The sequence below is a fragment of the Planobispora rosea genome (assembly GCF_014648175.1).
Taxonomy (GTDB): domain Bacteria; phylum Actinomycetota; class Actinomycetes; order Streptosporangiales; family Streptosporangiaceae; genus Planobispora; species Planobispora rosea.
This window is the reverse complement of record NZ_BMQP01000008.1, coordinates 113393-169844: the sequence shown is the minus strand read 5'-3', so window position 1 is coordinate 169844 and position 56452 is coordinate 113393. Positions and strand designations below refer to the sequence as shown.

Sequence of the window (56452 nt, the reverse complement as noted above, 5' to 3'; positions counted from 1 at the left end):
CATCGTGTGCACCCCTTCCCGGACGGGGTCCAGGACTCTCCGCGAACGGAATCCGGGACTCCTCGCGGACGGGATCCGGATGAGGCCCGGCCCGCGATCGGCTCGCTACGGCTTCACACCGTGCCGACGTGGTCCGAACCCGGCCGATGCTCAGCCCGCGATCGGCTCCGGCTCCGGTTCCGGCTCCCGGTCGTGGTTGTTGCTCTCACTCGGGGAGGTGCCCGCCGAGCGCCGCTTGGACACGACCACCGCAGCGACCACCACGGCCACCGCGAACACCGAGATGCCGACCCGCAGGCCCACGTTGTCGGCGTAGACCACCACCGCCGGGGCGATCAGCAGCGCCACCAGGTTCATCACCTTGATGAGCGGGTTGATCGCCGGGCCGGCGGTGTCCTTGAACGGGTCGCCGACGGTGTCGCCGATGACCGTGGCCGCGTGGGCCTCGGAGCCCTTGCCGCCGTGGTGGCCGTCCTCGACCAGCTTCTTGGCGTTGTCCCAGGCGCCACCGGAGTTGGCCAGGAACACCGCCATCAGCGTGCCGCAGGCGATCGCGCCGGCGAGGAAGGCGCCGAGCGAGGCGTACCCGAAGGCGAAGCCCACCGCGATCGGCGTCATGACCGCCAGGAGACCGGGAGTGGCCAGCTCGCGCAGCGAGTCACGGGTGCAGATGTCCACCACCCGGCCGTACTCCGGCAGCTCGGTGCCGTCCATGATGCCGGGCTTGGTGCGGAACTGCTCGCGGACCTCCATGACGACCCGCATGGCCGCCCGGCCGACCGCCATGATCGCCAATCCGGAGAACATGAACACGACCGCGGCGCCGATCATCAGGCCGACGAGGACGTTGGGCGAGTCGACCCCGAGGCTGAAGGTGCTGAACGAACCCAGCGCCTCCTTGACCGCCGCGCTCGCCCCGGTCAACTCGCCCTCCACCGCCGTCCGGAAGGCTCCGAACAGCGCCGTCGCGGCGAGCACCGCCGTGGCGATCGCGATTCCCTTGGTGATGGCCTTGGTGGTGTTGCCGACGGCGTCCAGGGAGGTGAGCGCCGCCGCGCCCGCGCCCTCGACGTCGCCGGACATCTCCGCGATGCCCTGGGCGTTGTCGGAGACCGGGCCGAAGGTGTCCATGGACACGATCACGCCCACCGTGGTCAGCAGGCCGGTGCCCGCCAGGGCCACCGCGAACAACGCGATGGTGACGTTGCCGAAGCCGAGCAGGAACGCGCCGTAGACGGCGCCGCCGATGATCAGCGCCGAGTAGACCGCCGACTCCAGGCCGACGCTGATGCCGGCCAGGATGACCGTGGCGGACCCGGTCCGCGAGCTCTCGCCGATCTCCCTCACCGGGCGCCGGTTGGTCTCGGTGAAGTAGCCGGTGAGGATCTGGATCGCGCTGGCCAGGACCAGGCCGATCAGCACCGCCCCGATGGCGATGAGCCGGGGGTCGGAGGTGACGGCCGCGATCTGGGGGCTCACCCCGGACAGCCCGGCGAAGCTGTCGGGCAGGTAGAGGAAGGCGGCCCCGGCGACCAGGATCGCCGAGATCGCCGCGGAGATGAAGAACCCGCGGTTGATGGCGGCCATGCCGTTGCGGTCGCCGCTGCGGGGGGAGGTGACGAAGATTCCGATGATCGCGGTGAGCACGCCGATCATCGGGACGATCAGCGGGAAGACCAGGCCCTCGGTGCCGAAGGCCACCTTGCCCAGGATCAGGCTGGCGACCAGCATGACCGCGTAGGACTCGAACAGGTCGGCGGCCATGCCCGCGCAGTCGCCGACGTTGTCGCCCACGTTGTCGGCGATGGTGGCGGCGTTGCGCGGGTCGTCCTCGGGGATGCCCTGCTCGACCTTGCCGACCAGGTCGGCGCCGACGTCGGCGGCCTTGGTGAAGATGCCGCCGCCGACTCGCATGAACATCGCCAGCAGCGCGGCGCCGAAGCCGAAGCCCTCCAGCACGGCGGGGGCGTTGCCCTTGTAGACGAAGACCACGACGGCCGCGCCGAGCAGGCCCAGGCCCACGGTGAACATGCCCGCCACGCCGCCGGTGCGGAAGGCGATGCGCATGGCGACCTTCTCGCCCGACGTGCGGGCCGCTGCGGCGACGCGGACGTTTCCGCGGACCGCCAGCCACATGCCCATGAAACCGGTCAGCGCGGAGAACAACGCGCCGACCACGAAGAAGAGCGACCGGCCGATCTTCACATCGGTCGAAACCGCTGGGAGCAGGTAAAGCACGAACGGGATTATGAAGACAAAAACGGCGAGCGTACGGAACTGCCGCGTCAAATACGCGGCCGCCCCCTCCTGTACGGCTCTGGCGATGTTCTGCATGCGCTCGGTGCCTTGATCGGCGTTGAGCACCTCGCGCACGAGGCCGCCGGCGACGGCGAGCGCGAGCAGGGCCACGGCGGCCACCACGATCACGATCGTGAGGTGGGAACCGCTGAGGGCTACCGCTGTGTCGTCCACAGCGGCGAGGTGGAGCACAGTCATCCGACTCTCCTCGGCAAGACGGGATCGCGTCCTGCCCGGAGTGCGCTGCGGTGGAGCGAATCGGCGGGCCGGCGGCGCACGTCCGGGGTGGTTGGCAGTGCCGCTTCCGGTTGCGTCCGCAGACTTCCTCCGGGTGCCGGGCGTGTTTACGGCCCGGTCCGAAGGACAAACCTTGGCCGGTGCGGGGAGTCTACGCAGCGACGACGCGGATATGAAGTCTCTCCCGGTGGCCAATTAATGACGTGTCCGCTAACCCGCTTTCAATTACCTGCCTATAACACCATTTCAACTGGCAGGTGGGGCTCTCGTCGTTTTTTTCGCAACGGTTTCGGAGTAACACTATTTTGCGAAATGTCCCATCCGTAAATACGGTGCACACACGGGGGCAGCCGGGCATGCCCTCATGGACATGCCCGGCTGCCCGGAAAGCCCTGGACGGGCGCCGTACCAGACGAGGCGTCAGACGGGTGACAGGCCGCCGGCCGCCGCGGGCCAGCTCATGCGGATGCGCATGCCCTTCTGGCTCGGGTAGACCTCGACGTCGTCGGCCAGGCCCGCGATGACCGCGATGCCGAATCCGGACACCAGCGTGTCGGGAAGCTGCCCGAGCGGGTCGTCGAAACGGAACGGGGCCCGCTCCGGCAGTTGCTCGAGCTCGTCGCTCGGAGCGACATCCGTGACGATCACCTCGAACCGCCCGGAATCATCGCACAGCTCGATGCGGATCGGCTCCTCCGGGCAGTGGAGGCGATGTGCCTCGACCGCCCGGGAGCAGGCCTCACCGACGGCGAGCCGTACCTCGTCCAGCAGTGACTCCTCCACGCCCGTGCGCCGTGCGATCGCCGTGGCGAGCAGGCGCGCCGTACGCACGTGGGCGGGGAGGGCGCTGAACGTCAGCTCGACGGTAGCCATGACTACTTGTCTCGACCGTGTGCTTCCTTCGCCTCCTCGACCGAGGCGTAGATACCGAAGACCTTGGTCAGCCCCGTGATCCGGAAGATCTTGAGGATGCGCTCCTGGGTGCACACAAGCTCCAGGGACCCGTCGTGCGCCCGGACCCGCTTGAGCCCGCCGACCAGGACGCCCAGCCCCGTAGAGTCGAGGAAGTCGACCTTCTCCATGTTGACGAGGAGGTGGAAGTTCCCCTTGTTGACGAGGTCGATCAGGAGCTCACGCAACCTTGGCGCGGTGTAGACATCGATCTCACCTTCGACCTCGACGATGGTGAGACGGTCCTCGGAATGGTGGTCCAACTTCAGATCCACAGATCCTCCAGCGCCTTCCTGCGAAAGTACCGATTCGGGCGTGACTTCTGAGACCTGGAGGTCCCGTGACGACAAGCCCCGACGCGCGGCATTCAACCATGCGTACGCTCAGTATCTATACGAAATCACGATTCCCGGCGACTCTGCCCAGAGATACGAGACCGAAAACCAGTGAGTCTGCCTTCTTCCTCACAGTCCCGGCCAGGCCCTCTCCTGTCCCGCCTGCTCGGCGTTCCCGCACGTCGGGAACGCGTCACTCATGTGGAGCATGTTCCAGCACGTCAGGCCGGTCAAGCCCGATGGCCGGATTGGGTCGCCGGCCCACTGGTTACGCGCTGGGCGAACCAGGGTATTTCCGGTCTCTGGCCCCACCAGGCCGAGGCCGCCGAGCTGGCCCACAGCGGCCGGAACGTCATCATCGCCACGGGCACCGCCTCGGGGAAGTCGCTGGCCTACCAGGTTCCCGCGATCACCTCGGTCCTCGACGGCGGCACGGTCCTCTACCTGACCCCCACCAAGGCCCTGGCCTCCGACCAGCTCCGCGTCCTGAACGCGCTCGACCTCCCCGAACTCCGCGCGGCGACCTTCGACGGCGACACCTCCTTCGAGGAACGCGACTGGGTCCGGCGGCACGCCAACTACGTCCTGACGAACCCGGACATGCTGCACCGCAGCATGCTGCCCCGCCACACCCGCTGGTCGGCCTTCTGGCGGCGGCTGCGCATGGTGGTGATCGACGAGTGCCACGGCTACCGCGGCGTCTTCGGCTCCCACGTGGCCCAGATCCTGCGCCGCCTGCGCCGGATCTGCGCGCGGTACGGCTCCCACCCGGTCTTCTTCCTCTCCTCCGCGACCGCGAGCGATCCGCGTGCCTTCGCCACCCGCCTCACCGGCCTCCAGATGGCCGAGGTGACCACGGACACCTCTCCCCGGGGTGCGACCACCTTCGCCCTCTGGGAACCGCCCCTGACCGAGTTACGGGGCGAGCGAGGGGCACCTCTGCGCCGCCCGGCCACCGCCGAGGCCTCCGACCTCCTCGCCGACCTCGTGCTCGCCGACGTCCGCACCCTCGCCTTCGTGCGCTCCCACCGCGCCGCCGAGTCCGTGGCGCTCACCACCCGCGCCCGTCTCTCCGATCTCGCCGCGGAGGCGGGACTCCCGGCCGACCTGGCGGAGAAGGTCTCGGCCTACCGGGCCGGATACCTCGCGGAGGACCGCAGGGAATTGGAGCGGGCCCTGCGGTCCGGAGAGTGCCTCGGGCTGGCCACGACCAGCGCTCTGGAGCTCGGAGTCGACGTGTCGGGGCTGGACGCCGTCCTCATCGCGGGATGGCCGGGAACCCGGGCGTCGTTGTGGCAGCAGGCCGGACGGGCGGGCCGGAGCGGGCAGGACGCCCTGGCGGTGCTGATCGCCCGGGACGACCCGCTCGACACCTACCTGGTCCACCACCCGGAGGCCCTGTTCGGCCGCCCGGTCGAGGCGATCGTGCTCGACCCGGACAATCCGTACGTCTTGGGACCGCACCTGTGTGCGGCGGCCTCCGAGATCCCGCTCACCGAGGACGACCTGGAGATCTTCGGTCCCGCCACGAAGGACGCGCTCACCGGCCTGGTCGCGGAGGGCCTGCTACGACAGCGTCCCACCGGGTGGTTCTGGACCAGGCGGGAGTGGGCCACCGACCTCGCCGACATCCGCGGCTCCGGCGGCCCGCCGATCCAGGTCGTCGAGGCGTCCACCGGGCGGCTGCTGGGCACCGTGGACGAGCCGTCGGCCCACACGACCGTGCACACCGGAGCCGTCTACATCCACCAGGGCGAGGCGTTCCTGGTCGAGGAGCTCGACCTGGAGGCCGGGGTCGCCCTCGTCGAGGCGGGCACACCCGACTACACGACCTTCGCCAGGGACGTCACCGAGATCTCCGTCCTGGAGTCGCTGCGCTCGCGACCGCTGGGCCCGGGAGAGCTCCACTTCGGGTCGGTGGAGGTCACCCGCCAGGTCGTGTCCTATCTCAAGCGCCGCCTGCAGAGCGGTGAGCTGCTGGGCGACGAGGAACTCGACCTGCCCCCGCGCACCCTGCGCACCCGCGCGGTCTGGTGGACGCTGCCCGCCTCGGCGGTCACCCCCCTGGCCGAGGCGGGGCTGGATCTCGGCGGCGCGGCCCACGCGGCCGAGCACGCCTCCATCGGCCTGCTCCCGCTGTTCGCCACCTGCGACCGCTGGGACATCGGCGGTGTCTCGACCGAACTCCACGCGGACACCGGCCTGCTCACCGTCTTCGTCTACGACGGGCACGAAGGGGGCGCGGGCTTCGCCGAGCGCGGATACGCCCGCGCCGCGGACTGGCTCACCGCCACCCGGGAGGCCATCGCCTCCTGCGAGTGCGACCGCGGCTGCCCCTCCTGCATCCAGTCACCGAAATGCGGGAACGGCAACGAGCCCCTGGACAAGACCGGCGCCCTGCGCCTGCTGGCCGTCCTGCTCTCCCTGGAGGGCACCTGACGCCCCCCACTCCCTCTCGCGAGACCGGGTCCCCGAAGACCATCGCGAGACCGAACCCTGGAGAAGCCGGGCCTCACGCCTCAGACATCCGGTCCCGCTCCCGGCCGCAGGGCCGGATCTCCCCAGGAGGGCGAGCTCGGTACGGTGAACGACCCGTCCACTTCTCGCTGCGAAGCCGAGCCTCCTCAAGAGGCCGGGCTGTCACCGACCACGACCCCGATGAGGTCCGCGCCTGCCCGAAGCCGTGCCTCCCTAAGAGGCCGGGCCGTCCTTGTCCGCGGCCCAGAAGTCCTCCGCGCCGGGTTGCGGCCGCTCCCAGAACCCGCTGTCCTCCATGGAACGCGGCGCGGGCGGAAGGTAGCCGTCCCACTGGTGGTCACCGGCACGGACCACGACCGGGGTGACCACGCTCACCTCAGCGATCGGGGCCGCGGCGGGGAGAACCGGCCTGGTGAACGCGGGACGTGCGGTGGGAACCGGCCTCGCGCCCGAATCGGCCTCCCCGCGAACCGGGCCGGTGATCTCCCCGGAATCAGCCTGCCCGCGAACCGGGCGGGCGATCTCCCCGGCCATCCTCGCGGCGAGGCGTGAGACGACCCGCCGTGTCCCGCCGTTGCCGGCCGGCACCATCTGGTCCGCCGGGCGCGCGAGAACCGGCCCGCTCTCACTGCTGTCCGCAGGTGCCGGGCCGTCCTCGCGGTGCATGGCATCCGGTCCTCCGCCACCCCCGGCAGGCACCGGCGGATCCGGGGGCTGCGGGGAAACCGGCGGTTCCCCACCGATCTCGGCGAATACCGGGCCACCCTCGGGATATGCGGTACCGGAGGCTTCCGGGACGGCGGCACCCGTGCCGGAGGCGTTCAGGGTGGAGGCATCCGTGCCGGAGGCGTTCGGGGCGGGCGAGGACATCGGGAATGTCGGCGGGGCCTGCTCGGGATAGCGGCTCTTGGCCACCGCGAGGATGACGGCGGGACGGCGGGAGATCGTGACCGTACCGGGCCGGACCGTGACCGTACTTGGAGAGGATGCCGAAGCGCTGCCGTCGTGTGAAGGAGGTCTCGTTCCGTCACCGGGATCGACGATGGCCGTGCCCGCGGAGTCGCCGGTGTCCGCAGCCAGGAGTCTGCGGCGGAACCACGCGCCACCGTGCGCGCCGAGGAGCAGCAGGATCAGGCCACCCGCGATGAAGAACCCGTACCGGGTCGTCCCACCGGCCGGTGAATCGGCCGACCGCGCCGTGATGTTCGTGTCCGTGGCAGGCATGACATCGGTCCCGGCCGCGGCCGGCTCTGAACCGAGGACCGGAGCGTCGCCGTCCCCGGGACCGGCCTTGGGGTCACTCTTGGAGCCGTTCTTGGAACCGCCGGCACCCGCTCCCTGAACCTCCTTGGGAAGTTCGGGCACCTTCGTAGGCACCACTCCGGGTTCCGCCGATTGTTCCGGGTCCGCCGTCGACTTCTTCGGAGACAACCGAGGAAGATCCTGAACATCGCTCTGGCGGTTGTCGTTCTGCTCACTCCGCCGGGTGCCGGTGTTCTTGTCTGCGTTCCGACCGGTATCACCACCCTGATCGGAATCCGAGCTCTTCGGCGCCTTTGGGGCGGGAACGTTCACCGTCGCGACGGCCGACCCTCCCGAGACCAGGGTGCCGCCATTGCCGTTGCCGCGCAGGGCGCGCACCGTGAACCCGATCCGCCGCCCGGCGGCCTTGGCGGGGACGGCCAGGGTCGCCCTGCACGAATTACCGCCGCACGCCCTGTCCGCCCGGACGGTGCCGACCTTGCCGCCCTGAGTCGTGGAGATCGCGTAGCCCCGCAGGTCCGGCTCGGTGCCCCTGACCCAGGTCACCACAGCCTTGTTTCCCCGCAACCGGGCGCCGACCCCCCTGGGCGTGGCGGGAGGAGCGGCCTGGACCAGGGTCTCGGAGGCCTCGTCCCATGTGCCGCCCAGCAACTTGCCGCGTTGAACCAGTTTGATCCTGTAGCTGCCGTTCGGACGAACCGCCGGGCTCCAGGTGTAGGAGACGTTGCGGTCCCCCTTGGCGACCTGCTGGCCGTTGACGTAGAGGAAGGCGTCGAACGCGAAGTCGACCTTGCCGGAGATCCTCACCGCCTGATTGGAGGTGACACGGGACGGCATGTCCAGTCGTGCCTGCGCCTGTGCGGGGCTCGCCGCGGTGAGCACGGCCGACATGGACACGAGGGGCGTGATCACCATCACGGCGACCACTCTGCGAACCGTCGTCACGACGCTTCCCTTCGTCGAGAGCCGAGCGATCCGGTCACCGCCCTACGACCATCGGGCAGCGGCCGGGCCTGCCAGTCCCCCGGACCGGCTCCCACCGATCCAGACCTCCGACCCCGGCCGAGCGTGACCGGACCGCCATAAGCGGCGCTCCAGCGCGGTCACCCGCGGCCCGCCGCCCCTACCTGAGGCACGAGACGGCATGGGCGGAAGGTAAGTGGCACCTTATGAGGGATATCCCCTTCTTGGACACGCCGTCCAAGAAGTCGTGATTCGATTGGAACCTTGCCACCTGCGCGATCAGCATTCCACCGTCCCAAACCGATGAGAACCCTCCGCCGCGCGAAGACCCAAGACATCCTCTTCACCCGGCCGGCGGCCTCCACTCACCCGACAACCCTCATCCAGGCGACGGCCTTCACTCACCCGGTGGAAGACGGCCCGCCTCATCCGGCAGAACCGGCGGCTCTGCCGTCACCGGGAGACCCGGGACGTGGACGGGGCCCGCCCGCGCGTAAGCCGTGACGTCTCGGCTGCCGACGATAGGCAGGGAGAACCGCATGACCGTCCGGACGGCGGCGACACCGTCGGCACCGATGTCGCACCGGGTGAGCCGGGCGTTGTTCTCCGCCGAGAGAAGCGCTGCCTCAGCACATCCCCGCTCGGGGTCGGCCAGGGCCAGCCGGGCGGCGGCGAGCGCTCCGAAATCAGCCGCGGTCTGTACCCGGTGGCGTGCCACCCTGGCGGTTCCGGCGAGCGTCACCGCCACCGCGGCGGTGAAGACCACGGCCGCGACCCCGATCATCCAGATCGTTGCCGATCCCCGCTCCCGCCCACTCCGTTCCCGTGATCCCCGCTCTCCCGGCATCTGCGGCTCCCGCTCCCGCCCTCCCAGCTCTCGTAACCCCGGCTCCCGCTCGTCCCCTTCCTGCTGTCTCGACACCTTCGATCTCCGTTCTTGCTCTTCCTGCTCCGGCAGAAGCCGGAACCGCTCTCTCCTGCGCCCGGCTGGGCAGCTCAGGTTGCTGCCGAGCCGATCCCGCAACGGCGGTGTCCTCCTGCCCGGCACCGGGCTCAACCGCGGAGACCGCGACAGCGCGGACGGCCACCTCGGGCAGCGAGAGACCCCAGCGGGGCCTGACTCCCGCGGAGACCTCCACCCGGGCGCGCCCGGCATCCCGGGTGATCTTCACTCGTGCTCCCACCGGAGCGGCCGCGCGAACACCGTCCCGCACCCACTCCAGTGGCTCTCCTCTGGACGCGGCCCGCGCACCCGATCGCGCCGCGTCCGCGCATTCCAGCTGCGCCTCGACAACCGCCACCGCCCACAGACCGGCTGCCAGGATCACGATGAGGGCCGGCAGCACCACTGCGGTCTCCGCGGTGACCGACCCCCGGGAAGAATCCCGGACACGGGCCGGACCGGAGCAGTGATCCATCATCTTGCGCACAGGCCGCGGGACGGATGGACGCACCGGAATCACCCTGCGACGTTGAGGGCCCGGTTGATGAGATTAGTGATCATCTCCTGCACCTCCGGGCTGGTCACGACCTTGAAGAGAAGAGCGGCGAACGCGCAGGCGGCGATCGTGCCGACGGCGTATTCGGCGGTGGACATGCCGCGCTCCCGGCCTGTTCCGCCGGTCAGCAGGGACCAGCGGGCACGCCACAGGCTTCGCAGGTCACGCAGGATGCCGCCGGCTCCGCCTTCACCATCGGATCGGCCGCCGAGCCCGAACCACCGCAGATCACGCAGGATGCCGCCGGTTCTTGGTCCAGCCATCGTTTCCTCCTGGGGATCACTCCGGGCCCCGTGCCCGGCAGTGCTCGGACCAGGCTCTCCGACGCGCATATGGCCCTGTGGACACGAGCGCCATCCTGTGGATAACTTTCCGCGTGCACTTCGATCCTGTGGATAACTCACGGAAGCATGACCTGACCGGCAAGACCCGCCACGACGGGAACGATCCCCAGAAGCACGAATGCGGGCAGGAAACACAGACCCAGCGGCGCCACGACCTGGACCCCCACTCTCTGGGCAGCAGCGGCCGACATCGCACGAGCGGCCTGACGGGAGTCGTCCGCCACCCGCGTCAGCACATCCGCCACAGGAGCACCGCTGAGAGCCGCCCGGCTCATCGTGCGGGCCAGCGGAGCGAGCGCGGGTTCACCGGCGAGGGTGGACCACGCGCTCTCCGGAGCGGCTCCCAGTCTCAACTGCCCGTTGACCCATGCGAGCCGGTCCCCGAGTGGACCGCCGATCGCCTGGACAGTGACGTCGAGTGCCCCAGTGATCGGCTGCCCCGCGCGCAGACACGCCACCATGAGGTCGGCCGCCAGCGGCAGGTCGGCGGTGAGCCGGCCGCGCTCCGCGCGTGACGCCGGCGGCTCACGCCTCCGGAGGATCAGGACGGTGACCATGGAACCGATCACGCCCAGGACCGCTCCGGCCGGGCCTCCCACCAGAAGGAACGCCATCAGCCCCACGGCGGCCCCGAGCCCCGTCTCACCCCTGCCCGCCCGTCTCTTTCCGGTTTCCTCCATCTCTCCCCGCACCGGCACGCCCAGCCCGGCAGCGGTCCCCGAAGCGTCCGGCAGGCGCGAACACACCTGATGAAGCCTGCGGGCGGGATCATCGGGTGGCCCCCACGACCAGACGGCGAGCCCGATGAGCAGGGTGACCGGTGCAACGCCCAGTAAAGCGTCCAACATCTGAACCTTCCTCAGCGTGAAGACCCGGGTCTCAGTCATGGAATGGGCTGATCGACCTCCCGGTGCAAGGGTCGATCGCTTCCCTCCAGCGCTGGACCCGTACCGGGCAGGACTGTGAAGAAGACCACCGGTGGAAGAAGGTCATGGAACGGGTCGTCATGCCCGCTCAGCCCGGGCGATCAGGCGGCGAGTCCACCACAGACCGCACCCGTCGAGTGCGAGACCCCCGAACAGACAGACCATCCCCACCGGACCGCCGACCAGGAAGTCGAACGGGCGCATACCAAGCCCCGCCGCCATCAACAGGCCCAGCGTGGGAAGCCCGGCAAGCAGTCGAGCGGTCGCACGTGCCCCGGCGAGTTGGGCCGCGACATCCTTGCGGTGTGCCTCGGCCTCCCTGAGAGAGACCGCCACTCGATCGACGAGGACGGAGAGCCCGCCCCCGACGGTCACACCCGCCCGCCAGCACGCGGCCAGCCGACGAAGACCTTCACCTCCCCGCTCCGGAGCGGCGGCCAGCAGGGCCGCTGGAACGTCACCCCCGTCCCGCGCCGCGGCTACGGTGGGCCGGAGCGCTTCCGGATCGGGAAACGCCACAGCCGACACGGCCCGAGCCAGCGCTTCCCCGGCTGTGCGTCCGGCGGCCAGTTCCGCGGCGAGTCCCTGACAGAGTTCGATCGATGCCACCCTCCAGGCCTCTGCCCGGCGAGACGGCCGGGAGAGCCCGATGAGCGGCCGTTCGGAGCGGGCCGCCTCTCCGGTCCTCTGCCGTTTCAGACGATCGAGCCGATCCAGCCGGACGGCCCCTGAACTGGATCCCGTCCACAGCCATGCCGCCAGCATGGCGAGGATCGCGGCGACCGCCGTCATCGCCACATGAGAGCGCCGGGAACCCGCTCGCTGCCGGAGACCCGACCAGGAACGGAAATCTGATCAGGGGCAGGCACCCGGCCATCAGTGGGGATCCGGTCAGGGGTGGAGGCCTGGTGACCGGTAGAGACCCGATCAGGAGTGAAGCCCTGATGCCCGGCGGAGACCCGGTCATGGGTGGAGGCCTGGTGACCGGTGGGGACCGGATCAGGGGCGGAGCCCTGATGACGGGAGGAAGTCTGGCGGGAGATGCGGGATGGCCGGCCGAGGAGGGGGCCCGTCCCGGCGGAGGCGGTGGGAAGGCGTGCGAGAAGGGCGGGGAGGCCGGGACCGGGTGCCGCACGGCCGTCCCGGGAGAAGGTGAGAGCGGTCTCGGCGTTGACCAGGCCGGAGGCCTGGCGGGTCATCATGCAGATCTCGGCCACCCGGCGCCGACCGCCGGAGTGGTCGCGGGTGAGGTGGATCACGATGTCCAGGGCCGCGGCGAGCTGGCTGTGGACCGCCTCCCGGCTGAGACCTGCGGCGCAGCCGAGGGCCTCCAGTCGCGGTGGCACGTCGGCTGCGGTGTTGGCGTGCAAGGTGCCGCAGCCGCCCTCATGGCCGGTGTTGAGGGCGGCCAGGAGGTCTACGACCTCGGCTCCGCGGACTTCTCCGACGACCAGGCGGTCCGGTCGCATGCGCAGTGCCTGGCGGACGAGATCGCGCAGGCCCACTCCACCCGCGCCCTCGAGGTTGGCCGGGCGGGACTCCAGCCGTACGACGTGCGGGTGCAGGGGCCTGAGCTCGGCGGAGTCTTCCACCAGGAGAAGGCGGTCGCCCGGATCGGCCAGGGAGAGCAGGGCGGACAGGAGGGTCGTCTTGCCCGTGCCGGTGCCGCCCGACACGAGAAAGGCGAGTCTCGACTCGACCACGGCGGTGAGGAGCGGAACGGCATCGGCCCTGAGAGTGCCCGCGTCCACCAGGTCGGGAAGCGTGAAGGTGCGGCGGGGCGGGAGCCTCAGGGACAGGCACGTGCCCTCGGGGGCGATCGGGGGCAGCACGGCGTGGAGCCGGACACCTCCGGCGAGCCGGGCGTCGACGTAGGGACAGGCGTCGTCGAGGCGCCTGCCCGCGGCCGAGGCGAGTCGTTGGGCGAGTCTCCTGACCGCGTCTTCGTCGGGGAAGGTGATCTCGGTCCGGTGCAGGCCGCGACCGTCGTCGATCCACACCTCGCGGGCCCCGTTCACCAGGACATCGGTGATCTCCGCCTCCGCCAGCAACGGCTCCAGCGGCCCCGCGCCGATGAGGTCCGCGCACAGGGCGCGGGCCACGGCCAGAACCTCCGCGTCACCCAGGACCGCCCGCTCCGCCCGGAGCACGACGGCGACGTTCGCGGCGCTCGGCTCGGCGCCGATGTGCGCGAGCCGTACCCGGACCGCTTCCACCAGCTCGGGCGAGACCGTTCCGGTGGGGTCGGCCGCGCTCACCTTTCCGCTCCGACCAGGGAGTCCAGGAAGGCTCCGCAGAATCTGCCGAGAGGGGTGCGGGGGCCGAGCGGGGGGATGTCACCGCGGTTCAGGACGGACGTCAGCCGCGGCTGGTCGGGCAGGCTTCCGGCGCACGGCACGGCGAGGGAGGTGCTGACCACGTCATCGGCCAGGGCGCCGCTGCGGACGGCCGCCCTGATGTCAACGGTGTGCTCTCTCAGCCCGGTGAGCACCTGGGCCGCGGCCAGAACCCCGCGCACATCGGCGGTGACGACCACGAGAGTGGTCGCGGCACGGCCCAGGGCCTCCACCGCGGCGGGATCGGGACGTCGGGGCAGGTCGACGACCACCAGGTCGAAGCCTCGTTGTCCCGCGTCGAGCACCGAACGCATCGCCTCGGCCGGGATGGCTCCGGCCTCTCCTCGGTGGAAGGAGAGCAGGGCCAGCCCGGAGACGCTGGGAAGCGCCGCCTGGAGGGCGGTGAAACTGACTCTGCCCGCCCGGGCGACCAGATCCGCCCAGCGCGCCCCCTCGGTCTCCTCCTGACCGAGCAGGAGATCGATGCCGCCGCCGAGCGGATCAGCGTCGACGAGGAGGGTGCGCAGCTCCCTGCGGGAGGCGGTCAGCGCGAGCGAGGCGGCGAGAACGCTGGCGCCGGCTCCGCCCCGCCCGCCCACGACGCAGAGGACGAGTCCGTCCTTCGTCGCGGGCTCCACGACATCGGCGAACTCGTCGACCAGCCGCCGTTCGGCGGAGGGCAGTTCCAGGACGGCCTGGGCTCCGACCGCGACGCATTTGCGCCAGGTGTCGGGATCACCGGGAGTCCGGGTGACGAGCATGACGCGCGAGCGGGACGGCGGCCCGGTGGCCGCCAGGGCGTCGGCCGTGTCGCTGCCGACGACGACCATCGGGGCGTGGGCCCAGTAGGGCCGGGCGTGCGCGGGCACGTGGGCCACATTGAGCTCCGTGCCGGCGGCCGCGGCGATGCGGAGCAGATCGTCGAGGAGGTCGTGGTCATCGGTGATGGCCAAGGGGCGGTCCAAGAGTGCCTCCCTGAAACGTGGGAAGCCCCAACGTGCCGGGGTAACCGCCTCGGCCGTGGTTCTGAACGGCGTTCTGTGGATCGGCGGCGTGGCCGGACCCGCCTGTGGATAACGCGCCTCCGGACACGCTTGGAAATCCGGAGGCATCCGGAGACCCGGGAAAAGGGGCGACCCCCGCTGGGGGGGATAGCGGGGGCCGCCGAACGGTCCGGCTCCGGGGGGGTAGAGCCGGTCCCGTTTCAGGGAAAAGCTTTCAACAATCGGACAGGGTGTGGCAAGGGACCGGCAAAACCAGCCATGCGCGACGCCCCCGTCTTCATGGAGATACATCCGTATGCTGCCTCATCGACTTGCGGCACGTCGAGGAGGAATCTCCGTTTTCTACCGTTTTCCATGTGACAATCTGATCACTGAACCCTGATTCGGACCCTCGAAGCGGCCCCTTATCGATCACTTATAGTGATCGGTTTCGCCTGTCCGGACGCCTCCGGATCGCTCATGATCAGCAGATCGGGCAATGTTCATGAGGTATGGAAGGTTCATGGTAGTTCGTTGAGGAATGTCCCCGGATCCGTAAAGGTCTTGGTTCCAGGGGTTCCCATCAGCCCGGATTCGTCGTACAAAGGTTGCACGGACGATGTGTCCGGGCACGTCCATCGGGCACCCACGCGCGACCAGCCGCGGGAGGCGCGTCGAGACGGGCTTGACCCGCTCCGACGATTACAGGTGCACGCTTGGTAACCCGATGTGGCGTGCTGGCGACGGCGCCCCGTCTCAGGGGCGCCGTCTGCTTCGCCTTCAGGACGTCCGTAATTCCGCCCACCGGTGACCGCACGTTCCGTCGCACGTTCTGCACGTGCCGCCGCACACTCCGCACGTTCCGCCACACGTTCCCTGCGGCCCGCACCCCGCATGATCCACATCCCGCGCGGTCTACGTTCCACGTGGTCCGCAGCTCACACAGTCCATGCCCCGCGCAATCCGCGTCCCGCGCAATCCATGTCCCGCGCAATCCATGTCCTACATGAGCGTGACCGGCCGGTCAGCCGCGCTGCATGGCCTCGCAGATCGCCGTGGCCTCCCGGACGCCCAGGACGACCGCCGCGGCGCAGTGGCGTACCCACGCCGCCACACCGTCGGAGGTCCCGGTCAAATAGGCGCGCAGGCTCTCCGCATAGGCCGGCCCGAGCTCCAGGTGCCCCAGCTCCACCGCGGCCAGAGACTTCGGGTCCAGGCCGAACTCCACCAGCGTCAACCGCTCCGCGGCCCTGGCGACGATCCCGTCCGCCGAGCCGAACGGCCGCACCACGGCCAGCTCGGCGTGCACGATGGCGGCCAGCACCAGCGCGGGCGCCTTGGAACCGCCGGCCACCAGGCCGGCCAGGCCGGCCATCCGGGCCACGGCCTCCTCCGGGCCGGGCGGGGTGCCCAGTCCGAGAGGATCGGGCGCTCCGGCGGAGTCCCGCGGGCGGCCGAGGTCCTCGGTCAGGCCGACGGCGGCCAGCGCGTGCAACCTGGCCAGCACCTGGCGCGGCGCCGTACGCCAGGTGGAGCCGAGCCGCCCCAGCTCCGCCGAGACGCGCAGCGCGCCCTGCACCACGGGGTCGGTGACCTCCGGGATGGCCTCCAGCGGGATGTCCACGCCGTCGAGCGCGGCGGACGCGCGGGCCCCGCGCAGCGCGGACTTCGCCGACACCTCGGGGCTCTTGCGCCGCAGCACGCGGTGCCCGTAGAGGCGGTCCACGGCCCTGCGGGCCTCGGTGATCGCTTCGGGCACTCCGGGCATCTCAGCGATGACAGCCAATGGGTCGCTCACGGCCCCGACCCTACCGGCCGGTTAACAAGCCTCGGACGCCGCCACGGCCACTTCCCGGAGAACGACCCCGGGACCGTTCACCGAGCGCATCGGGCCATCCGGCGCACCGCCGTACCAGCGGGCCTGGAATAACGCCCTCTACCTTCCTACGGTGTCGGAATCGCAACGTTTCTCCCGCTGTCACTACGCAGCGTCAGGAACGGTGCGGAGTCGCGTCCCTCTTGTCACCGATTGGTACAGACCTGTCTAGACCTCTTGTGGCGGGTACGGGTGGCCTGGTGAAGTGGGACACGTCCGAAGCCGACGAGCAGTACGAGAAGGAGTGCGTAGTGGCCCCGGAGACCCCTGGTTCCGAACCGCGTGAGACCCAGGAGACGCTGTCGAACCTGCTGCACGAGACCCGGCGGTTCGCTCCTCCCGCCGAGCTCGCCGCGGCCGCGAACGTGACCGAGAACGCCTACGCCGAGGCCGAGGCCGACCGCCTCGCCTTCTGGGAGCAGCAGGCCGACCGGCTGAGCTGGTCCAAGCGGTGGGACACCACGCTGGAGTGGAACCCGCCCTTCGCCAAGTGGTTCGTCGGCGGTGAGCTGAACATCGCCTACAACTGCGTCGACCGCCACGTCGAGGCCGGACGCGGAGACAAGGTCGCCTACCACTGGGAGGGCGAGCCCGAGGGCGACAGCCGGACGATCACCTATGCGGACCTGCAGAGGGAGGTCGCCAAGGCGGCGAACGCGCTGATCGAGCTGGGCGTCGGCAAGGGCGACCGGGTCGCGATCTACATGCCGATGATCCCCGAGCTGCCGATCACGATGCTCGCCTGCGCCCGCATCGGCGCGATCCACTCGGTGGTCTTCGGCGGGTTCTCCGCCAGCGCGCTCAGCGGCCGGATCAAGGACGCCGACGCCAAGGTCGTGGTCACCGCCGACGGCGGCTACCGGCGCGGCGCGCCGAGCGCGCTCAAGCCGACCGTGGACGAGGCGGTCAAGGAGTGCCCGGGGATCGAGCGCGTGCTCGTGGTCCGCCGGACCGGCCAGGACGTCGGCTGGAGCGACAAGGACGTCTGGTGGCACGACCTGGTGGAGCGCCAGAGCGGGGAGCACACCCCGGTCCCGCACGACGCCGAGCACCCGCTCTACATCCTCTACACCAGCGGCACCACGGGTAAGCCCAAGGGCATCCTGCACACCACCGGCGGCTACCTGACCCAGACCGCCTACACCCACCACGCGGTCTTCGACCTCAAGCCCGAGACCGACATCTACTGGTGCACCGCCGACATCGGCTGGGTGACCGGTCACTCCTACATCGTGTACGGCCCGCTCGCCAACGGCGCCACCAGCGTCATCTACGAGGGCACCCCGGACACCCCGCACCGCGGCCGGTTCTGGGAGATCGTGCAGAAGTACAAGGTCACGATCCTCTACACCGCGCCGACGGCGATCCGCACGTTCATGAAGTGGGGAGACGACATCCCCGCCAAGTACGACATGTCGTCCCTGCGGATCCTGGGCAGCGTCGGTGAGCCGATCAATCCCGAGGCCTACGTCTGGTACCGCGAGAACATCGGCGGCAGCCGTACCCCGGTCGTGGACACCTGGTGGCAGACCGAGACCGGCGCCATCATGATCAGCCCGCTCCCCGGCGTGACCAGCGGCAAGCCCGGCGCGGCCATGCGCCCGCTGCCCGGCATCACCGCCGACGTGGTCGACGACCGGGGAGAGAGCGTCCCCAACGGGGGCGGCGGCTTCCTCGCGATCCGTGACCCGTGGCCGTCGATGCTCCGTACGATCTGGGGTGACGACCAGCGCTACATCGACACCTACTGGTCCCGCTTCGAGGGGATGTACTTCGCGGGCGACGGCGCCAAGAGGGACGAGGACGGCGACATCTGGCTGCTGGGCCGCGTCGACGACGTCATGCTCGTCTCCGGCCACAACATCTCGACCACCGAGGTCGAGTCGGCCCTCGTCTCCCACCCGAAGGTCGCCGAGGCGGCCGTGGTCGGCGCGACCGACCCGGTGACCGGCCAGGCCATCGTGTCGTTCGTCATCCTGCGCGGCAGCGCCGAGGAGGGCGAGGACATCGCCGCCGAGTTGCGTGCCCACGTGGCCAAGACGCTCGGCCCGATCGCCAAGCCCCGCCAGATCCTGGTCGTTCCCGAGCTGCCGAAGACACGCTCCGGGAAGATCATGCGGCGTCTCCTGCGCGACGTGGCGGAGAACCGCAGCATCGGTGACGTCACCACGCTCGCCGACAGCACGGTGATGAACCTCATCTCCGAGAAGCTGCCCAGCGCCAAGAGCGAGGACTGATCCCCGTCCGGCTCGGAGATCCGGTGGCCCGGCGCCGTACGGCGGCGCCGGGAACCGCCGTGCCGTCCCTGTGGTCCAGGTGAGGGGGACGCGACGCGCCCAGATGAGATCACTTTGGGCGGTTTGGGTAAACTGATGCGAAGGCGCGCCGGGAAGTCTGGTCGGCCAGTGGGGGAACTGGCCCTCTCTGCACTCCTGGAGGCTTCATGCGCCGCACCGCCGAGAAGTGGCCTTTCCCGCTCACCGCCCGATACGCCGGCCAGCTGACCGAAGCCCTCCGCGCCGAGACGGTCGGCGGCGTCGTCATGTTGCTGGCCACGGTCGCCGCGCTCGTGTGGGCCAACGTGTCAAGCGACTCCTATGAGGCGCTGCGCACCACCGTCGTCGGCCCGGAATTCCTCCACCTCAACCTCGAACTCTACAAATGGGCACAGAACGGCCTGCTTGCGATCTTCTTCTTCATCGCCGGCATCGAGGTCAAGGAGGAGTTCGTCCACGGTGAGCTCGCCAACCTCCGCAAGGCCGCCCTCCCCGTCCTCGCCGCCGTCGCCGGAATGATCGTCCCCGCCCTCGTCTACCTCGCGGTGAGCTGGGGGGCGCCGCAGTCATCCCGGGGCTGGGCCATTCCCACGGCGACCGACATCGCCTTCGCCCTGGCCGTCCTGGCCGTGACGGCGAGCGCGATGCCGACGGCGCTGCGGGCCTTCCTCCTGACGAGCGCGGTGGTCGACGACCTCGGCGCGATCACCATCATCGCCGTGTTCTTCACCGAGCACGTCAACGTCCTGGCCCTCGCGGCCGGCGCGGCGGTCATCGGCCTGTACGGCCTGCTCCAGGCCCGGCGCGTCCGGGGAGTGTGGATCTACGTCCCGCTCGCCCTCCTCGCCTGGTACCTCGTCGAGATCAGCGGTGTTCACGCGACCGTCGCCGGGGTAGCCCTCGGCCTCATGACCCGCGTGCACAGCGCGCCCGGTGAGGAGAACTCCCCCGCCGAACTGGCCGACCACCGCCTGCGGCCCGTCTCCGCGGGCTTCGCCGTCCCGGCGTTCGCCTTCCTGTCGGCCGGAGTGGTGCTCGACGCCGACGCCCTCGGCGGGATGACCGGCGACCGGGTCGTCCTCGGTGTGATCGCCGGCCTGGTCGTCGGCAAGTTCCTCGGCGTCTTCGGCGGGGCCTGGCTGGCCGTACGGCTCGGCCTGGCGAAGCTGTCGGAGGATCTGCACTGGCGTGACATGGCCGCGGTGTCGATACTGGCCGGCATCGGATTCACCGTGTCACTGCTCATCGGGGGCCTCGCCTTCGGCGATGATCCGGAGAGGGCGTCCGCGGTGACCACCGGCGTGCTCGCGGCCAGCCTCATCGCCTCCGTCCTGGCGGCGATCCTGCTCAGGGTGCGCGTGCGCAAACACCTCAACGCGCAGGATGATGTTGACACCCGCGCTCGATAGGAGACCGTTCATGACGCAGAATCCGGCCACGAACCCGGCCGCGGAACCGCAGCAGGAGTCGCTGGGCACGCTCGTCGCCGAGGCCAGCAGCCACATCTCCGCCCTCATCCGGGCCGAGCTCGAACTGGCCAAGGCCGAGTTCAGGTTCGACGCCAAGCGGGTCGGCATGGGGGTCGGGCTGTTCGCCGCCGCCGCGTTCATCGCGCACCTGTGCCTGATCCTCGCCTCCTTCACCATCGCCTACGCCCTGGTGGCCATCTTCGACTGGGCGGAGGTCTGGGCCTTCCTGGCCGTCACCCTCTTCTACGTGGTCCTGGCCGTGGTCATGGTCATCATCGGTGTCCGCCGGTTCAAGGGCCTGACCGGGATGAAGCGGACGCTCCGCTCGCTGAAGAACCTCAAGAGCGGCGAGAGCGAGACCGGGGTCGCCGCCGTCCCCGCGCCGTCCACCGCCGGGCAGCTCGGTTCGCACCGCGAGTCAGTGAGACCGGATCAGTGAGCCGCCCCGACGAGTCCGTGGTCCGGATCGAAGGTCCATGGACCCACCGCTCCGTACACGCCCGCGGCACCCGCTTCCACATCGTGGAGGCCGGTGAGGGCCCGCTCGTGCTGCTGCTGCACGGGTTCCCCCAGTTCTGGTGGACCTGGCGCCACCAGCTCGTCTCCCTGTCCACGGCGGGTTACCGCGCCGTCGCCGTGGACCTGCGCGGGTACGGCGCGAGCGACAAGCCGCCGCGCGGCTACGACCTGCCCGCCCTGGCCGCCGACGCCGCGGGGCTGATCCGCGCGCTGGGCGAGACCGGCGCCACCGTCGTCGGCCACGACTGGGGCGGCCTGGTGGCCTGGACCATGGCCGTGCTGGACCCCAAGGTCGTCCGGCGCCTGGTCCCGGTCTCGGCCCCGCACCCGCTCCGGCTCCGGTCCTCCCTGGTGTCCGATCCGTTCGGCCAGCTGCGGGCCAGCGGTCACACGCTGGGGTTCCAGCTGCCGATCCTTCCCGAACGCCGGCTGACCGCCGACGGCGCCGCCCAGGTGGGCCGGTTCCTCGACCAGTGGTCGGGGCCGGGGTGGCCCGGCGAGGAGGTCTCCCGGACCTACCGGGAGGCGTTCGCCATCCCCAACGTCTCCCACTGCGCGCTGGAGTACCACCGCTGGTTCACCCGCTCCCAGCTCCGCCCGGACGGGCTGCGCTACGCCAGGCTCATGCGCACCGAGATCGAGACGCCCACGCTGCAGCTGCACGGCGCCCTCGACGGGCGCGTCCTGCCGCGGACCGCCCAGGGGTCCGGTTTCCACGTGACCGCCCCCTACCGCTGGCGGCTGATCGAGGGCGCCGGGCACTTCCCGCACGAGGAGCGTCCCGAGACATTCGACACCGAGCTGCTCGGCTGGCTCGCCGACGCGGAGCCCGACCGGTGATCCCCCGGGACCGCGACGCCGACGGCAAGGCCAGGAACCAGCGCCCCCGCGACGCGTTCGGGCGTCCGCTCCCGCGCGGGGCCGAGGGCGTGGAGCGCGTCCCCGACGACTACGCGCCGGACGCGGAGGAGGCCCTCGCGGAGGCCCGCCGTCTGCTCGGCGAGGAACGCCCCTTCCACGCCCACGAGGTTCTGGAGGCCCGCTGGAAGACCGGTCCCGCACAGGAGCGGGACCTGTGGCAGGGGCTGGCGCAGATCTGCGTCGGCCTCACCCACCTGCAACGGGGCAATCAGCGCGGCGCCGCGGCACTGCTCGCGCGGGGCGCGGAGAGGGTCAGCCGGTACGGCATGCCGTACGAGGCGGTCGCCCTGGCCACTCGCGAGCTGGACGTCCAGGATCCGCCGGCGGCGATCGCCAGGATCAGGGACCTGCTGTGACGACCAACGGGTGTCAGTGGTCGCACTCCTGGGTGTCGACCGGGTTGGTCAGCCGGGCGCCGTCCTCGGCGTCCGGTGCGACCTCGGCGGCGGTGAGCACGTAGCCGGTCTCCCGCTGGTCGGGGGCGGCGGCGAAGACGACGCCGTAGACCCTGCCGTCGGGGGTGAGCAGCGGCCCGCCGGAGTTGCCCTGACGGACCAGCCCCCGGATCGAGTAGATGTCGCGGATGACGGTCTTGCTCTCGTAGATGTCGGGGCCCTTGGCCCGCTGCCGCACCCGCAGGCGGGCCTCGTTGAGGGTGAAGCCCTCGCCGTGCGGGAAGCCCGCGACGACCGCGTCGTTGCCCTTCTCGGCGGTGCCGTCGAACCGGAGGATCGGCAGGTCCAGCCCGGGGACGTGCAGGATCGCGATGTCCCGGTCGGGGTTGTAGAGCACGACCTTCGCCGGGCGGACGTTGTTGCGGTAGTCGATGACCTGGAGATCCTGGTTGACTCCGGCGACCACGTGGGCGTTGGTCATGATCTTGTTCTGGGCGTAGACGAACCCGGTGCCCTCGATGTGCCGGCGGCAGCTGGTCGCGACGCCCTGGACCTTGACGATGCCCTGGCGGGCCCGCCTGAGCTGCGGGGCCTTGGCGACACTCTCGTCGGGCGGCGGGACGTCGACGAGGTGGGCGCCCCCGATGCCCTCGAACACCTGGGGGAAGCCCGAGGTGTCGATGAACTGCTTGAACGGCTGCTGGATGCCCCTGGCCGCCTGCGGGATCACCTGGTCGACGGCGCCCAGCAGGACCGACCGGTTGACATGCTCGCTGATGAGCGTGAACGGGGAGACGGCGACCAGGGAGCCGATGAACCACGCGACGATCAGCACCGCCAGCGCGCTGGCGAACGTGCCGCCGACCGCGTCGACGACCTTCGCCGGTTCCCAGGTGACGTGGCTGCGGATCACCGCGCCGATCGTCGAGGACGCGAACTGCCCGACGATGGCGGTGAGGAAGACGATCACGATGGCGAGCAGCGCCCGCTCGGTGTCGCCGTCGATCACGGCGCCGGCGATCGGGGGCGCGATGAAGACGCCCAGCAGCACGCCGCCGACGAACCCGATGAAGCTCATCGCGCCGATGATGAACCCCTGACGGTATCCCGACACCGCAAAAGCGATCATCAAGCCGATCAGGATCAGGTCAAGGAGATCACCGCTCACCCCTTAACGGTATCCACCCACCGCGCCGCGCGTGCACCCGTTCCCGGGGCTCCCCCCGGTTTATCGTGGCCGTATGGCAACGACCGGGGGGCCGGTGCCCGTCGCCTCGCTGATCGAGGAGGCGCTGGGGGATCCGGACTACGACGGCACGATCCGCTGGCAGGTGATCGCCGCCCTGCACGAGCGGAGGGACCTGGAGACCTTCACCGCGGCGCGGCGGCTGTGCGGGGGCGGGACGGTCACCGAGCGCATGCTCGGGGTGGACATCCTCGGCGGGCTCGGTTTCACCGACCGGAGCCTGCCGGTGCTGCGCTACCTGGCCGCGTCCGAGGACGATCCGATGGTGCTCTACTCGGTTCTGATCGCCTTCGGGCACCTGCGCGACCGGCGCGCGCTGCCCTCGGTGGTCCCGCTGACCGGGCATCCCGACGCGGCCGTCCGGTACGGCGCCGCCTACGCGCTGCCCAACATCGTGGGCGACCCGCCCGACCCGGCCGGCATGGACGCGTTGCGCCGCCTGACCAGGGACCCCGACGACGACGTGGCCGACTGGGCCTGCCTGGGCACGGCCCTGGTGACCGGCTCGGCGGGCAGGACGGCGCCGGGCCGGCTAACCCCGGGCGGCGAGGTTCAGGACGTCGGGCGGGAGGTCCTCGACCCGTGAGCGGTCCCAGGGGCGCTCGAAGCCCGCGTCGGCGAGCACCCCGTCGAGGACTCCGGCGGTGAACCCCCACACCAGCAGGCCCCGCACCCGGAAGGCCGGTCCCGAGTAGCCGCCCGGGAGGCGCAGCCGGAGCCGGTTGGCCGGGTCGACCAGCTCGGCGATGGGGACCCGCTCCACCGAGTCCACCTCGTCGGGCGAGGCCGCGTGGACCGCCGAGGGCGTGTGCCACCAGCCGATGACCGGGGTCACCCGGTTGTCGCTGCGGCTGACGTACAGCTCGGGCATGGTGCAGACCACGTGGACGCCCGCCGGGTCGAGCCCCGTCTCCTCCTCGGCCTCGCGCAGCGCGGCGGCGATCGGCCCGCCGTCGTCGGGATCGACTCCTCCGCCGGGGAAGGCGGGCTGTCCCGCGTGCCGCCGCCCCCGGGAGCTGCGCTGGATCAGCAGCACGTCCGGGCCCAGCGGCCCCTCCCCGAACAGCAGGAGCACCGCGGCCGGTCGTCCGCCGGACCGGGGCGGGCGCATCGCCGGGGGAACCGGCGCCGTCGTGACACGCTCGGCCAGCCTCTCCAACCATTCAGGCACTTCCACGGCCCACCTCCGATCTTCTCCAACGCGACGTCCCGACCCACGCTTCCCGGGGCGGGACGGAAGCCTCCGCCGTACGGGGACCGTTACGAGAACGGGCCGGGGCGCACCAGTTTCGCGGCCTCCGCGGCGGCCGTGGGGCCGGTGCCGTACGCCGGGCAGAGTGCGGCCAGCGGGCAGGCGCCGCACGCGGGTCTGCGCGCGTGGCAGATGCGGCGGCCGTGCCAGATCAGGCGGTGGGACATCATCGTCCAGTCACGCCTCGGGATGAGCTCGGCGACGATGTGCTCGATCTTGACCGGGTCGGTCTCGTGAGTCCAGCCGAAGCGGTTGACGAGCCGCTGGAAGTGGGTGTCCACGGTGATCCCGGGGACGCCGTACGCGTTGCCCAGGACGACGTTCGCCGTCTTGCGGCCCACACCGGGCAGTGTGACGAGGTCCTTCAGTTTCCGGGGGACCTCGCCGCCGTACCGCTCGCACAGGGCCTGCGCCATGCCGATGATGCTGTTGGTCTTGGCCCGGAAGAACCCCGTGGACCGGATGATCTCTTCGAGCTCGGCCCGGTCCGCCCCGGCATAGTCCTCTGCCGTCTGGTATTTCGCAAAAAGCGAGGGAGTGGCCATGTTGACCCGTTTGTCGGTGCACTGCGCGGACAAGATGGTCGCGACGAGCAACTCGAGGGGGGTACGGAAGTCCAGCTCGCAGTGGGCGTCTGGGTAGGTCTCCGCCAGGATCCGGTCCATTCGCCGGGCACGGCGGACCAGCGCGAGCCTCGACTCGCCCGCCGGGCTGTCTTCACGGGGCATCCCGACAGCCTATGCGTCCCGCCCCGCGACGGCCTCTCCCACAGGCCACTTCGATGCCTGCCGGTGGGATGGGTCACAATGGCTGTTGCGGACGCCGGAGAGGGGAAATCCGGCTCCCGTGAAGCGCCACGTGCGCAGCGAGCAGGCCGGCGATGCGTGAGCCGTGAACGATGCGTGAGCCGTGAACAAGGAGGCACCGTGAACACCGAAGACGTGCTGGGCAAGGCCCCTCTCTTCGCGGCGCTCGACCGCGAGAGCGCCGCCGCCCTGCGCACCAGCGTCTCGGAGGTCCGGCTGTCGAAGGGGCAGACCCTCTTCAGCGAGAACGAGACGGGCGACCGGCTCTACGTCGTCCTCGAAGGCAAGATCAAACTCTCCCGGACCGCCCCCGACGGGCGGGAGAACCTGCTCAGCGTGCTCGGACCCGGTGAGATGTTCGGCGAGCTGTCGCTGTTCGACCCCCGTCCCCGTACGGCGTCCGCCATCGCGCTGACCGAGGTCCAGCTGGCCGGTCTCGGCCACGACGACCTGCGCCCCTGGCTGACCGGCCGCCCCGAGGTCGCCCTGCACCTGCTGCGCGCCCTGGCCCAGCGGCTGCGCCGTACCAACGACGTCCTGGCCGACCTGGTCTTCACCGACGTCCCGGGCCGGGTCGCCAAGGCCCTGCTCGATCTGGCCGACCGCTTCGGCCAGAAGATCGACGACGGTGTCCGCGTCCACCACGACCTCACCCAGGAGGAGCTGGCCCAGCTGGTCGGCGCCTCCCGCGAGACGGTGAACAAGGCCCTGGCCGACTTCGCCCAGCGCGGCTGGCTGCGCATCGAGGCCAAGGCCGTGGTCATCATGGACATGGAGCGCCTGCACAACCGCTCCCGCTAGCTCCCGCTGGAGGCGGCCGTTCACGTCCCGTCGAGATAGTCCAGCTGGGCCCGGACCGACATCTCGGCCGCGGGCCAGAGCGAACGGTCCACGTCCGCGTAGACGATCTCGACGATCTCCCGCGGCGTGACGGCGCCCCGCTCGCGCGCCCGGCGGATCTGGTCCAGGCGCTGCCTGCGGTGCGCGAGATACCCCTCCAGCGCGCCGATCGGGTCCGGCAGCACCGGGCCGTGACCGGGCAGCAGGGCCTCGGCGCCCACCCGCTCGGCCGCGGCCCGCAGCCGGTCCAGGGAGCGCAGGTAGTCGGCCAGGTCGCCGTCCGGGGCGATGACGGTGGTGCCCCGGCCGAGCACGGTGTCCCCGGTGAGCATCGCGCGGTCCTCGGGCAGCCAGAAGCAGAGCGAGTCGAACGAGTGGCCGGGCGTCCCCACCACGTGGAGTTCGAGATCGCCCGCGACGACCACGTCGCCGTCGCCCAGCCCCTCGCCGCCCAGCCGGTGCCGGGGATCCAGCGCCCGCACCGGGGCTCCGACCAGCCCGGCGAACGTCCGCGCGCCGCCGCTGTGGTCGTGGTGTCCGTGGGTGAGCAGGATCGTGACGACCCTGCGGTCGCGCAGGTGCTCCGCGACCCGGGCGAGGTGCCCGGGATCGTCCGGCCCCGGATCGACGACCAGCGCCTCCTCGCCCCGGCCGATCACCCAGGTGTTGGTGCCGTCCAGGGTCATCGGGGACGGGTTCGGGGCCAGCAGGTTGAGCGCGTGCGCCGTGCCCGCCCCGTCCGGCCCCTCAAGCGGGATGCGGAGCCCACTCATACGATCCCCTCACCCCACCGGTCCGGTCATGCCGCGCCGAACCTGTAGTCGTCGTCCAGGACGATGTGCATCACGCCGTCCACCTCCGCGATCCTCGGCATGTGGGTGACGATCTCCCTCTCGGCGCCGAGCACGTCGTCCACCTTCTCGTAGGCGGACAGCTCCGTCAGGGTCCGGTGGGTGGGCGGCATCAGGAAGATCCGCCCGGACCCGGCCTGCGCGACCGCGTCGGCGGGCCGTACCCAGGCCACCTCGTCGGCCTCGCCGCCGACGTCGCGGGTGCGCTGGCCGGGCGGGAGCGCCGCGACGAAGAACCGCGTGTCGAACCGCTTGTGCTCGACCTCGGGAGTGATCCAGTGCGTCCAGGGGCGCAGCAGGTCGGAACGGAGGACCAGGCCGCGCTTGCCGAGGAGGTCGGCGAAGGACAGGCTCCGGTCGATCAGCGCGAGCCGGTCGGCCTCCCAGTCGTCGCCGGTGGTGTCGGCCACGACCGAATCGGGCGACGGCCCGGCGAGCAGCACCCCCGACTCCTCGAAGGTCTCCCGTACGGCCGCGCAGACCAGACCCCGCGCGAGTTTCTCGTCGGCGCCGAAGACCTCGCCCCACTCGGCGGGTGCGGGACCGGCCCAGGCGACCGCGTGGTCGGTGTCGCGCGGGTCCACCGAACCGCCGGGGAAGACGTAGGCCCCCGCCGCGAAGGCCATGCTCGCCCTCCTCCGGAGCAGGTAGACCTCGACTCCCCCGCTCCCCTCACGCAGGACGACCACCGTCGCGGCGTCCCGGGCCGGGACGGGCTCCACCCGGCCGGCCAGGATGTCCCGGGCGCGCAGGCCGAGCTCTCCGGGGAGCGGGATACCACCCATATCCGAACCTTTCCACCGACTATCCGAACATCACTCGGTTTTCAGGGTTCATCATGTGGCAGACCCCACCCCCGGGACAATCACGCGGGCCTCGGGACCCCGGCGGACCACGGGACCCCGGCGGACCTCAGGATTTCAGGACCTCAGGATTTCAGCGGACCTCGGCGATCAGCTCGACCTCGACCGGCGCGTCCAGCGGGAGCACCGCGACACCCACCGCGCTGCGGGCGTGCCTGCCCGCCTCGCCGAACACCTCGCCGAGCAGCTCACTCGCTCCGTTGACGACCTGCGGATGCCCGGTGAAGTCGGGCGTGCTGGCCACGAAGCCGACGACCTTGACGATCCTGACCACGTTCGACAGGCCGCCGGCCACCGACGCGACCGCCGCGAGGGCGTTGAGCGCGCACGTCCTGGCGAGGTCCCGGGCCTCCTCGGCGCTCACCTCGGCGCCGACCTTGCCGGTCGCCACCAGCTTGCCGTCCACCATCGGGATCTGACCCGAGGTGTAGACGTAGTCGCCCGTGCGGACGGCCGGGACATAGGACGCCAGCGGGGTCACGACCTCCGGCAGCGCCAGGCCGAGCTCGGCCAGCTTCTCCTCGGGGGACACCTCGCCTACTCCTTGGGGCGCTTCAGGTAGGCGACCAGCTGCTCGGGGTTCGGCCCCGGCACGACCTGCACGAGCTCCCAGCCGTCCTGTCCCCAGTTGTCGAGAATCTGCTTGGTCGCGTGGACCAGCAGCGGCACCGTCGAGTACTCCCATTTCGTCATGCGAGACAGCGTAGCGATCGGACGCGGGCCGGTCCGTGGCGGCGTCACCGGCGGGAGGTGTGAGGGGGTGTGAGCGGAGTGTGAGTCTCGTCCCAAACGACGGCCACCGCGAATCGCCGATTGCCCGTTGGGTAGCCTTCGAAACGTGAGTTCGCGCGATACCGACTGGGATGGTGTACGGCTTCACGTCGTCACCGGCAAGGGTGGCACCGGCAAGACCACGGTAGCCGCCGCACTCGCCCTCGCCCTCGCCGCGGAAGGCCGCAAGGTCCTGCTGGTCGAGGTCGAGGGGCGCCAGGGGATCGCCCAGGTCTTCGATCTGCCGCCGCTGCCGTACGAGGAGCGGAAGATCGCCGTCGCGCCCGGCGGCGGGGACGTCTACGCGCTGGCCGTCGACCCCGAAGAGGCCATGCTCGAATACCTGGAGATGTTCTACGGCATGCGCCGGGCCGGCCGCGCGCTGAGCAAGCTCGGCATCGTCGACTTCGCCACCACCATCGCCCCGGGGTTCCGCGACGTCCTCGTCACGGGCAAGACGACCGAGGCCGTCCGCCGCAAGGGCAAGGACGGCCGGCGGATCTACGACGCGGTGGTGCTGGACGCGCCGCCGACCGGCCGGGTCGTACGGTTCCTCAACGTCACCAACGAGGTGGCCGGGCTGGCCCGGGTCGGACCGATCAAGAACCACGCCGATCTGGTCAGCGGGGTCGTCGCCTCTCCCGAGACCGCGGTGCACTTCGTCACGCTCCTGGAGGAGATGCCCGTCCAGGAGACCCTCGACGGGATCACCGAACTCCGCGGAGCCGGCCTGCCCGCGGGCGGCGTCTTCATCAACATGGTCAGGAGCTCGCTGCTGCCCGCGACGGCCCTCGACGCCGCCGCGGCGGGCCGGTTCGACCCGGCTGAACTGGCGCTGGGACTCAAGGCCGCCGGGCTGGCCGAGGGCGGCTCCGCCACCGTGGCCGAGGCGCTGGCCCAGGAGGTCGTCGAGCACGCCCGCCGTACCGAGTTGGAGCGGCAGGAGCGCACGTCGCTCGACGCCGCCGGCCGTCCCCGCTACGAGCTGCCGCTGCTGCCGGACGGGGTCGACCTGGCCGGGCTGTATGAGCTGGCCGAGCTGATGCGCGGGCAGGGCGCGGCGTGAGCGGGGCCGCCCGGGTGCGGGCGCGGGAACCGCAGACGCAGCAACCACAGGTTCGGGGACCGCAGACGCACGAACCGCAGATTCAGGGAGCATGGTGAAGAACGTCCCGGTTCTCGACCTCGACGCGATCATTGACGACCCGGGCACCCGGATCATCGTCTGCTGCGGCTCGGGCGGTGTCGGCAAGACCACCACCGCGGCCGCCCTGGGCCTGCGCGCCGCCGAACGCGGGCGCTGCGCCGTCGTCCTGACCGTGGACCCCGCGCGGCGGCTGGCCCAGTCCATGGGCCTGTCGGAGCTCGACAACACGCCCCGGCCCATCGCGGGCGTCGGGGGCGAGGGCAACGGCAAGCTGTACGCGATGATGCTCGACATGAAGCGGACCTTCGATGAGATCATCGAGGCCCACGCCGATCCCGAGCGCGCCCGCCAGATCCTGACGAACCCCTTCTACCAGTCCCTGTCGTCCAGCTTCTCCGGCACGCAGGAGTACATGGCGATGGAGAAGCTCGGCCAGCTCCGCCGGTCGGGCGAGTGGGATCTGATCATCGTGGACACCCCGCCGTCCCGCTCCGCGCTGGACTTCCTGGACGCTCCGGAACGGCTCGGCCGCTTCCTGGACGGCCGTTTCATCCGGATGCTGACCGCCCCGGCCAAGGCGGGCGGGCGCAGCGCCTTCAAGCTGCTCAACGCGGGTTTCGGACTGGTCGCCGGGGCCCTGACCAAGCTGCTGGGCGCGCAGGTCCTCAAGGACCTGCAGATGTTCGTGTCCGCCCTGGACGCCGTCTTCGGCGGCTTCCGGGCGCGGGCGGAGCAGACCTACAAGCTGCTGCAGGCCCCCGGAACCGCGTTCCTGGTCGTCGCCGCGCCCGAACGGGACGCGATGCGCGAGGCGTCGTACTTCGTGGAGCGGCTGGCCGAGGAGCGCATGCCGCTGGCCGGAGTGGTGATCAACCGGGTCCACCGCTCGCCCGCGGCGGTGTTGTCGGCCGCCCGGAGCACCGCGGCGGCCGAGGACCTGGAGTCACGCGGCGAGCACGAGCTGACCTCGGCGGTGCTGCGGCTGCACGCCGACCGGATGCAGCTGGCCGCGCGTGAACAGCGCGAGCAGGACCACTTCACCTCCGCGCACCCCACGGTGCCGGTGGCACGCGTCCCGGCCATGCCGGAGGACGTGCACGACCTCGACGGTCTACGCGAAGTGGGCACGCTGCTGGCCGCGCAGTGATCACATGATCGAAATGATCATGGTGATCCGCGCGGCCCGGTAAGCGGGCCTCCGCCCGGCGGAGGTCAGCCGGGGGTCACCCGGCGATCAGCTCATTGGTCCGCTCGTACTCTTCCTTGGCGACTTCGAGCAGCTCCCGCCAGGAGTCGACGTCCGGCCGCCGGCGCAGCAGCGCGCGGCGTTCGCGCTCGGTCATCCCGCCCCACACCCCGAACTCGATGCGGTTGTCCAGCGCATCGGCGAGGCACTCGGTCCGGACCGGGCATCCCCGACAGATCAGCTTCGCTCGGTTCTGGGCAGCGCCCTGAACGAACAGCGCGTCGGGATCCGCACCCTTACAAGCCGCACTGGAGGTCCAATCCGTGATCCACATTCGACCCCACTCCCCTTAGGTGGTCAGTCGTGACTTGGGGGGGCCGACGGGCGCGGTCGTCGGGCCTCCGTATTCAGTTGCCGCAGAAGAGACCGTACGCAATCAGACGTTCAGGCCGACAGCCCCCGGCGGGACCAATTTCTTACATGGTTCCGGAGGGCTATGTGGCCGGGAATGACTAGTTACCTCTTCCTTGGGCAAGGGTTGATCCAACGGAATCGGTGTTCCGTTACCGTTTGAACCATCCGCCCGACGTACTCTTGGACTCGTGCAAGCTCAAGGCAAAGATCAGAAGTCTGCAGTGGGGAACGCCCTACGGCTCATCGCCGCGGGCGCAGCCGCGGGTGTGCTGGTCGGCGCCATCGCACTCCCTGCGGTGGGCGGCGCGGGCCTGACCGTGAAGTCCGCGACCGAGGAGCTCCGCCTGGAGGCGGAGGATCTGAAGGAACCCCCCCTCTCCGAGAAAACGACGCTGCTCGACAAGAACGGCAAGCAGATCGCGCAGTTCTACTACGAGAACCGCGAATCGGTGACGCTCGACAAGATCGCCGATGTCATGAAGACGGCGATCGTCGCGATCGAGGACAACCGGTTCTACGAGCACGGCGCGCTCGACGTGGAGGGCACCTTCCGCGCGGCGATGAAGAACCTCGCCGGCGGCGGCGTCGTCCAGGGTGGCTCCTCGATCACCCAGCAGTACGTCAAGCTGGTGCTCGTCAGCAGCGCCGAGACCAAGGAGGAGCAGGCCGCCGCCCAGGCGCCCACCTTCTCCCGCAAGCTCAAGGAGCTGCGCTACGCGCTGGCCCTCGAGGAGAAGTACACCAAGTCCGAGATTCTTGAGAAATATCTCAACATCTCCTACTTCGGAGCGGGTGCGCACGGCATCCAGGCCGCCTCCAAGCGGTTCTTCGACAAGCCGGCCTCCGAGCTGACCCTCTGGGAGGCCGCCACGCTGGCGGGAGCCGTACAGAACCCCAGCGTGACCGACCCGAGCACCGGCAAGGCCGCCCGCGAGCGCCTCCTGGCCCGGCGCAACCTCGTGCTGGACCAGATGCTCAAGTACGGCAAGATCACGGCCCAGGAGGCCGCGGAGGCCAAGGCCAAGAAGCTCGGGTTCAAGAACATCCCGGTCCCCGGCGGCTGCGACGAGAGCCCCTACCCCTACTTCTGCCTCTACGCCCAGCACGAGATCCTCAACAACGAGGACTTCGGCAAGACCCCGGAGGCCCGCAAGAAGTTCCTCCAGCGCGGCGGTCTGACGATCAAGACGACGCTCGACCCGCAGGCGCAGAAGGCCTCCGAGAAGGCCATCAAGACCTACGTGAAGACGACCGACAAGCCGGTCGCCGCGCAGGCGATGGTCGTCCCCGGCACCGGCGCCATCCGGGCGATGGCCGCCAGCCGGAAGTTCGGGCAGAACAAGAAGAAGAACGAGATGAGCTACAACCTCGCGGCCGACGTGGAGCACGGCGGCGGCGCGGGGTTCCAGGCCGGCTCCACGTTCAAGCCGTTCACCCTGCTCACCGCGCTCGACCAGGGGATGAAGCTGAACGACGGCTTCTCCACCGGTTCCGGTTACCGGGCGCCGAGCGAGGGAGCCTTCCGCAACTGCAAGGGAGAGCGGGTCGGCGAGCCCTCCCACGAGGTGCGCAACTCCAGCGAGGGCGGCGGCGGCTTCAAGACCCTGACCACCGGCACGCTCGGTTCGGTGAACACCTTCTTCATGAAACTCGAAGAAGAGGTCGGGCTCTGCGAGACCGTCAAGATGGCCAAGAGCCTGGGCATCAAGCGCGCCGACGGCAAGCCGCTGAAGGAGTTCGAGACCTTCACGCTCGGCATCAACGAGATGGACCCGGTGACGGTCGCCGCCGCCTACGCGACGATCGGCGCCCGCGGCACCTACTGCAAGCCGATGGCCATCACGGAGATCGTCGACCGGTACGGCAAGGCCACCTCCTACAAGCCCAAGTGCAAGGAGGTCCTGGACGAGGAGGTCGCCGACGCGGCCGCGCACATCATGTCCGGGGTGTTCGCCAAGGGCACGATGACCGAGGTGGGCGGCATCGGCCGCCCCGCGGCGGGCAAGACCGGAACGACCGACGCCTACACCGCGGCCTGGTTCGCCGGTTTCACCCCCGACATGGCCTCCGCGGTCAGCCTCGGCGACCCGCGCGGCGCCTTCGAGCACGACCTGGTCGGCGTGACCATCGGCGGGCGTTACTACAGCTACGTGTACGGCGCGTCGATCTCCGGCCGGATCTGGAAGGACTCCATGATCGGCGCCTTGAAGGGCGTCCCGGCGACCGAGTTCACCCCGGTGAACCACGAGCGCTTCGGCGGCTGCTCGGCCGGCCGGTGCGCGCCCCCGCCCAAGAAGGAGCCGCGCGGCGACGGCGGTGACGACAACGGCGGAGACGGTGGAGACGACGGCGGGAACGGTGGAGACGACGGCGGAGACGACAACGGCGGCTTCGACTTCGACTCCCCGCCGGGATGGGGTGAGGAGAACGACGGCGGCTCGCCCATCGTCCCCTGAGGTCCGCTGAGACCCGCGGGGCCGGGGTCCGCTGAGGTTTCCCGAGAACGCGAGAGCCCTCCCTGGGAACGTCCAGGGAGGGCTCTCGCGGTTTCGGGCCGCATTCGAGACCCGGGCGTCACCCGAGGATCGAGTGCGTCAGGGACGGGCTCAGGCCGTCACCCGAGGTCGGAGGGCGCAGGGGTCGGATTCAGGCCGTCAGGCGGGCCCGTACGGCCTGCGCCACCCGGCCTCCCTCGGCGCGCCCGGCGACCTTGGGGTTCAGGACCTTCATGACCTGGCCCATCGCCTGCGGCCCGGAGGCTCCGCTCTCCGCGATGGCCTCGTCCACGAGCGCGCCGAGCTCCTCGTCGGAGAGCTGGGCCGGGAGGTACTCCTCCAGCACGGCCTGCTCGTCCAGCTCGGCCTGGGCCTGCGCGGCGCGGCCGGCGTTGCCGAAGGCCTCGGCCGCCTCGCGGCGCTTCTTGGCCTCCTTGGTCAGCACCTTGATGATCTCGTCGTCGCTCAGCTCGCGAGCCGTCTTCCCCGCGACCTCCTCGACGTTCACGGCCGCCAGGGCCATGCGGATCGTCCGGGTGCGGACCTCGTCCTTGCTCTTCATCGAGGCCGTGAGATCGGCCTTCAGCTTGTCCTTCAATGCGCTCATGCGGTCCATCTTGCCGCCTCACCAGCCCGGTTGTATCCCGGGTTTCCGGTAGCGAGGCGGTAGCGGGGCCTTCCTCGGGCATGATGGGAAGGTGAGGAAAGCAGCCGCGGTACCCCTGTCCCTGCTCGGCGCCGGCCTGGCCGGCCTCGCCTACGCCTCGGTCGTCGAGCGCAACGCGTTCCGGCTGCGGCGCTTCGACGTGCCCGTGCTGGAGCCCGGACAGCGTCCGGTGCGCATCCTGCAGCTCTCCGACCTGCACCTCACACCCGGCAGGCGGATGCTCATCAACTGGGTCCGCTCCCTGGGCGACCTCAAGCCCGACCTGGTGGTCAACACCGGCGACTCCATCGCCCACCCCGACGCGGTCGGGCCGCTCCTGCACGCCCTGGAGCCGCTGCTGTCCCGTCCGGGCCTGTTCGTGTACGGCTCCAACGACCTGTACGCCCCCCGGCCCAAGAACCCCGCCCGCTACCTGTGGCGGTCCTCCAAGGGCGACAACCTCCAGCACACCCCCAGCCTCCCCTGGCGGGAGCTCGGCGCCGGCATGGCCGCCGCGGGCTGGCTGGACATGAACAACACCACCGCCCGCATCAAGGTGGGCGACCTCGACGTGGCCGTGGGCGGCATCCACGACTCCCACATCGACCGCGACCGCTACGACCTGATCGCCGGTCCCGCCCCCGCCGACGCCGACCTCCGCCTCGGTGTGATGCACTCCCCCGAGCCCCGCAACATGACCCTGTTCGCCGCCGACGGCTACCAGCTCCTGCTGGCCGGCCACACCCACGGCGGCCAGCTCTGCATCCCGTTCTACGGCGCCCTGGTCACCAACTGCGGCATCGACCGGGCCCGCGTCAAGGGCCTGAGCCGCCACGACTCGGCCTACCTCCACGTCTCCGCGGGCCTGGGCACGAGCCCCTACGCCCCGGTCCGCTTCGCCTGCTTCCCCGAGGCCTCGCTCCTGACCCTGGTGCCCCGCCGCCGGGGGTGACCGCCGATCCCGGCACCCGCCATCGAGGGTGACGCCCAGGGTGACACAAGCACCCACGAAGTCCGCTAGACTTTCCCAAGCACGAGCAAGACGGCGTGCACCGGGGTGTAGCGCAGTTTGGCAGCGCGCTTCGTTCGGGACGAAGAGGTCGTGGGTTCAAATCCCGCCACCCCGACACTGTGGTCGCAGGTCAAGGGCCTGATCGCTGGAGACGGCGATCAGGCCCTTGAGCCGTTTACCCCCCATCCACCGTCACGGCTGAACGGCCTTACATCCTCACCGCCGTCCACCCCGGCCACCGGGAACGCTACGCCACCGTCCTGGACCCGTCCCGGCACCCTGAGCAGGCCACCGAGTTCAACGGCGCGGTCTGGCCCTGCCTCGGCTCAGCCGTATGGGCGCTGCGCACCACCGGCGGCTACGAGAACGCCCTGCGCGCCGCGATCGACCTGGGCGGCGATACCGACACCGTCGCCGCGGTCACCGGCGGCCTGGCCGGTGCGGTCCATGGACTGGCCGCGATCCCGGACCGCTGGACACAGCCGTTGCATGTGCCGCTCCCTGGAGGCGGCGGCCGGATCCTGCGCCTGCCACACCTGCTCGACCTTGCCCGCCGCCTGGCAGAACCAGTCTCGACGAGGTGACGGCTCCGGGGCCCCGCTGAGGGCCGAGGCTGCCTGGTCACCTCGGGAACGGCCCGCGGCCGTGAAGTTCCGGCCAGAAGGGGAGTGATTCCTCCTGCGGAGATCTTATGGCCAGAAGGCTCTCGTACGCGGACGCGGTCAAACTGCTCGGTGGTGACAGTGCGTTTGTCCAGACCCTGGAGAAGGTGACCGGCGGGTTGCTACTGCTGATGCTCACCCTGTACGACGCCGCCGACAACGCACTGCAACGAGAAGGCACAGGACTCGACCCGGCCGAGCTGTACGAGCGTATCCTGGTGCGCTTCGCCGAGCGGGAGATCCGCAAGTCTTCTCTCTGGTTGCACGGCGCCCGACTGGTCGCCCCGTCAGGGAGACTGCGCACACAAGCCATGAACCCGTACGTCTCAACGCGCCGGCCCGTCATGCCGCGTACTCATTCAATCTGACATCGATCTGTGTGCAACGCATCCGGGACATCGACGGACGAGACGTAGTCATCAGCATGGGATCGAACCTTTTCGCCAGTGCCTGGACGCCACCAGACCTGGACCCGACCACGGAAAGGCTGTGACCCAGTCCGGTGCACCGTCCAGAGAGTGTGCGGAACCAACTGTTCACGCTCTCATCAGGCTCTGGCTCACCTCATGATGACCGTCGCGATCCCAGCGGCTCCGGCTGATCTCCTAGGGCTAGTGCACCTGGGGAAGCAGGCGGAGATCACCATGCCGAGGCGCACCCGGCACAGGTCGGTCGAGAGCCGGGACAGGGACGGCTCCCGGCGGGAGGCTCATCCTCTCCGCGAAATCACGAAGCACCGCAGAGAGCACATCCCGCGCGCAGTCCCGATCTGCAGGGTCCGGGATCGCCGCCAGCACGGACCGGACCCAGTCGATGTGAACGGTCAGCCGTTCCGCCGAGTCGGCGGCGGCCGTCGCGCGCTTGCGGTGATATGCGTCGCGCCGCTCGTGCTTCGGAGCGCGGCGCCTTTCCTGAACCATAGGGAAAACATATCCACCGCAGCACCTCGGGTGGGGGCGCTTTAAAGAACCGCCTCCCACGGGAGAGGCCAGCCCTCCCTGTCATACTCTCGATTCCGACACCTAGAAAGGGGTGAAATAATCCGAAATCTACTATAAATCATGGCGTTTCCGCGGCTCACTCTCCCCTTGATATACCCCTGTCCCATGGCGGCCCCCGCAGCCCGGGCGATCGGCTGGGAGATCCCGGGACAGGAGCAGCCGCGCACGTCGCCGATCGAGCGGCTCGGGAAACGCTCACGGTCGCCGGGGAACCATCCGTACGCCGTCATCGTTTGAGCGTGTGTCCCCGTACACACATTGTGGAGGCGACCGGCATGGGACTCTTCGGCGACGACAATGACAGCCAGGCCCAGGAGCAGATCTCGCAGGACGCGCGGATCGCATTTGACCGGGGTTACCAGGTCTACGTCGCCTATATCCCAGACGAAGTCCCCAAGAAGTACAGGCAGGTCCACACCTCGTGGGGAGCCACCGAGGCGATCAGCCGTATCGAGCGGGAAGGATGGCTCCTGAACCACATGCTCGAAAGCATGTACGGGAATGGTGTGCGCGTCCTCACCTGCACTTTCCGACGGCAGGAATAGCCGTCCCGACCCGCGGGGATCCGGCCGGCAAGCGTGGGACGTGACTCATCCTGCGGGTAATCTCGGAGAAGTGATCGACTTCAACAGCGGCTCCCTCTTCAAGCTGAATCCGTGCCATCCGCAGGAGGTCGGCCCGACTGTGGCCCCCCTCATGCTCCAGGGCGAACAGATCGTCGCGTCCTACAAAACCGTCCGGGACTTCGTCGTCTTCACCGACAAGCGCGTCATCGCGGTCAACGTCCAGGGACTCACCGGCAAGAAACGCGACTTCTCCTCCCTGCCCTACAGCAAGATCCAGGCATGGTCGGTCGAGACCGCCGGAACCTTCGACCTCGACGCCGAGCTGGAGCTCTGGTTCAGCGGCCTGGGCAAGGTCCGCTTCGAGTTCAAGGGCAGCTCCGACATCGTCCGCCTCAGCCACATGATCGCCGGCTACGTTCTGTAGGACAGACGGGGCACTCCAGCCAAGATCCACCTACACTCGGCAACCATGGACTGGGCGGAGCCGACCGCCGCCACCCGTTCGACCGTCTCCGACTCGGAGACGAGGGCATCGCCAAAGCCCTGGTGATCGTGGATCGCCCACTCCTCCGCCTCGGGAACGGGTGAGGCCGTGAGCATGGCCCGGATCTCGGCGGAGATCTCGGCAGGCTCCTGTAACGCGTCGATCCACCGGCCATGCGACCTGCCGGCACTGTAGGCAGCGAGGCAGGCCGCATGGATCCGCGGCCGAACGGGCGCCGTCTCCTCCCCGGTCATCGGTCGGTCTCGCTCTCCCGCCGCCCCGCCTGGATCTCCTCCGCCGGCCTGCGCCCGGTGACCTTGTCGTACGGCAGGCGGTCGGTCCAGGAATACGGAGAATCCGCCGCCCGCAGGACTCGATGCCCCGCCCCGGCGATGAGCGCGGGCACGGTCAGGCTCTTGGTGTTGACCCGCACCACCTCGAACCACGTCCCGCCGTACCGGGCGAAGTCCCCCTTGCGGAAGTCGGAGGCGCTCCAGATCTTGACCCCGTCGGCCTCGGCCTGGGCGACCAGCTCCCGCCAGTACGCCAACTCCTCGTCCATCTCGGCGACGCGCCGCCGGATCTCCTCAGCCTGATCAGGCGAGCCGAGGGCGTCCCAACCATGGGCAGAGTCGCCGGCCAGGGCCCGGTCATAGACCCTCCTGCCAGCCTCCAGACGTTCGATGCGGCGTAGCGTGGTCGGGACGTTCTCCCGGTGACACCGGTAGTTCTCCAGAGTTTTCCCGGACACCTGGATCTCCGCGAGCGCGGGCCGGACCCCTTCGGGCCGTTCAAGCCTCACACTCCTGATCGGTGAGTTCTCCCCGGTGCACCGTGCCTGCCCTATCGGTGACCAGGGGAGCTCCTGAGCTGAGGATTCACGGGCCAGGCCTTAGGCGAGGGGATGGAGATGCGAGTCGAGATCGCTGAGAATGTTCTCGACACGCGGCTGGAACCACTGCTGCCGATTGGTCTCGGACTGCTGCCGCCGGGTTATCTCATCCACGTTGGCGACGGTGACCAGCAGACCGTCGGTACGGAGCCACCCTTGCGGCAGTTCCCGCGTCCCCATGGCGTTCTCCGCCTGCAGCCGACCGGCCAGGGCTCCCTTGAGGTAGTGCTCGGGCGACATCAGCATCAGATCCCCGGCCTTGACCGCGGCCAGTGAGCGCGGGTCGAGATCGAACCCCGCGGCCAGCCACGGACCACCGGTCTCCCTGCGGATCGTGGCGAGGTTGTAGCTGTCGATGTCACCGGTGGCCATGAAGGCCAGAGCGTCGGGGTTGGCCCGGACCAGTCCCCGCCACGCGGCCAGGTTCGCGGTCGGATCCAGCATGGTGTCGAACGGACCCCGTACCTTCACCAGCGGCAGGCGCTGCGCGAACCGTTCCCGCATCCCCTCGGCCCGATTGTCCAGCACGGGAACGCCCGGGACGGGGGAGCCGATGATGACGGTGCCCTGGGCGTCCGGCGGGAGCCGCTCGATGATCCCGTCGGCGAGCGCCGCGCCCATCGCGTGGTTGTCGTTTCCGATGAACAGCGGGACCTGAGGCCCGGGAGGCGGGGCGTTGTCCACCGCGACGAGCGGCACGCCGCTCTTCCCCACCCGGGACATGGGGCGGGCGAGCAGTTCGGGGTGGAGGGTGAACAGCGACACACCGCCCCTGGCCCGCGTGGCCACATCCTCGAAGATGGTCGCCTGCCGGGGGCCGTCCGTGATCGGGGGCCCGTCCACGAGCGCGGTCACTCCGGGCACGGCGGCCACGCCCGAGCGGAACCCGAGAGACATCTCCTGGGTGAAGTTGTGCTTCTGCGCCGCCACCACGAACCCCACGGTCCGCGCACGGTCGTCATCCTGCGTGCTGTTACCGCATCCGGCGGTCAGGGCGGCCATCACGGCCGCCGCTACCACCGCGGCGAGACGACGCCCAATCATTTTCCCCACCTGTGATCTATGGATAGCGCCGGTAAAAGGCTGTGCGAGACGGTTACGGAACTCACATTCGGCAGAAGCCGACCGATGGTAAGGAGAACGTCTATCGCACGGAGTGGAGAGCTATGGTGCACAGGCTGAAGCTGGCGCGTGTCGTACCGCGTCTCGCCGTCGCGGGCCTGGCGGTGGGACTGGTGGCGCTCGCCACACTCGCCATCTGGGGGACGCACACCACCGCGCGGACCACGGAGCGGGTCAACCAGATGAACGCGGTGATCGACGTGTGGGGCCAGATCCTGTTCGCAGTCACCGTGGAGGAGTCCGCGGCGGACGACCTGCTCCGGGCGGACCGGGGAGCCGACCGCCAGCGGCTGGCCAACGCCATCGGGTCGGCGCAGGACGAGCTGGACTGGCTGGTCCGGAACGCCGACGAGGGCGAGAGCCGCTCCATCGACACGTTCCGCCACAGTTACGCGGCCTACGGCCAGACGTTGCGTCAGTTGATGGACGCCAGCGTTGGGAGCGACGAGCGGCTGGAGCCGTACGTCGAGCAGGCCGCTCTGGCATTCAGCTCGGTCCGCAAGCAGGCAACGAGCAACCTCGGCCGCAAGCAGCTGGAACTGGCTGAGTATCTGACGGAGGTCGACGACACCAACGCGCGGACGCGGATGGCCACGTGGGGGGTGTTCGCGGTGGACGCGCTGCTGTTCACGTTCTGCGCCGGCATATTGGTGAACTACCAGCGGCGGATCGAACGGGAGGCCGCCGGCAGCCGCCACCAGGCGCTGCACGACGCGCTGACCGGGTTGCCGAACCGTGTGATGCTCGGGCAACGGCTCGACGAAGCACTCGCCTCCGCACAGCGGACCGGGAAGTCCGTCGGTCTGCTGCTCATCGACCTGGATGGGTTCAAGCAGGTCAACGACACGCTGGGACACCACTGCGGAGACCTGCTGCTCCAGCAGGTGGCCGACCGGCTGATGTCGGTGGTGCGCACCAGCGACACCGTCGCCCGCCTCGGCGGGGACGAGTTCGCCATCCTGCTGCCCGATTCCGTTCTGAGTGGCGCCCACGATGTGGCGGCACGGGTCCTGGCCGTTCTCGGCCAGCCCGTCGAGCTGGGTGACCGGCAGGCGCGCATCGGCGGAAGCATCGGCATAGCGGTGTACCCCGGGGACGGTGGAGACCGCCAAGAGCTGTCCAGATACGCGGACGCGGCGATGTACCACGCCAAGCGCCAGCGTCTGGGCATGGCGGCGTACCGCGAGGTTTTCCAGGACGGTCCTTCCCGGGCCGGCGCTCCCCTGGCCGGGGAGGACCAGTTCCTTCCCGGGCCGCACCTCCCCGCGGGTTCGAACACCGTCCCTCTGCTGTCCTGGCCGGAGAGGTCGATGCCGCCGGCCTCGTGACCCCCGCGGCCACGGCGCGGTGCCGGATTCCGTGCGCCCCGCGTTCCGGCAGCGGTTGCCGGTCACGGTGCACCGCCCGTCACCGCAGAACGGCTCGGCTCAGCATCACGCGGCAGTACCACCAGAACAGGAAGGACAGGACACCGACGCCGATGTCGAACAGGCTCATCGACGGCCCGAGGATGTCCCACCGATCCCGGAAGGCGAACGTGAGGATCAGCAGCACCAGCTGGGCCAGCGCGGTCATCAGGGCCAGCGGCACCGCCCAGCGGGAGCGCAGGATCGAGGCCGTCGCCGAGGCGAGACCTCCGGTGACGTTGAGGGTCCACAGCACGCCGAGACCGAACGGATAGTCGGTGAAGTAGCCGATCTGAGGCTCCGCGTAGCCCTGAGCGGCCATGTAGTCCGGGTTCAGCGTGAGCGTGAGCACGTAGTCCCGCGCGCCACCGATGTAGAGGGCGAGCATGAACAGCCCGACGACCCACAGATGCCATGGTGCGCGGCCTCGCCGGGGATTCTCCGCCGTGGTCGGCACGGTGTCTTCACGCATCGTCGCTCCGGTCTTTGCGGGCGTCGAGCACGGTCTCGGCGAGGTGGACGAAGTCGTCGTTGCGCAGCACCGCGATGCCGCGTTCCACGTCCGCCAGCAGCAGCAACGTGTCTCCGGGAACGATCCCGAACATGTCCCTCATGTCCTTCGGAATGACGATCTGACCGCGATCTCCGACTTTGGCCGTACCGGCGAGCTTTCCTGGTGGTGGTGGCGTCAATCCGGCTCCATGTGCGCTAGATCCTACTTTTCATACTTTTCATACCTACTCTAGACTATGCGTCGGGTGTTGATGGATGCCATCCCCTGGCACCCCCTCTGAAGATCTCGACCTCGGGAGTCGCCATGATCACGCACATCGGCGTGGCCGTGCTCTACGTCAGTGATCAGCAGGAGTCCGTGGACTTCTATGTCGAAAAGCTCGGTTTCACGAAGACCACCGACGCGGAGATGTCCGAAGGAACGCGCTGGATCGAGGTGACTCCACCGAACGGCCAGACGGCGATAGCCATTCACGACGCCGCGGCGTTCGGGAAGCAGCCCGGAGAAGGGGCGTACCTCACCTTCACGTGCGACGACATCCAGGCGACGGTCGACGGACTCCGGAACGCAGGGGTCACGGTCACCGACCCGACCGAAGAGCCGTGGGGCATATATGCGCATATAGACGGTCCGGACGGCCACCGGATTCAGATCCATCAGAAATAGCCGATCACAGCACGTACCGGCCCTTCCTGAACTCGCCTGAGCCACCGCTCATCGCAAGCAGGCCGGGGCCGGAGTCGGCGAGGGCCGCTCCGGCGGCCTGTCGCCGGACGGTCCATGGGGCCGAATCGGCAAGGGAACCGGTACGGAGGCGCCAGCCTGGGATGACGCCGCTGCGGCCCCCGGAGGAAGAGCCGGCGCTCCCGGTACTCCCAGCACGGTCGCGGCGGTGCTCCCGGACACGCGGAACCCTTGAATCCCGGAAATAAGGATCATTACTCTCAATCCGGTCGGCACAGAACGCCTGTCCCGTCCCGGGACGACGCCCCGGGGCACCGGGCGCACGAGCCGCCGTCCGGCTCCGGCGTCCGGCGCAGCATCGTGTGCCCGTACCACGCCTGGAACTTCGACCTGACCGGCCGGTTGAGGCGGGCGCGCGGCACCGGCGGCATGCCGGACTTCGACACCTCCGCGGTGCGCCCGGACCAGATCCACCTACACTCGGCAACCATGGACTGGGTGGAGCGGATCGCCGGCATCAGACGCTGGGCCCGCGACGGCGAGCGAGCACCGCACAAGCCGCTCCTCCTGCTGTACGCCCTGGGCCGGTTCCAACGCGAAGGCGGCGCCCCGCTCGTCTTCAGCGCCGTCGAAGCCGACCTCAAACGCCTGCTGAAGGAGTACGGCCCGCCCCGCGACACCAGCCCCGGTTACCCCTTCCACCACCTGGCCGGTGACGGCGTCTGGCTCGTGGACACCGTCCACGGGCCGGGTAGCCCGGGCGCGGGACTCGGCCGTCTCCGTGCCTCCCAGGCCACCGGCCGCCTCCACCCGGACCTGATCCGCGCCCTGGTCGACGATTCCCGCCTCGTCTCCCGTCTGGCACGGTTCCTGCTCGACAACAACTTCGAGCCCTCGCTCCACCCCGACATCTGCGCCCTTGTCGGCCTCGACCTGGAGAGCGCCGAGGCCGGGGCACCCACCATGCGGAAGGCCAGGCGCCGTGACCCGGCCTTCCGCAACCAGGTCCTGATGGCGTACGAGTACTGCTGCGCCTTCTGCGGATACGACGGCTGGCTCGACGGCGTCACCGTCGGGCTCGACGCCGCCCACGTCCGCTGGTGGGCCTTCGACGGCCCCGACGACCTGGCCAACGGCCTGTGCCTGTGCGGCATCCATCACAAGCTCTTCGACAAAGGTGTCCTCGGCCTGGACACCCGGCGCGCCATCACCGTCTCCGCCAGGTACGTCGGCCGCAGCCGAGCGTCGCGGGAGATGGTGCTCCACCTCGCCGGACAGCCGATCCGCGAACCTCAGCCCGGTCTGCGGCCCCTCGACGACGACCACATCTCCTGGCATTTCCGGCAGGTGTTCCGCTCACCCGCCAGAGGCACCTGAGATCCGCCGGCCGCCCGTTCCGCACCGCGGCGCGGAAGCGCACGCGAGAACTCGTCATGCCTCGGGATGGCCGGACCGCCGCACCGCGGCGTCATGGCAGCAGGCCGCGGGTGTAGGCGGTCGCCACGGCTGAGGCCCGGTCGGAGACGCCTAGTTTCGTGTAGATATGAGCCAGGTGGGTCTTGACCGTCGTCTCGCTGATGAACAGCGTCGCGGCCGTCTCCTTGTTGGTGCAGCCCTGTGCGACCAGGCCGAGGACGGTCCGTTCACGCTCGCTCAGCTCGGCGGGGGGCGGCGTGCGGACGCGGTTGAGCACGCGGGCGGCCACGGCCGGGGACAGCACCGTCTCTCCGGCCGCCGCCGCGCGCACGGCGCGGAAGACCTCCTCGCGCGGGGAGTCCTTGAGCAGGTAGCCGATCGCGCCCGCGGTCAGGGCGGGCAGCACGTCGTCGTCACCGTCGTAGGTGGTCAGGACCAGCACGCGGGCCGACGGCACCCGCTCCGCCAGCAGGCGGATGAACTCCGCTCCCCCGTCGGGCATGCGCAGATCGGTCAGCACGATGTCGGGGCGCTCCCGTACGGCCACGGCGAGTCCCCGCTCCCCGTTCTCCGCCTCGCCCACGACCTCCAGGTCGGCCTGCTCGACGAACATGCCGCGCAGGCCGTCCCGCACGACGGGATGGTCGTCCACGATCACCAGCCGTACCGTCACGTCGTCTCCCGCTCGGCCGCCGCGGGGATCGCGGGGATCGTCACGCTGATCGCGGTGCCCTGGCCGGGCGCGGACTCCACCTCGACGTTCCCGGCGAGCCTGACGACCCGCTGCCGCATGGCGGTGAGACCGAAGCCTCCGCTCGTCCCGGCACCTCCGCCCGTTCCCGCGGGGGCGAGGGGGGTGAACCCCACTCCGTCGTCCCGGATATCGGCCACCACCACATCCTCCATGTACGACAGGGTGACGCCGGTCTTGCCTGCTCCGGCGTGCCGGGCCACGTTGGCCAGTGCCTCCTGCACAGCCCGGTACACGGCCACCTCGACCTCGGGGTGCAGCAGCCGGGCGGTGCCGGTGACGGTGAGCGTGGCGGGCAGTTCGTTCGCCGCGCTCCAGCCGGAGACCAGCGATGACAGCGCCTCGGGCAGCTTGCTCTCCGCCAGCGGACCGGGACGCATGTCGTCCAGGGAGCGGCGGACCTCGGTCAGGCTCTCCCTGGCGAGGCTCCGCGCGACGGCCAGGCGCCGCCGTACCGCCCCGGCGTCGTTCGCGGCCTCCTCGGCGGCTTCGAGCTGGGTGACGATGCCCGCCAGGCCCTGGGCGACGGTGTCGTGGATCTCCCTCGCCAGCCTGCCGCGCTCTCCGGTGACGCCGGTCTGACGGGCCGCGGCCAGCAGCCTGCCCTGCAGTTCGGCGTTCTCCTCACCGAGCAGGGCGAGGCGGAGGTTGGCACTCTCCAGCGCCTGGTTCGCGTTCTCCAGCGCCTGGTTGGCGCTCTCCAGCGCCCGGTTGGCGGCGCGGCGGCGTTCGACCTCGGCCTCCAGGGCCCTGATGCTCCAGCCGATGAACGCCGCCAGCACCGCTCCGGTGAGCGCCGACGCGATCAGCCAGGGGCTCCTGGAGTTCAGGAGAGAGGACGGGCCGTCCACGGCGACGAACGCCGTGACGGCCACCCCGAGGTAGGCGTACCGGCCGGGGAGCGTCGCGAAGGCCGTGGGGAAGCAGGCGAGCACCAGCAGTCCGTACGCCGGGTGGCGCGAGGACAGCGCCCACGTCAGCGCGACGAGCCCGGTGAAGTAGACCGCCATCGGCGCCAGCGCCCGCTCCGGCCACTCGGGGTGCGCCAGCACCATCCACCAGTGCCACACCGCCACGACGGCGGCCAGCGCGACGGTGACGACCCGGTCGTACGGCGGCGCCGACGAGTCGGCCACCGCGATCACGGTCGCCACCACGAGGAGGCACAGCGGCAGGGCGCGCCATGCCCTGTCCCAGTCGTGAACCCTCAGCATCCTCAGCACGCCGCCCTCGCTCTCACCCGCGCGGGTAGGTCAGGCGCCGCAGCAGCGTCTCGGCGGGCCCGCGTACTCCGGCCCTGCGCATGAACTCGGCCGCGACCACCGTCGCCGCCCACGTGCCGAGGGCGAGCGCGACCGTGGCAGCGGACCCCAGCGACCCGCCAAGCCCGATCGTATAAGGGGGGAGAAGCGCTACAAATACCACCGACTGGAGAAGATAGCTCGTCATCGAGCGCTGTCCGCAGGACGCCAGCGCGGTCGCCAGCGGACCGCGTCGCGTGCCGATCCGCCGCGCGAGCAGGGAGATCGCAGCCGCGTATCCCAGGCCGGCGGCGATGCCCGACACCATGTGGACGGCGTTGAGCGCCATCACCGCGACGGGGTCGTCCACGGTGACGAACCCGGTCGCGGTCAGGCCCACGGGCAGTCCGCCGAGCGTTCCGGCGAGCGGTCCCCACACCGCGGCCCGCCGTACCGTCCTGTCCGGTACGGCCAGCAGTTCCCGCCGCCCCGCCCAGACCCCCACGAGCCCGGCGGTGAACACGCCCGTCATCCCGAGCGGGGTCAGCACCCACTCGATCGGCCGCAGCGCCAGCGCCGTCAGCGGGTCGTCGACCGCGAACGACCAGAAGATGCTCCGCTCAGTCGTCGCCCGCGGGGTGTTGTAGGCCAGGGCGGACATCAGGGCGACGGGGACGAGCCAGATTCCGGCGAGGACCAGCAGGGTCCGGTCGCGCACACGCAGCAGCCGGACGATCGCGAGCCCGAGCAGCCCGTAGACCCCGAGCACGTCCCCGGAGAACAGGAGCACGGCGTGGACCGCCCCGAACGCGAGCAGCCACCGGCTCCGCCGCTTCAGGACCCGCCGCCCCTCGGTGTCGTCCCGCCGCCGGTTCCAGATCTGGATCATGCCGTAGCCGAACAGCGCGGCGAACATCGGGTAGGCCCGCCCGTCCACGAACGTCATGCTCAGCGTCGTCGTCACCCGGTTCAGCAGGTCGTGCTCGATGATGTGCTGCCGGATGCCGTACGGGCGGCCGTACAGGTAGATCGCGGAGTTGGCCACGGCGATCAGCGCCAGCATGACCCCTCTGGCGAGATCGGGAGCGAGCTGGCGCTCGCCTTCCCGGACCGGTCGCAGTCCCAGGGTGGTGACCATCTTTCCTCCTCGGCTCGATGGGTTCCCACCGAGTGTGCGAGGGAGGGGCCGGTCACCGAATCGCGCGACAGGGCGCGTCTCGCCCGCGGACGGACGACGACCGGCATCCTCCGTTCGGAGGATGCCGGTGCCGGGCGGTGGTACCGGCCGCCCGGCGTGTTCACTGGCTGACGGCCCTCTCGTACAGCCGGATGGCCAGCGGCATGGACACGGTCGTGACGATGTTCGCCCAGCAGGTCCGGCGCTCGCTTGATCTTGAACATGCGCCTGGTGATCGTCGCGCCGTCCTTACTTTCAGCCGCCGCTGCCGGGAAACCGGTGTCATGTGACCTGTTCACGACCGCAGAACGGCGAGGAGATGAGGTCGTGGCGGTGCTTCCAGGCCAGTTGGAGGACGGCTGCGCCGGCCGCCTGCATGGGCTCGTGGTGGACGTACCGGCTCACCGTGTCGGCGTCGAACGGGATTCCCCGTGCCCCGACGACCCGTCCCTCCTCGTTCGAGGCGGTGATGTCACCGAAGACCGCGTCGAAGACGTCCGCCTCGATCACGGTCACCGCGAGGATGTCCGTGGCGAAGGTGAGGGGGTCCACCCCGATGCCGAGGACGGAGGAGTGGAGCCGGCCGCTCTCGCGGGCGTCGGCCAGCTCCCGGTAGAGGGGCCAGGTCTCGTAGTCGAAGGCGTCGCCGTACACCTCGGGCCGCCGGAGGAACTCCTCGGCGTACTCGCGCACCGTGCATTTCCACAGGTCGAAGTCGGCGGCCTCGGCGTGCGGAGTCTCCTCGGCGGGCTGGAACACCCCCACCGGCATGACCTGGTAGAGCCCGCCTCCGTGCGCGACCCGGGCGGGGTCGCGCCAGTGGAGCACGAACGTCATCGCCCCGGTACGGCCGTCATGCCGGAGCGTCAGCATGGAGACCGCCGGGAGCGCCGTCCGGGAGCGCAGGTCGGTGGGGTCGCCGGCGAGCCGGCGGAAGGGCAGCCCCGCCGTTCCGGGAAGCCCCGCCTCCCCGGAAAGCTCGGAAAGTTCCGCCTCCTCGGAAGGTCCCGCCTCCCCGGGAGGTCCCGCCGTCCCGGGGAGGCGGGATGCCGCGAACTCGTGGGCCACCGCCTCGCCGACGTCGACCCCGTCGAAGTAGCGGCCGCGGGTGAAGCCCAGTTCCGGCCAGGCCACGTCGAGCAACCGGTAGCACGTGCGGTTCTCGAACATCCCAGGCCTGTCGAGAGCCTCCATGGCCTGGGCGTAGGACGGCGTGCCCGGCGGGAGCGCGGATCCGGCCTCCGCCTCGCGGCCGGTCACCGCCGGTGCGGGGGAGCGGTCGGTCCATCGCAGGACGAGCCGGTCGAGCGGGAGGGGGCGGTCGAGCGTCCACTCCGCCCTGGTGAGCAGGTGTGTCGAGCCGACCCTCGGCAGGTCCGGATAGAGCCGGTCGGCGGCCCGCGCGAGGTCGTGACGGTGCCCGTTGAGATAACGGCGCACGTCGCGCCAGACCGGCCGGGGTCCGTACGGTCGCGCGCTCATCGGCGTCCTCCCCCTCTCACGACCGGGGCCTCATCCCGGCGAAGAGTGCTTCGAGCACGCGGTCGACGTAGTCGTGCGTCAGCGGCTCCTGTGTGATCAGCAGTCTGAAGTATCGTGTGCTTGCCGACGCCGACGCCGGCGCGGGCCGCGACCGCCTCGATGCTGAGCTTCGTCTAGCCGACCTCCTGCGCCAGGCCGAGCGTGGCACGCATGATCACCTTCGTGCGATCGGCGGCTCCGGTCGGGCCCTGGGATGTCATGCCGCCACCTTACCGGAACGGCACGTGCCGTTCCCGACGGAGACAGACAGGACGGCGGGAAAGGCTCGCCATCCCGGGGCACGGCTCCACGCGCGGACCCGTGCCCCCGCCCCTCCGCGGCCGCAGGCCCGCCCCGCCCGCCGGAGAGGACCACTCGGAGCGCGGAGCCGTACGGCCTGCGTCCTCCCCGCTCCCCGGGTCAGGTGTGGTCCCTGGTGAGCCGGGTAACGCACGGAAGGAGGGGGGAAAGGAAGTGATGTCTCATGCCTCGTCCCGGTAGTCACTCCTATGACAAGGAACGTGCCAGACTCCGCCAACGGCTGGAGAAACAGGGGCTGAGCGAAGACGAACTGAAGGAACGCGTCAACAAGAGCATGCAGTCCGATCCGGACAAGCGCCCCAGGAAGGCCACGGCCCGCGCCGACGGGCCCAAGGCCGAGCGGCCCTCCCGGGGCCGGCAGGGAGGAGAGTGACATGACGCGGACCACTGATCCCGGTCTCGTCCGGCAGGCCCTGCTGAGCCTGGACTACCCGGCCGACAAGCAGGAAGTGATCCAGCAGGCGACCAACGCCGGCGCGGAGGCGGCGGTCCTCCGCGTCCTGGCCGCCCTGCCGCTGGGGACGTATGACAACCTCGACGAGATCCTGCGGTCGATCCCGCGCTCTCCCGACGAGGGTGAGGACATCACCCCCGGGGAGCGGGACACCAAGGTCACGGCCGACGCCATCGGGAGCCGTGGCCGGATCACCGAACACCTGCGGGAACCCCGCTAGGGAGTGCCGGACACGACCCGGCCCGGGAGAGACCCGGGCCCGCACCGGGTGCCGCAACCCGGTGCGGGCCCGGATCCGTCACGACCGTACGGCTCAAGCCCGGTGGCGCGGACCCGCGACCGCCCAGGCCGGCGACGCGAGCCCGCCACCGCTCAGGACCGGCGGTGCGAGCCCGCGACCAGGCGGGTGGTCACGCCGATCCGGTTCCACGCGTTGATCGTGGCGATCGCCACCACCAGCGCGGCCAGCGTCTCCTCGTCGTAGTGCCGGGCCGCCTCCTCCCACACCGGGTCGGGCACGGCCTCGCCCCGGTCGGCCAGGCGGGTGGCCTCCTCGGTCAGGGCCAGCGCGGCCCGCTCCGCGTCGGTGAAGTACGGCGCCTCCCGCCAGGCCGCGACCGCGAAGATCCGCTCGTCGCTCTCCCCGGCCTTCTTCATGTCGTGGGAGTGCATGTCCACGCAGAAACCGCAGCCGTTGATCTGGCTGGCGCGCAGCTTGACCAGCTCCAGGGTGCTGTGCGGCAGGCTGCTCCCGTTCAGAAATCGCTCCAGGCCCAGCATGGCCCTGTACGCCTCCGGGGCGAGCTCCGCGACGTTCATCCGCTGCTTCATCTGACTCTCCTCAGCTTCTCCGGGTTCAGCACGATGTCGATCTCTGTGATCCGCCCGCCCGCCACGGTCAGCCCCGTGACGCCGATCAGCTCGTCCCCGCGGAAGCGGAGCAGTCCCGGCCGGCCGTTGACCGTCGACTGCCGCTGCCTCGTGCCGGTGCCGAACCGCTCGGACACCCCGATCAGGAACCGGGCCACCTTCTCCGCGCCGAGGATCGGCCTCCGCGCCGCCCTCACGGTTCCACCGCCGTCGCTGATCAGCACCACGTCCGGATCGAGCAGCGCCAGCAGGGCGTCCATGCTCCGGCCGCCCGTCGCCTCGACGAAGGCGTCCACCACCTTGCGGTGTTCGGCCGCGTCCACGTCGAACCGGGGGGCCCGTGCCGAGATGTGCTTCCTGGCACGGGCCGCGAGCTGCCGGCAGGCCGCGGGGGTGCGCCCCACCGCCTGGCCCACCTCGGCGAACGAGAGGCCGAACACGTCGTGCAGGACGAACGCGGTGCGCTCGGCCGGGCTGAGCGACTCCAGCACGACCAGCATGGCCATGCTCATGGACTCCGCCATCGTCACCCGGTCGGCCGGGTCCCCGTCCGTCACGACGGGCTCGGGCAGCCACGGCCCCACGTACTCCTCCCGGCGCACGCGCGCCGAGCGGAGCACGTCCAGGGCCAGCCGGGAGACCGTGACCACCAGCCACCCGGTGACGTCGTCGATCTGCGCGCGGTCGGCCCTGACCAGGCGCAGCCACGCGTCCTGCACCACGTCGTCGGCCTCGTCCACGGTACCGAGCAGCCCGTAGGCCACCCCCACCAGCCGGGGCCGGATCGCGACGAACTCGGCCGCGAGCTCCTCGTCGTCCATGTGACGATCATCCACGCTATGGGCGTTCACGGAACGAGGACGAGACAGCCCGCGATCGTGTGACATCCGCGGCCCTTCCGGCCCGGTACGCACTTGGCGGTCGCACGTGCTCCTCCGCGCCGGTCGCGTACGGGCGGCGTCCGGGCGGCTATCGGGCGCTCTCCAGCAGCTTCTCGGTGGCGACCAGGCGCACGCAGACGGTCAGGCCGGTGATGGCCGCCTCCAGCTCCTCCAGGCCCGGGTAGCTCGGCGCGATGCGGATGGTGCTGTCGCGGGGGTCGTCACCGTAGGGGTGGGTGGCCCCGGCGGGGGTCAGGGCGATGCCGGCCTCCGCAGCGCGGCGCACCACCTCCCGGGCGCACCCCTCCAGCACGTCGAGGCTGACGAAGTAACCGCCCTGCGGGGTGGACCAGGAGGCCAGGCCCGTGCCGCCCAGTTCCTTGGCGAGGATCGTCTCCACCGCGTCGAACTTCGGCCGGAGCAGCTCCCGGTGGCGGCGCATGTGCTCCAGGACCCCGGCCTCGTCGCGGAGGAACTCCACGTGGCGGAGGTGGTTGATCTTGTCGGGGCCGATCGTGCTCTTGGCCAGGTGCCCGAGGAGCCAGGACACGTTGGCCGGGGACGAGCCGAAGAAGGCGACGCCGGCGCCGGCGAAGGTGATCTTCGAGGTGGAGCCGTAGATGAAGGGCCGGTCGGGGTTTCCGCTCTCGGCGCACAGCGCCAGCAGGTCGGCGATCTCCACGGGGGTGTCGGTCAGGTGGTGGACGGCGTACGCGTTGTCCCAGAAGATCCGGAAGTCCGGGGCGGCGGCCCGCATCCCCGCCAGGCGGCGCACGGTCTCGTCGCTGTAGCAGACGCCGTCCGGGTTGCTGTACTTCGGCACGCACCAGATGCCCTTGATCTGGGCGTCCTCACCGGCCAGTCGCTCCACGACGTCCATGTCGGGTCCCTGGGCGGTCATCGGCACCGGGATGAGCTCGATCCCGAACCGCTCGCACAGGGCGAAGTGCCGGTCGTAGCCGGGGACCGGGCACAGGAAGGCGATCCGCTCCTCGTCGGCCCAGCGGCGCCCGGCTCCCGGCAGGGGGCTGAGCATCGCGTGGACGACGGAGTCGTGCATCAGCGTGAGGCTGGAGTTCCCGCCCGCGATCAGCTGCGCCGTGGGCACCTGGAGCAGGCCGCTGAAGATCTCACGGAGCTCGGTGAGGCCGTGCAGGCCGCCGTAGTTGCGGGTGTCGGTCCCGTCGGCCGCGCGGTGGCCCCCGGCGGGCAGTGTCAGCATCTCGGCGGCGAGGTCGAGCTGGTCCGGCGAGGGCTTGCCGCGCGTGAGGTCGAGGGAGAGGCCGCGCTCGACCAGCTTGGCGTAGTCGCTTCGCGCGCTGTCACGCAGGGCGATCAGCTCGGCGGTGCTGAGGGTCGGGGAGGTGGACGGGGCCGAAGAGGTCACGGGAGTTCCTTCGCCTGCCAGATCATGGGTCGACTTGGAAGGATAGAAGACCCGCGCCGGTCGCCGGACACCGGCCCGTCAGCGGCACTGGGCGAGCATGGCGGCCTTGTCGGCGCGGGTCACCGGCAGGTCGTACTTCAGTGCGACCTGGGCGAACCGTACGGCGTAGGCGCAGCGGACCTTCCTGCGGGGCGGGAGCCACCGGGCCGGGCCCAGCCCCCCCTTGGCCTCGTTGACGTCTCCCTCCACCGGCATCAGGTTGAGCGGGTCGTTGGCGATCCGCGCCCGTTTGGCCGCCGACCAGCGCCGGGCGCCCATCCGCCACTCGTAGGAGAGCGGGATGACGTGGTCGACCTGCACCTCGTCCGCGCGCTTCCTGCTCCAGCGGATGGTCCTGCCCGTGTACGGGTCGCGCAGCTCCATCGCGACCACCACGCAGTCCGACCCGCTGCGGTATCGCACCTTCTCACCGTCCCTGGCGAGCAGGTCGTCGCGGGTACGGCAGCCGTTGCGGGCGTACGGCACACCGGTCGCGGTGTCCGCCCAGTTCCTGCCGAACCGGGCCCGCGAGTAACCGGCTTTCGAGCCCATCGGGGCGACCGCCAGCCTGCGGATCAGCCTGACCGCCTCGGCCCTGTCGCCGGCGGAGGTCACGGGGGCCAGTCCCGGCCGTGTCCCCGAGGGGTTGTCGAGAGGGGCCGCTCTCACCCGGGCCTCGCCCTGGAGCGCCGCCCCGGTGTCCTCCCGGCTCACCACGGAGAACATCACCAGGGCGCCCAGCAGGGCGGCGGCCACCCCGCGTGCGCTCAACGGTGCCTCCACAGAGGGTCGAGAAGCCGCCTGACGACCCAGATTTTACTGATTCCCGGTCTCCGCGCGCCTGACACCGGCCCGGCGCACCATGATCACCGTACGGCGATCATCCGCCGGACCCGTTCAGAGCCAGTCGCGCTTCTTGAACATGCGGTACAACATCAGGCTCCCGGCGACGATCAGCACCGTCGAGGACCAGAAGCCGATCGGCTCACCGGAGCCGGGATAGGGCACGTTCTGCCCGTAGAAGCCGGTGATCAGGGTGGGGACCGCGATGATCGCGGCCCAGCTGGTGACCTTTTTCATGATCTGGTTGAGCTTGAACCCCTGCTGGTTCTGATGGGCCTCGCGGATGTTGCCCAGCAGCTCCCGGAGCGAGTCGGTCCACTCGGCGGCCCGCAGAGTGTGGTCGTGGACGTCCTGGTAGTACGGGATCAGCGCGGGGTCGAGCACCTCTCCGCCCCGGCGGAGCAGGCTCCCGACGACGTCACGCATCGGCATCGCCAGCCGCCGGAACCGGACCAGGTTCTTGCGCAGCTGGAAGGTCTCGCGGTGGCGGGGGCGCAGGTCGTCCGGGAGGCCGTTGAAGAGCTCGTCCTCCAGCGCCTCGACCCGGTCGTCCAGCGGCTGCAGCACCTCGAAGTAGCCGTCCACGATGTGGTCGAGCAGGCCGTGCAGCAGGTACGGCACGCCGTACTTGGCCATCTCCGGGCTCGCGTCCCAGCGCCGGACCACCGCCTCGATGTCGAAGTCACCGTTCTCCCGGACCGTGACCAGCGCGTTCTTCATCACGAAGATCGAAAGCTCGACGAGCTCGATCTTCCGGTCCACGAGTTCGGCGGCGTAGACCGTGATGAACAGGTGACTGTCGTAGCTGTCCAGCTTGGGACGCTGGTTGTCGTGCAGGGCGTCCTCGACCGCCAGCTCGTGCAGGCTGAGCTCCTCGCCGATCTTCGTCAGATCCGCTTCGGTGGGCGAGCAGATGTCGAACCACACGACCGCACCGGGCTCGCCGATGCACTCCGACACATCCTCGATCGGAAAGTTCTCCTTGACCAGGACGCCGTTGCGGTAAAGGCGGGTGCGATCCATCACGACAGAGTAGATGCCCGCCGCCCGGCCCCGAAACGGTTCACGCGACCGCCCGGCCGCCGACGCGCCCGTGAACACGATCCGGCCGGACGACGCGAACAACCCGGCGATTCAGCTATCCGGCTGTCCCACTGAAAAATCCGGCCGGACGATCCGGATGGAAATCCGACTGAATAATCCGGCTCTCCCGGGGCAGCTGAGGTTCACGACACACATACCCGAGGTGAGTAACGATGATTGTGCTGGGACTTCTCCTGATCGTGCTCGCGGGCGCGGCCGTGATCGCGGTCTCCTGGGACGAGACGGCCGCATCCACCGCCACCGCGTCGTTCACGGTCTTCGACCGCACCTTCCAGTTCACCCAGCTGGAGTTCTTCTTCGCCGGAGTCGCCACCGGCGCGGTCTTCCTGCTCGGCCTGGCCATGCTGCTGTCCGGCATGCGCCGTTCCGCCGCCCGCCGCCGGCAGCTCCGTGACTCCCGGATGGAGGCGCGTAACCGCGTCGCCCGCCTGGAGGAGGAGAAGCGCGAACTGGAGCGCAAGCTCGAAGCCACTCCCACGACCACCGACCCGGCCGTGGACCGCGACCGCGACGGTGTCGACGACCGGCTCGAGGACACCGGCCCGCACCCGCGGGTCGACATCCCGCAGCAGCCCAACGACCGCCTGGTGGCCGGCCGCCACGAGCGGACGGTCGACAGCCGGTAACCGCCTTCAGCCCGAACACCGAACACCGAACGCTTCATTTCCCCCCTCGCCCTCCGCCGGTACGGATCTCATCCGTACCGGCGGAGGTCTTTCTCCGGGGCCGCCGGCGGCTCGGCAGAACTCGTCGGATCCCTCGACAGTCTAAAAAATCATCCTCCACACGCTGCAGAGACATCATTGGCTCGAACGGCCCGGCCTGCGCGATGAGGGCCGGATCGGGGTTGTCCCCTAGGCCATCCCCTAGACCTCAGGTATGACGCCACCTACCCTCGCGGAGCGAGACGCAGACGGTCTCCACGGACGATGTCTCCCGCCCTCCCCGCCCCTACCTTCATGAGTAAAAATCAAGCAGGGAGCAGGGGGAATGGCACGCCGAAGGAACATCGCCGCCTCGGTGGGCGGCTGGAGCGCGCGCCACCGCTGGGCCGCGTTATTGATCTGGGTGGGGTTCGTCGTGACGGCGACCCTGGCGGGCAACGCGGTCGGCACCAAGGGGATGGAGCCCTGGGAGGACGACAACGGGGAGTCACGTAAGGCCGCGATCGTCCTGGACGCGGCCGGTTTCCCCGACGTCGCCGGGGAGACGGTTCTGATCCAGGCCAAGGGCTCCACCGCCCCGGCCGACTTCCGGGCGGTGGCGGAGGACGTCAGGAAGGCGGTGCTCGCCACCGGCGCGGTGGAGAACGTGCGCACGCCGTACGACGCGGAGGAGCCCGCGCCCATCAGCCAGGACCGGCGCTCGGCCCTGGTGACCTTCGACATGAAGGGCGAGGGGAAGACCGCCAAGGAACGGGTCCAGCCCGTGATCGACGCGGTGGCCGGGGTCCAGCGGGGGCACCCCGGTCTCCGGATCGGCCAGGCCGGCGAGGCCAGCAGCGGCCTGCTCATCGGC

At 70.2% G+C, this 56452-nt stretch carries 56 protein-coding genes, 1 tRNA gene and 2 pseudogenes (1 of these 59 only partly in view); 24 read left to right on the top strand and 35 right to left on the bottom strand.

Features of this window, described 5'->3' with window-relative positions; all coding sequences use genetic code 11:
- Positions 1–150: 150 nt before the first annotated feature.
- The 3 genes from IEZ08_RS10640 to IEZ08_RS10630 all read right to left on the bottom strand — a co-directional run bounded on the left by IEZ08_RS10640 (position 151) and on the right by IEZ08_RS10630 (position 3761).
- The gene (locus IEZ08_RS10640; protein ID WP_189242069.1) at positions 151–2496 is read right to left on the bottom strand and encodes a sodium-translocating pyrophosphatase; all 2346 of its coding nucleotides are present in this window, start codon (positions 2494–2496) and stop codon (positions 151–153) included.
- A 459-nt stretch (positions 2497–2955) separates the two neighbouring features.
- The gene (locus IEZ08_RS10635; protein WP_068920701.1) at positions 2956–3408 is read right to left on the bottom strand and encodes an ATP-binding protein; all 453 of its coding nucleotides are present in this window, start codon (positions 3406–3408) and stop codon (positions 2956–2958) included.
- Positions 3409–3410: 2 nt separating this feature from the next.
- A complete protein-coding gene (locus IEZ08_RS10630; protein ID WP_012887265.1) occupies positions 3411–3761 on the bottom strand; it encodes an STAS domain-containing protein in 351 nt (116 codons plus the stop codon).
- A 171-nt stretch (positions 3762–3932) separates the two neighbouring features.
- Between IEZ08_RS10630 and sftH the strand changes: the two genes are divergently transcribed.
- Positions 3933–6260: a DNA 3'-5' helicase SftH gene (gene sftH / locus IEZ08_RS10625; protein WP_506330639.1), complete on the top strand. Its 2328-nt coding sequence runs from the start codon at positions 3933–3935 to the stop codon at positions 6258–6260.
- 252 nt (positions 6261–6512) lie between these two features.
- On the opposite strand, the gene IEZ08_RS10620 is transcribed toward sftH, so the two are convergent.
- The 9 genes and pseudogenes from IEZ08_RS10620 to IEZ08_RS10585 form a co-directional block, all read right to left on the bottom strand.
- Entirely contained in the window at positions 6513–8507 is a 1995-nt protein-coding gene (locus IEZ08_RS10620) for a hypothetical protein (RefSeq protein WP_189242067.1), read from the bottom strand.
- 415 nt (positions 8508–8922) lie between these two features.
- Entirely contained in the window at positions 8923–9372 is a 450-nt protein-coding gene (locus IEZ08_RS10615; protein WP_084779481.1) for an Rv3654c family TadE-like protein, read from the bottom strand.
- A 214-nt stretch (positions 9373–9586) separates the two neighbouring features.
- Positions 9587–9943 (bottom strand): annotated as a pseudogene (locus IEZ08_RS40505) (TadE family type IV pilus minor pilin); the annotation flags it as partial.
- A 41-nt stretch (positions 9944–9984) separates the two neighbouring features.
- On the bottom strand, positions 9985–10287 hold the full coding sequence (locus tag IEZ08_RS40500) for a DUF4244 domain-containing protein (RefSeq protein ID WP_307815345.1): 303 nt from the start codon (positions 10285–10287) through the stop codon (positions 9985–9987).
- A gap of 137 nt (positions 10288–10424) precedes the next feature.
- Entirely contained in the window at positions 10425–10982 is a 558-nt protein-coding gene (locus IEZ08_RS10605) for a type II secretion system F family protein (protein WP_229803030.1), read from the bottom strand.
- A gap of 390 nt (positions 10983–11372) precedes the next feature.
- Positions 11373–12086 carry a type II secretion system F family protein gene (locus IEZ08_RS10600; protein ID WP_189242066.1) on the bottom strand — a complete coding sequence of 238 codons (714 nt, stop codon included), beginning with the start codon at positions 12084–12086 and terminating at the stop codon, positions 11373–11375.
- A gap of 299 nt (positions 12087–12385) precedes the next feature.
- A pseudogene (locus IEZ08_RS10595) lies at positions 12386–13552 on the bottom strand (TadA family conjugal transfer-associated ATPase); the annotation flags it as partial.
- Positions 13549–14595, bottom strand: a complete 1047-nt coding sequence (gene ssd / locus IEZ08_RS10590) for a septum site-determining protein Ssd (RefSeq protein WP_189242065.1) — start codon at positions 14593–14595, stop codon at positions 13549–13551. The gene ssd and the pseudogene IEZ08_RS10595, both read right to left, overlap by 4 nt.
- 1042 nt (positions 14596–15637) lie before the next feature.
- Entirely contained in the window at positions 15638–16411 is a 774-nt protein-coding gene (locus IEZ08_RS10585; RefSeq protein WP_229803029.1) for a Fic family protein, read from the bottom strand.
- A gap of 329 nt (positions 16412–16740) precedes the next feature.
- Here IEZ08_RS10585 and acs point away from each other — a divergent pair, with 329 nt between their 5' ends.
- From acs to IEZ08_RS10560, 5 genes are all read left to right on the top strand, one after another.
- The gene (acs, locus tag IEZ08_RS10580) at positions 16741–18726 is read left to right on the top strand and encodes an acetate--CoA ligase (protein WP_068920696.1); all 1986 of its coding nucleotides are present in this window, start codon (positions 16741–16743) and stop codon (positions 18724–18726) included.
- A gap of 206 nt (positions 18727–18932) precedes the next feature.
- Positions 18933–20174 (top strand): Na+/H+ antiporter NhaA, encoded by a 1242-nt coding sequence (gene nhaA / locus IEZ08_RS10575; RefSeq protein WP_068920695.1) that lies wholly within the window; start codon positions 18933–18935, stop codon positions 20172–20174.
- A gap of 10 nt (positions 20175–20184) precedes the next feature.
- On the top strand, positions 20185–20673 hold the full coding sequence (locus tag IEZ08_RS10570) for a phage holin family protein (protein ID WP_189242064.1): 489 nt from the start codon (positions 20185–20187) through the stop codon (positions 20671–20673).
- Positions 20670–21593 (top strand): alpha/beta fold hydrolase, encoded by a 924-nt coding sequence (locus IEZ08_RS10565; protein WP_068920693.1) that lies wholly within the window; start codon positions 20670–20672, stop codon positions 21591–21593. Before IEZ08_RS10570 ends, IEZ08_RS10565 begins: the two co-directional genes overlap by 4 nt.
- A complete protein-coding gene (locus IEZ08_RS10560; RefSeq protein WP_068920692.1) occupies positions 21590–22030 on the top strand; it encodes a DUF309 domain-containing protein in 441 nt (146 codons plus the stop codon). Before IEZ08_RS10565 ends, IEZ08_RS10560 begins: the two co-directional genes overlap by 4 nt.
- A 13-nt stretch (positions 22031–22043) precedes the next feature.
- Here IEZ08_RS10560 and IEZ08_RS10555 read toward each other — a convergent pair whose 3' ends face one another.
- Complete coding sequence (locus IEZ08_RS10555) at positions 22044–23237, bottom strand: MarP family serine protease (protein WP_068920691.1); 1194 nt, start codon at positions 23235–23237, stop codon at positions 22044–22046.
- Positions 23238–23310: 73 nt separating this feature from the next.
- On the opposite strand from IEZ08_RS10555, the gene IEZ08_RS10550 reads away from it, so the two are divergent.
- On the top strand, positions 23311–23901 hold the full coding sequence (locus IEZ08_RS10550; protein WP_189242063.1) for a HEAT repeat domain-containing protein: 591 nt from the start codon (positions 23311–23313) through the stop codon (positions 23899–23901).
- Here IEZ08_RS10550 and IEZ08_RS10545 read toward each other — a convergent pair.
- Positions 23848–24492, bottom strand: a complete 645-nt coding sequence (locus tag IEZ08_RS10545; RefSeq protein WP_068920689.1) for an NUDIX hydrolase — start codon at positions 24490–24492, stop codon at positions 23848–23850. The two genes, IEZ08_RS10550 and IEZ08_RS10545, sit on opposite strands and share 54 nt — an antisense overlap.
- An 83-nt stretch (positions 24493–24575) precedes the next feature.
- Positions 24576–25295, bottom strand: a complete 720-nt coding sequence (gene nth, locus IEZ08_RS10540; RefSeq protein WP_189242062.1) for an endonuclease III — start codon at positions 25293–25295, stop codon at positions 24576–24578.
- Between the two features lie 198 nt (positions 25296–25493).
- On the opposite strand from nth, the gene IEZ08_RS10535 reads away from it, so the two are divergent.
- Complete coding sequence (locus tag IEZ08_RS10535) at positions 25494–26174, top strand: Crp/Fnr family transcriptional regulator (RefSeq protein ID WP_068920687.1); 681 nt, start codon at positions 25494–25496, stop codon at positions 26172–26174.
- Between the two features lie 20 nt (positions 26175–26194).
- Here the strand turns inward: IEZ08_RS10535 and IEZ08_RS10530 are convergent, their stop codons facing one another.
- The 4 genes from IEZ08_RS10530 to sp36 all read right to left on the bottom strand — a co-directional run bounded on the left by IEZ08_RS10530 (position 26195) and on the right by sp36 (position 28620).
- Positions 26195–26986: an MBL fold metallo-hydrolase gene (locus IEZ08_RS10530; protein WP_068920686.1), complete on the bottom strand. Its 792-nt coding sequence runs from the start codon at positions 26984–26986 to the stop codon at positions 26195–26197.
- A gap of 26 nt (positions 26987–27012) precedes the next feature.
- On the bottom strand, positions 27013–27849 hold the full coding sequence (locus IEZ08_RS10525) for an NUDIX hydrolase (RefSeq protein WP_068920685.1): 837 nt from the start codon (positions 27847–27849) through the stop codon (positions 27013–27015).
- A 151-nt stretch (positions 27850–28000) separates the two neighbouring features.
- Entirely contained in the window at positions 28001–28459 is a 459-nt protein-coding gene (locus tag IEZ08_RS10520) for a RidA family protein (protein ID WP_068920684.1), read from the bottom strand.
- A gap of 5 nt (positions 28460–28464) precedes the next feature.
- The gene (gene sp36 / locus IEZ08_RS10515; RefSeq protein WP_141703503.1) at positions 28465–28620 is read right to left on the bottom strand and encodes a Sp36 family protein; all 156 of its coding nucleotides are present in this window, start codon (positions 28618–28620) and stop codon (positions 28465–28467) included.
- 145 nt (positions 28621–28765) lie between these two features.
- Between sp36 and bagA the strand changes: the two genes are divergently transcribed.
- Both bagA and bagB read left to right on the top strand, forming a co-directional pair.
- On the top strand, positions 28766–29764 hold the full coding sequence (gene bagA, locus IEZ08_RS10510) for an ATPase BagA (RefSeq protein WP_068920683.1): 999 nt from the start codon (positions 28766–28768) through the stop codon (positions 29762–29764).
- Positions 29765–29855: 91 nt separating this feature from the next.
- Positions 29856–30992 carry an ATPase BagB gene (bagB, locus tag IEZ08_RS10505; RefSeq protein WP_068920682.1) on the top strand — a complete coding sequence of 379 codons (1137 nt, stop codon included), beginning with the start codon at positions 29856–29858 and terminating at the stop codon, positions 30990–30992.
- A 76-nt stretch (positions 30993–31068) separates the two neighbouring features.
- On the opposite strand, the gene IEZ08_RS10500 is transcribed toward bagB, so the two are convergent.
- Positions 31069–31365, bottom strand: coding sequence for a WhiB family transcriptional regulator (locus tag IEZ08_RS10500; RefSeq protein ID WP_068920681.1), 297 nt, complete (start codon positions 31363–31365; stop codon positions 31069–31071).
- Positions 31366–31666: 301 nt separating this feature from the next.
- Between IEZ08_RS10500 and IEZ08_RS10495 the strand changes: the two genes are divergently transcribed.
- Positions 31667–33901 (top strand): transglycosylase domain-containing protein, encoded by a 2235-nt coding sequence (locus IEZ08_RS10495; RefSeq protein ID WP_229803028.1) that lies wholly within the window; start codon positions 31667–31669, stop codon positions 33899–33901.
- 190 nt (positions 33902–34091) lie between these two features.
- Here IEZ08_RS10495 and IEZ08_RS10490 read toward each other — a convergent pair whose 3' ends face one another.
- Positions 34092–34547, bottom strand: coding sequence for a GatB/YqeY domain-containing protein (locus IEZ08_RS10490; protein WP_068928298.1), 456 nt, complete (start codon positions 34545–34547; stop codon positions 34092–34094).
- Between the two features lie 91 nt (positions 34548–34638).
- Between IEZ08_RS10490 and IEZ08_RS10485 the strand changes: the two genes are divergently transcribed.
- The 6 genes from IEZ08_RS10485 (at position 34639) to IEZ08_RS10460 (ending at position 38251) form a co-directional block, all read left to right on the top strand.
- On the top strand, positions 34639–35538 hold the full coding sequence (locus tag IEZ08_RS10485; RefSeq protein WP_068920679.1) for a metallophosphoesterase: 900 nt from the start codon (positions 34639–34641) through the stop codon (positions 35536–35538).
- A 101-nt stretch (positions 35539–35639) separates the two neighbouring features.
- A tRNA-Pro gene (locus tag IEZ08_RS10480) sits at positions 35640–35713 on the top strand.
- Positions 35714–35810: 97 nt separating this feature from the next.
- The gene (locus IEZ08_RS40610; RefSeq protein ID WP_203863327.1) at positions 35811–36182 is read left to right on the top strand and encodes an ADP-ribosylglycohydrolase family protein; all 372 of its coding nucleotides are present in this window, start codon (positions 35811–35813) and stop codon (positions 36180–36182) included.
- A gap of 107 nt (positions 36183–36289) precedes the next feature.
- On the top strand, positions 36290–36628 hold the full coding sequence (locus tag IEZ08_RS10470; RefSeq protein WP_068920677.1) for an NACHT N-terminal helical domain 7-containing protein: 339 nt from the start codon (positions 36290–36292) through the stop codon (positions 36626–36628).
- A gap of 908 nt (positions 36629–37536) precedes the next feature.
- Positions 37537–37806 carry a hypothetical protein gene (locus tag IEZ08_RS10465; RefSeq protein WP_141703501.1) on the top strand — a complete coding sequence of 90 codons (270 nt, stop codon included), beginning with the start codon at positions 37537–37539 and terminating at the stop codon, positions 37804–37806.
- Positions 37807–37876: 70 nt separating this feature from the next.
- A complete protein-coding gene (locus IEZ08_RS10460) occupies positions 37877–38251 on the top strand; it encodes a PH domain-containing protein (protein ID WP_068920675.1) in 375 nt (124 codons plus the stop codon).
- Here IEZ08_RS10460 and IEZ08_RS40605 read toward each other — a convergent pair.
- From IEZ08_RS40605 to IEZ08_RS10445, 3 genes are all read right to left on the bottom strand, one after another.
- Positions 38239–38565, bottom strand: coding sequence for an antirestriction protein ArdA (locus IEZ08_RS40605; protein WP_068920674.1), 327 nt, complete (start codon positions 38563–38565; stop codon positions 38239–38241). The genes IEZ08_RS10460 and IEZ08_RS40605 overlap by 13 nt on opposite strands.
- Complete coding sequence (locus IEZ08_RS10450) at positions 38562–39113, bottom strand: hypothetical protein (protein WP_141703499.1); 552 nt, start codon at positions 39111–39113, stop codon at positions 38562–38564. The genes IEZ08_RS40605 and IEZ08_RS10450 overlap by 4 nt, the downstream gene beginning before the upstream one ends.
- 90 nt (positions 39114–39203) lie before the next feature.
- Positions 39204–40247 carry a sugar ABC transporter substrate-binding protein gene (locus tag IEZ08_RS10445; RefSeq protein ID WP_189242060.1) on the bottom strand — a complete coding sequence of 348 codons (1044 nt, stop codon included), beginning with the start codon at positions 40245–40247 and terminating at the stop codon, positions 39204–39206.
- 122 nt (positions 40248–40369) lie between these two features.
- Between IEZ08_RS10445 and IEZ08_RS10440 the strand changes: the two genes are divergently transcribed.
- The gene (locus tag IEZ08_RS10440) at positions 40370–41653 is read left to right on the top strand and encodes a GGDEF domain-containing protein (protein WP_068920671.1); all 1284 of its coding nucleotides are present in this window, start codon (positions 40370–40372) and stop codon (positions 41651–41653) included.
- 79 nt (positions 41654–41732) lie between these two features.
- Here the strand turns inward: IEZ08_RS10440 and IEZ08_RS10435 are convergent, their stop codons facing one another.
- A complete protein-coding gene (locus IEZ08_RS10435; RefSeq protein WP_068920670.1) occupies positions 41733–42203 on the bottom strand; it encodes a hypothetical protein in 471 nt (156 codons plus the stop codon).
- Positions 42196–42423 carry an AbrB/MazE/SpoVT family DNA-binding domain-containing protein gene (locus IEZ08_RS10430; RefSeq protein WP_068920669.1) on the bottom strand — a complete coding sequence of 76 codons (228 nt, stop codon included), beginning with the start codon at positions 42421–42423 and terminating at the stop codon, positions 42196–42198. The genes IEZ08_RS10435 and IEZ08_RS10430 overlap by 8 nt, the downstream gene beginning before the upstream one ends.
- Positions 42424–42548: 125 nt before the next feature.
- Between IEZ08_RS10430 and IEZ08_RS10425 the strand changes: the two genes are divergently transcribed.
- Together IEZ08_RS10425 and IEZ08_RS10420 are read left to right on the top strand one after the other, a co-directional pair.
- Positions 42549–42911: a VOC family protein gene (locus IEZ08_RS10425; RefSeq protein ID WP_068920668.1), complete on the top strand. Its 363-nt coding sequence runs from the start codon at positions 42549–42551 to the stop codon at positions 42909–42911.
- A gap of 249 nt (positions 42912–43160) precedes the next feature.
- Positions 43161–44306, top strand: a complete 1146-nt coding sequence (locus tag IEZ08_RS10420; protein ID WP_373294339.1) for a phosphorothioated DNA-binding restriction endonuclease — start codon at positions 43161–43163, stop codon at positions 44304–44306.
- A 91-nt stretch (positions 44307–44397) separates the two neighbouring features.
- Here IEZ08_RS10420 and IEZ08_RS10415 read toward each other — a convergent pair whose 3' ends face one another.
- The 4 genes from IEZ08_RS10415 to IEZ08_RS10400 form a co-directional block, all read right to left on the bottom strand.
- Positions 44398–45018, bottom strand: a complete 621-nt coding sequence (locus IEZ08_RS10415; protein WP_068920666.1) for a response regulator — start codon at positions 45016–45018, stop codon at positions 44398–44400.
- Entirely contained in the window at positions 45015–46310 is a 1296-nt protein-coding gene (locus tag IEZ08_RS10410) for a histidine kinase (RefSeq protein ID WP_068928297.1), read from the bottom strand. The genes IEZ08_RS10415 and IEZ08_RS10410 overlap by 4 nt, the downstream gene beginning before the upstream one ends.
- Positions 46311–46332: 22 nt before the next feature.
- Positions 46333–47475, bottom strand: a complete 1143-nt coding sequence (locus IEZ08_RS10405) for a DUF418 domain-containing protein (RefSeq protein WP_068920665.1) — start codon at positions 47473–47475, stop codon at positions 46333–46335.
- Positions 47476–47796: 321 nt separating this feature from the next.
- The gene (locus IEZ08_RS10400) at positions 47797–48996 is read right to left on the bottom strand and encodes a hypothetical protein (protein WP_068920663.1); all 1200 of its coding nucleotides are present in this window, start codon (positions 48994–48996) and stop codon (positions 47797–47799) included.
- A gap of 523 nt (positions 48997–49519) precedes the next feature.
- On the opposite strand from IEZ08_RS10400, the gene IEZ08_RS10395 reads away from it, so the two are divergent.
- Both IEZ08_RS10395 and IEZ08_RS10390 read left to right on the top strand, forming a co-directional pair.
- On the top strand, positions 49520–49729 hold the full coding sequence (locus tag IEZ08_RS10395; protein ID WP_084779473.1) for a hypothetical protein: 210 nt from the start codon (positions 49520–49522) through the stop codon (positions 49727–49729).
- Position 49730: 1 nt separating this feature from the next.
- Positions 49731–50030, top strand: a complete 300-nt coding sequence (locus IEZ08_RS10390; protein WP_068920662.1) for a DUF2795 domain-containing protein — start codon at positions 49731–49733, stop codon at positions 50028–50030.
- 152 nt (positions 50031–50182) lie between these two features.
- Here IEZ08_RS10390 and IEZ08_RS10385 read toward each other — a convergent pair whose 3' ends face one another.
- From IEZ08_RS10385 to IEZ08_RS10365, 5 genes are all read right to left on the bottom strand, one after another.
- Positions 50183–50641: a carboxymuconolactone decarboxylase family protein gene (locus IEZ08_RS10385; protein ID WP_068920661.1), complete on the bottom strand. Its 459-nt coding sequence runs from the start codon at positions 50639–50641 to the stop codon at positions 50183–50185.
- Positions 50638–51501, bottom strand: a complete 864-nt coding sequence (sigJ, locus tag IEZ08_RS10380) for an RNA polymerase sigma factor SigJ (RefSeq protein WP_068920660.1) — start codon at positions 51499–51501, stop codon at positions 50638–50640. The genes IEZ08_RS10385 and sigJ overlap by 4 nt, the downstream gene beginning before the upstream one ends.
- A 148-nt stretch (positions 51502–51649) precedes the next feature.
- Positions 51650–52948, bottom strand: coding sequence for an aspartate aminotransferase type Ic (locus IEZ08_RS10375; protein ID WP_068920659.1), 1299 nt, complete (start codon positions 52946–52948; stop codon positions 51650–51652).
- A gap of 78 nt (positions 52949–53026) precedes the next feature.
- Positions 53027–53758, bottom strand: a complete 732-nt coding sequence (locus IEZ08_RS10370) for an HNH endonuclease family protein (RefSeq protein WP_203863323.1) — start codon at positions 53756–53758, stop codon at positions 53027–53029.
- Between the two features lie 126 nt (positions 53759–53884).
- On the bottom strand, positions 53885–54853 hold the full coding sequence (locus IEZ08_RS10365) for a magnesium transporter CorA family protein (RefSeq protein WP_068928295.1): 969 nt from the start codon (positions 54851–54853) through the stop codon (positions 53885–53887).
- Between the two features lie 233 nt (positions 54854–55086).
- Here IEZ08_RS10365 and IEZ08_RS10360 point away from each other — a divergent pair, with 233 nt between their 5' ends.
- The gene (locus tag IEZ08_RS10360; protein ID WP_141703497.1) at positions 55087–55560 is read left to right on the top strand and encodes a hypothetical protein; all 474 of its coding nucleotides are present in this window, start codon (positions 55087–55089) and stop codon (positions 55558–55560) included.
- A 364-nt stretch (positions 55561–55924) separates the two neighbouring features.
- Positions 55925–56452, top strand: partial view of an MMPL family transporter gene (locus tag IEZ08_RS10355; RefSeq protein ID WP_189242059.1) — the 5' end (the start) only. The gene runs 1746 nt beyond the window's last position; only the first 528 of its 2274 coding nucleotides appear in the window; the start codon lies at positions 55925–55927; its stop codon lies beyond the right edge, outside the window.

Excerpts from the sequence above, each read along its gene's own strand:
- IEZ08_RS10635 (WP_068920701.1), bottom strand. The coding sequence starts at position 3,408 with ATGGCTACCGTCGAGCTGACGTTCAGCGCCCTCCCCGCCCACGTGCGT.
- IEZ08_RS10600 (WP_189242066.1), bottom strand. The coding sequence starts at position 12,086 with ATGACGGCGGTCGCCGCGATCCTCGCCATGCTGGCGGCATGGCTGTGG.
- IEZ08_RS10550 (WP_189242063.1), top strand. The coding sequence starts at position 23,311 with ATGGCAACGACCGGGGGGCCGGTGCCCGTCGCCTCGCTGATCGAGGAG.
- IEZ08_RS10640 (WP_189242069.1), bottom strand. The coding sequence starts at position 2,496 with ATGACTGTGCTCCACCTCGCCGCTGTGGACGACACAGCGGTAGCCCTC.
- IEZ08_RS10530 (WP_068920686.1), bottom strand. The coding sequence starts at position 26,986 with ATGAGTGGGCTCCGCATCCCGCTTGAGGGGCCGGACGGGGCGGGCACG.
- IEZ08_RS10570 (WP_189242064.1), top strand. The coding sequence starts at position 20,185 with ATGACGCAGAATCCGGCCACGAACCCGGCCGCGGAACCGCAGCAGGAG.
- IEZ08_RS10525 (WP_068920685.1), bottom strand. The coding sequence starts at position 27,849 with ATGGGTGGTATCCCGCTCCCCGGAGAGCTCGGCCTGCGCGCCCGGGAC.
- IEZ08_RS10425 (WP_068920668.1), top strand. The coding sequence starts at position 42,549 with ATGATCACGCACATCGGCGTGGCCGTGCTCTACGTCAGTGATCAGCAG.
- IEZ08_RS40605 (WP_068920674.1), bottom strand. The coding sequence starts at position 38,565 with ATGACCGGGGAGGAGACGGCGCCCGTTCGGCCGCGGATCCATGCGGCC.
- IEZ08_RS10440 (WP_068920671.1), top strand. The coding sequence starts at position 40,370 with ATGGTGCACAGGCTGAAGCTGGCGCGTGTCGTACCGCGTCTCGCCGTC.
- IEZ08_RS10500 (WP_068920681.1), bottom strand. The coding sequence starts at position 31,365 with ATGTGGATCACGGATTGGACCTCCAGTGCGGCTTGTAAGGGTGCGGAT.
- IEZ08_RS10360 (WP_141703497.1), top strand. The coding sequence starts at position 55,087 with ATGATTGTGCTGGGACTTCTCCTGATCGTGCTCGCGGGCGCGGCCGTG.
- IEZ08_RS10435 (WP_068920670.1), bottom strand. The coding sequence starts at position 42,203 with ATGCGTGAAGACACCGTGCCGACCACGGCGGAGAATCCCCGGCGAGGC.
- IEZ08_RS10605 (WP_229803030.1), bottom strand. The coding sequence starts at position 10,982 with ATGGCGTTCCTTCTGGTGGGAGGCCCGGCCGGAGCGGTCCTGGGCGTG.
- IEZ08_RS10400 (WP_068920663.1), bottom strand. The coding sequence starts at position 48,996 with ATGAGCGCGCGACCGTACGGACCCCGGCCGGTCTGGCGCGACGTGCGC.
- IEZ08_RS10615 (WP_084779481.1), bottom strand. The coding sequence starts at position 9,372 with ATGCCGGGAGAGCGGGGATCACGGGAACGGAGTGGGCGGGAGCGGGGA.
- sigJ (WP_068920660.1), bottom strand. The coding sequence starts at position 51,501 with ATGGACGACGAGGAGCTCGCGGCCGAGTTCGTCGCGATCCGGCCCCGG.
- sp36 (WP_141703503.1), bottom strand. The coding sequence starts at position 28,620 with ATGACGAAATGGGAGTACTCGACGGTGCCGCTGCTGGTCCACGCGACC.
- IEZ08_RS10470 (WP_068920677.1), top strand. The coding sequence starts at position 36,290 with ATGGCCAGAAGGCTCTCGTACGCGGACGCGGTCAAACTGCTCGGTGGT.
- nhaA (WP_068920695.1), top strand. The coding sequence starts at position 18,933 with ATGCGCCGCACCGCCGAGAAGTGGCCTTTCCCGCTCACCGCCCGATAC.
- IEZ08_RS10385 (WP_068920661.1), bottom strand. The coding sequence starts at position 50,641 with ATGAAGCAGCGGATGAACGTCGCGGAGCTCGCCCCGGAGGCGTACAGG.
- IEZ08_RS10395 (WP_084779473.1), top strand. The coding sequence starts at position 49,520 with ATGCCTCGTCCCGGTAGTCACTCCTATGACAAGGAACGTGCCAGACTC.
- IEZ08_RS10445 (WP_189242060.1), bottom strand. The coding sequence starts at position 40,247 with ATGATTGGGCGTCGTCTCGCCGCGGTGGTAGCGGCGGCCGTGATGGCC.
- IEZ08_RS10410 (WP_068928297.1), bottom strand. The coding sequence starts at position 46,310 with ATGCTGAGGGTTCACGACTGGGACAGGGCATGGCGCGCCCTGCCGCTG.
- IEZ08_RS40500 (WP_307815345.1), bottom strand. The coding sequence starts at position 10,287 with ATGGCTGGACCAAGAACCGGCGGCATCCTGCGTGATCTGCGGTGGTTC.
- IEZ08_RS10490 (WP_068928298.1), bottom strand. The coding sequence starts at position 34,547 with ATGAGCGCATTGAAGGACAAGCTGAAGGCCGATCTCACGGCCTCGATG.
- bagB (WP_068920682.1), top strand. The coding sequence starts at position 29,856 with ATGGTGAAGAACGTCCCGGTTCTCGACCTCGACGCGATCATTGACGAC.
- nth (WP_189242062.1), bottom strand. The coding sequence starts at position 25,295 with ATGCCCCGTGAAGACAGCCCGGCGGGCGAGTCGAGGCTCGCGCTGGTC.
- IEZ08_RS10390 (WP_068920662.1), top strand. The coding sequence starts at position 49,731 with ATGACGCGGACCACTGATCCCGGTCTCGTCCGGCAGGCCCTGCTGAGC.
- IEZ08_RS10405 (WP_068920665.1), bottom strand. The coding sequence starts at position 47,475 with ATGGTCACCACCCTGGGACTGCGACCGGTCCGGGAAGGCGAGCGCCAG.
- IEZ08_RS10465 (WP_141703501.1), top strand. The coding sequence starts at position 37,537 with ATGGGACTCTTCGGCGACGACAATGACAGCCAGGCCCAGGAGCAGATC.
- IEZ08_RS10365 (WP_068928295.1), bottom strand. The coding sequence starts at position 54,853 with ATGGATCGCACCCGCCTTTACCGCAACGGCGTCCTGGTCAAGGAGAAC.